The organism is Micromonospora sp. NPDC005324 (assembly GCF_040607155.1).
Lineage (GTDB): Bacteria > Actinomycetota > Actinomycetes > Mycobacteriales > Micromonosporaceae > Micromonospora > Micromonospora trifolii.
In genome coordinates this window covers 57672-114029 of record NZ_JBEXGE010000022.1, presented here as the reverse complement: position 1 = coordinate 114029, position 56358 = coordinate 57672, and the positions used below count along the sequence as shown (strand labels likewise).

Sequence of the window (56358 nt, the reverse complement as noted above, 5' to 3'; positions counted from 1 at the left end):
CTGGCGGTCTCCGGGGCGGCCAAGGAGCTGGCCCGCAACGGCGTGCAGGTGCTGCACGTGATGGGCGCCCGCAACGAGCCGGTGCCGATCCCCACCGACCTGCCGGTGCCGTACGTGACGTTGCCGTACCTGTCCGAGATGGAGCTGGGCTACGCCGCCGCCGACCTGATGTTGGCCCGGGGTGGGGCGATGACCGTCGCCGAGGTGGCCGCGATCGGGCTGCCCACGATCTACGTGCCGTACCCGCACAGCAACCAGGAGCAGCGGCGCAACGCCCTGCCCGTGGTGGAGGCCGGCGGTGGGCTGCTGGTCGACGACGGGGAGCTCACCCCGGACTGGCTGGAGCGCACCGTCATCCCGCTCATCCGGGACCCACAGCGGCTCTACAACATGGGTGCCGCCGCCGGGTCGTACGGCCGGCGCGACGGCGACGAGGCGCTGCGTTCCTTCGTGCTGGCGGCGGTGGCCCGATGACCGCGCAGTTCACCCCGGCCGGCACGCTCACCGCCGAGGACCTGGGCGCCGTCCACCTGATCGGAGTGGGTGGGGTGGGCATGCTCGGCGTGGCCCGGCTGCTGCTCACCCGCGGCATCCGGGTCTCCGGCAGCGACCTGCGGGAATGGCCCTCGCTGGCCGGCCTGCGGGCGCTCGGCGGCACCATCCACCTCAGCCACGAGGTGACCAACCTCGACGGCGTGGACACTGTCGTCTACTCCTCGGCCATTCCCCAGGACCACCTGGAGCTGGTCGAGGCGCGTCGGCGCGGCCTGCGGGTGCTGCACCGCTCGGAGGCGCTCGCCGCGGCGATGACCGGCCGTCGGGCGGTGGCCGTCGCAGGCACGCACGGCAAGACCACCACCACCTCGATGGTGACGATGGTGCTGCAGCAGGCCGGCGTGGACCCGTCCTTCGTGATCGGCGGGGAGATCTCCGAGGTCGGCTCGGGCGCCCACCACGGCACCGGCGAGCACTTCGTGGTCGAGGCGGACGAGAGCGACCGCTCGTTCCTCATCTACCGCCCGTACGTCTCGATCATCACGAACGTCGAGGCGGACCACCTGAACACCTACGGCGACTACGCGACGCTGGAGGCGGCGTTCGTGGAGTTCGCCCGCCTCACCGACCCGGACGGGTTCATCATCACCTGCGCCGACGATCCGGGCGGTCGGCGGTTGGCCGAGAGCCTGCGGTCCGAGGGACGACGGGTGTTCACCTACGGCGAGGCCGCCGACGCCGACCTGCGGTTGACCGACATGGTCTCCTCCGCACGGGGGGTGCGCTACCTGGCCGCGATCGACGGCCGGTCGCTGGGCGAGTTCCGGCTGCCGGTGCCGGGACGGCACATGGGGCTGAACAGCGCCGCCGCGGTGCTGGCCGCGTACCTGTTGGAACTGCCGCTGGAGTCGGCGGAGGCCGCGCTGGCGGTCTTCCCCGGTGTGCGACGGCGCTTCGAGCGCAAGGGTGTCGCGGACGGCGTGCTGGTCTACGACGAGTACGCCTACCACCCGACCTCGATGAGGTTGGCGAACCAGACGTTGCGCGAGGTCGCTGGGGACGGCCGGCTGATCGTCGTCTTCCAGCCGTACCGGCTGTACCGCACCCGCGACAACCAGGCGGAGATCGCGGAGGCGCTGGCCATCGCCGACGAGGTGGTGCTGTTGGAGGTCTTCGGGCCCGGTGAGTTGCGTCAGCCCGGTGAGGGCTCGGCGGCGCTGATCGCGGCGGTGGATCTGCCCGCCGACCGCAAGGTCTTCGTGGAGTCGTGGGAGCAGGCCCCGGTCGAGGTGGCCCGTCGCGCCCGCTCGGGGGACGTGGTGGTGACCATGGGCGCCCCGCCGATCTCGCTGATGGGCGACGAGCTGCTGGTCGCCCTGGGTGAGCGTTCGGCCGGCTCGGCACCGAGCGCGACCGTCGACCCGGTGGCCACCACGCCGGCGATCGGTGATCCGGTGCCGGGTGGGGCCACCTCCGGTGGCGACGGCGCGGCTCTCGGTGGCACCGCCGTGCCCGGCGGCTCGGCGCCCACGGCCGGATGAGTCCCGGCCCGGCCCGAGGGCGGACCAGCGCCGCCGACGGCGGCGCCCCGCGCCGCGGTCCGGCCCGGCGGTGGCAGCTGGTCCGGGCGGGCCGCGACGCGGTACCGCCCTCCACCCGCCGGTTCATGGCCCGTGCCCGGCAGCGTCGCATGCGTGCGGCGCTGCCGTGGGCGGTGGCCGCCGGGGTGCTCGCCCTTGCCGGGCTGATCGCCTGGACGGTGCTCGGCACCGGGCTGTTCGGTGTGCGCGAGGTTCGCGTGCAGGGTGCCGACCTGGTCACTCCCGTGCAGGTGCACGACGCGGTCGGGGTGCCGGACGGTGTGCCGCTGGCCCGGGTGGACCTGGCCGCCGCCGCCCGTCGGGTCGGCGCGCTGCCGGCGGTGGAGCGGGCCACTGTCTCCCGGGACTGGCCCGGCGCGCTGGTGGTGCGGGTGACCGAGCGGAGCGCTGTGGCGGTGGTGCCGCAGGGCGAGGCGTTCGCCCTGATCGACCGGAGTGGGGTGGCGTTCCGGACGGTGGAGCGACGCCCCGCCGACCTGCCACAGGTGACGGTGGCCCGGCCGGCCGCCGACGACCCGGGCACCCGGGCCGCGCTGGAGGTGCTCGTCGCGCTGACGCCGCAGCTGCGCGCGGAGCTGGTCGACGTGAACGTGGCGGGGCTGGCCCGGATCAGCCTGCGGCTGCGCGGGGACCGGACGGTGGTCTGGGGCGACGCGACCCGGGGTACTGACAAGGCTCGGGTGGCCACCGCGCTGCTCGACGAGGACACCGATCGGATCGACGTGAGCGCACCGGATGTGGTGACCTTTCGTTGACCAGTGAGCGTGCGCGGACGTGACCCGTGGCGCTCCGCGCGGCGACACGCCGCCCGGGTCCTTGGCTCATCGCGCGGTGGCGCTTACGTTGCCCCGAAGAGCTTCAGTGGTTGACATAACTGTAAGCCTCTAGTAGAGGGTTAGGGTTCACCCCGTGATCCTCGTTGGTGACAGCTGTCGTCGGCCGCTGGTCTGGCCACGCCGTCGGCCGAAGCCAATCTCGAAGGAAAGGACCGGAGATGACACCTCCGCACAACTACCTGGCGGTCATCAAGGTCGTCGGCATCGGGGGTGGCGGCGTCAACGCCGTCAACCGGATGATCGAGGTTGGGCTCAAGGGCGTCGAGTTCATCGCGATCAACACCGATGCGCAGGCGCTGCTGATGAGCGACGCCGACGTCAAGCTCGACGTCGGCCGGGAGCTGACCCGTGGCCTGGGGGCCGGGGCCAACCCGGACGTCGGGAAGAACGCCGCCGAGGACCACCGCGACGAGATCGAGGAGGTGCTCAAGGGCGCCGACATGGTCTTCGTGACCTGCGGCGAGGGCGGCGGCACCGGCACCGGCGGCGCGCCCGTGGTGGCCAACATCGCCCGCAAGCTCGGCGCGCTGACCATCGGCGTGGTGACCCGGCCGTTCTCCTTCGAGGGCAAGCGCCGTCAGGTGCAGGCCGAGACGGGGATAGACGAGCTTCGCAACCAGTGCGACACGCTGATCGTCATCCCGAACGACCGGCTGCTGGCCCTGGGCGACCGCAACATCAGCATGATGGACGCGTTCCGCACCGCCGACCAGGTGCTGCTCTCGGGTGTGCAGGGCATCACCGACCTGATCACCACCCCGGGTCTGATCAACCTGGACTTCGCCGACGTCAAGAGCGTGATGAGCGGCGCCGGCAGCGCGTTGATGGGCATCGGCAGCGCCCGCGGCGAGAACCGCGCGGTCGAGGCGGCCGAGGCGGCCATCTCCAGCCCGCTGCTGGAGCAGAGCATGGACGGCGCGCGGGGCGTGCTGCTCTCCATCGCCGGCGGCTCCGACCTGGGCCTGTTCGAGATCAACGATGCCGCCCAGCTGGTCACCGACGCGGCCCACCCGGACGCCAACATCATCTTCGGCGCGGTCATCGACGACGCGCTCGGTGACGAGGTGCGCGTGACGGTCATCGCGGCGGGCTTCGACGGTGGCACGCCCGCGTACAAGGCGGCCGAGCCGACCCGCAAGACCAACACCAACCAGCCGGCACCGCAGAGCACTCCGACGCCGACGCCGGCCACCAGCCCGGCTCCGGCCCAGTCGCCGCGTCGCGTGCTCTTCGACGACGTGGACGTTCCCGACTTCCTCAAGAACGGGTCCTGAGCACCGCCGATGACCGACAGCTCAGCCACGGTACGACCAGATCGGCAGGCCGAACTCGCGGCCGGTCTGGCCCAGGTTCGGTCCCGGGTCGATGACGCCTGCGCGCAGGCCGGCCGGGACCGCGCCGAGGTCACGATGATCGCGGTGACGAAGACCTACCCGGCCAGCGACGTGTTGGCGCTGGCCGGGCTCGGGGTGACCGACATGGGGGAGAACCGCGACCAGGAGGCGGCCGGCAAGGCCGCCGAGGTGGCTGCCGCCGGGGTGAGTCCCCGCTGGCACTTCATCGGCCAGTTGCAGCGCAACAAGGCCCGCTCGGTGGTCCGCTACGCCGACGTGGTGCACTCCGTCGACAGTGTCCGGCTGGCCCGGGCCTTGGCCACCGCGACCGCCGACCGGCAGGAGCCACTCGACGCTTTGATTCAGGTGAGCATCGACGGCGACGCGGCCCGGGGCGGAGCCCTGCCTAACTCGGCGGATCCGGGCGCCGGTCTGGAGCCGGTGGCCGAGGCGGTGGCCGACGCGCCGGGGTTGCGTCTGGTCGGTCTCATGGCGGTCGCTCCGCTGGGATGGGAGCCGGAGCGGGCCTTCGCCCGGCTCGCGGAGGTTGCCGACGCGTTTCGGGCTGTCCATCCGGGAGCCACCGCGTTGTCCGCGGGTATGAGCGGAGATTTCGAAATCGCGATCCGTTACGGCGCGACACATGTCCGCGTCGGTAGCGCGTTGCTCGGAATGCGTCCCACGCTGCGGTAGCCTGACCGCGAGACAAGCAAATTACATCAGTGTTGTTTCAGGGGCGGGCGTCTCCTAGTCGGGGGTCGTGGCGCGCGACGCGAATCGCGCGCTGGGGGATTGCCGTTCCGGTCCGATGGGCATGGTTGTCCACTCGCGACGGGCGACATGGCACGGGGGCGCGTGCCGCACGGCGGACGGAAGGGCGCGGGATGGGTGCACTGCGCAAGGCGGGGGTCTGGCTCGGTCTGGTCGAAGAAGACGACGAGCGGGCCTACGACGACGGTGGCTACGACAAGGGTGGTTACCGCGACTCGCGTTACCGGCAGAGCCGGTACGCCGAGGAGTTCGCCGACGACGACGAGGACGACGCCGAGGAGCCGCCGGCTCCCCGGCCGCGCGACAGCGGGCGGGGTCGACTCTCCGAGCGGTCGAGCGGGCGGTTGAGCGAGTCCGAGCGCGGTGACGGTGAGCGGCCGGAGCGGATCGAGCGGTCCAGCGTCCGGTCGATCACCAGGTCGTCGGCGGGTGAGACCTCCGGTGCGTTGACCTACCACACTCGGGACAACCTGGCTCTCGCGCCGCAGGTCACGTCGCGTGAGCGGGCCCTGCCCGAGGAGGAGCAGCGTTACCAGATCACCACGCTGCACCCCACCACCTACCGGGAGGCGCGCACCATCGGTGAGCACTTCCGCGACGGCGTCCCGGTGATCATCAATCTCACCGAGATGGATGAGGCCGATGCCCGCCGTCTGGTGGACTTCGCCGCCGGACTGGCGTTCGGCCTGCGCGGTACGATCGAGCGCGTGACCAATCGGGTGTTCCTGCTCTCACCGGCTAACGTCCAGGTCACCGCAGAGGACAAAGCCAAGATCGCTGAGGGCGGCTTTTTCAGTCTGAGTTGACCCCGCCCGACCCGAGGGACGTCGCTGACCGTGTTTTCGATCTTACTGCAAGTGCTGTACCTGATCCTTTATGTCTTCCTGCTCCTTCTTCTGTCCCGGTTCGTGTTGAGCGCCGTCCTTCAGTACGGCCGTCGCTGGCAACCGGGGCGTGGAGCATCGGCAGGATTGGAATCCGTGTGGAGCGTCACTGATCCCCCTCTCAACGCGTTGAGGCGTGTGATCCCTCCGCTGCGAATTGGTACCGTGAGCATCGACCTGGCCTCCCTTGTGCTCCTGGTTATCCTGTTCGTGCTGATGGAGTTCGTGTTAGGGCCGTCGATCAGGGCATCTGCCTGATGACCGACGCGCTTTCGCGGCCGCAACTGACCCGAGGAGTTTCGATGCCGCTGACCCCGGCCGACGTCCACAACGTCGCCTTCAAAAAGCCGCCGATCGGCAAACGGGGGTATGACGAGGAGGAGGTCGACGCCTTCCTTGACGAGGTCGAGCGCGAGCTCGCCCGTCTCATCGAGGAGAACAACGAGCTGCGCGCCCAGGTGGAGCGCGGCGGCCGTGGCGGCGCCCCCGCCGGCCCCGGCGGCGACGCCCGACTGGCGGCGGAGCTCAACGATGTCAAGGCCCAACTGGACCGGGTGCAGCGCGACAAGTCGGCGGCCGAGCAGGCTGCCCGCGCGATGCAGGCCGAGCTGGAGCAGGTCCGCGCGACCGGCGGCCCGGCCGGCGGCGTCACCGGTGACGGTGAGCAGCAGGCCCTGCGCGTGCTGATGATGGCCCAGCGCACCGCCGACGACCACGTGTCCGACGCTCGCCGCGAGGCCGACCAGCTGCTGTCCGAGGCTCGCGGCAAGGCCGAGGAGGTGACCCGGGAGGCGCGCGCCAAGGCTGACGCCCTTGAGCGGGACGCCCGCCAGCGGCACCAGGAGGCCATGGGCGGCCTGGACGCCAAGCGCACGGCGCTGCAGAAGCACATCGAGGAGCTCAAGCAGTTCGAGCGCGAGTACCGCACCCGGCTCAAGGCGTACCTGGAGAGCCAGCTGCGTGACCTCGACGGTCGTGGCCAGGGCCTCGAGGCCGAGATGACCCGCTCCGAAGCTGGCCGTGTCGCTGGCGGCAACGGGCTGGCCGCAGCGGGTCTCGCTGGTTCGTACGGCGGCGGCGGGCGCTCCGGCGCCCTCGAAGCCGGACGCTGAGCACCGGCCGGCGATCGCTGTCCGCCAATGGTGACGGTCGCCGGCCCGGCCTGGACGGTTCGACGCGGCGGGGGTGAGCCGTGATAGTCGCAAGTCTTCTGCTCATCCTCGTCGCTGTGGTGCTGCTGGTGCTCGGCCTGGCCGGTGGCTCCAGCTTCTTGTTGGTCATCTCCATCGCGGCCAGTCTGCTGGCCGCCGTGGCGTTGGTGGTGGGCGCCCGCCAGGCAGCCGCCAACCGCGCCATGGCGGATCCCGGCCGGACCGACCGGCGGCACCCTGACGCGCCCCGCACGGCCAGCCAGGCCACACCGGGTGTCGCGTACGGGCCACCGCTGGTCGAGCCGGAAGTGCCGGTCCAGCACGTGCCCACGATGTTTGGTACCGGCGGCACCGGGTGGCGGCAACCACCCGCGCCGCCGGTCGACCATGCGCCGCCGGTCGATGAGGCGCCGCCGGTCGACCCGCCGCACGTCGATGACGCGTCGCCGTTCGTGAGCACGGCGGACGAGGTGTCCTCGCGGGCCCGGCCGGTCAGCCCGGCGTCGCCGATCGCGGCGTCGAGCGACGACGTGTTCGACCCCGCGGTCGCGGCGGTCGACGAGCCGGCCGCTCAGCAGATCACGGCCGCCGAGGCGGCCCGGGTGGCCCGCCTGCTGGACGCCGTCGAGGTCGTCGACGGCCGCCCCCGTTACCACCTCGACGGCTGCCCCCACCTGATCGGCTGGCAGCCCGAGACGTTGCCGGTCGCCGAGGCCGTGGACCTCGGCTTCACTCCGTGCGCGCACTGCGCGCCGGCGACCGCTCTCCTCGCCGACGCCCGGCCGATCTGAAGCGGCGCCGGTGCCCGCTCAGGACACGCTCACCGTGGCGGTACGGGTGAAGCCCGGCGCCTCCCGGGACCGGGTGGGTGGCCGCTTCGACGGCCCGCACGGGCCCGCCCTCGTGATCGCGGTCCACGACCCGGCCGTCGACGGTCGGGCCACCGAGGCTGCCCGCCGGGCGTTGGCTGGCGCGTTGGGCGTCCGACCGGCCGCCGTGTCACTGCGTGCCGGGGCGGCCAGCCGGGACAAGCTCTTCCTCGTCGATCGGCCCGACCCGGGGTTGCCCGAGGTGCTGCGCCGCCTGCGCGACGGATCCGCCGAGTGAGGACAGCCCAGGCAAGGCAGCCGTGACGCCCGGGTTGGACATTGCGCTGCTGCTCGGTGCGGCGGTGCTGCTGGTCGCTGTCGGCGCGGTGCGACTCTCCACCCGGCTCGGCGTGCCCAGCCTCCTGGTCTACCTGGCTCTGGGTGTGGCGATCGGCGAGAGCGGGTTGGGCATCCGTTTCGACGACGTCGAGCTGACCCGGACCCTCGGCTTCTGCGCGCTGATCGTGATCATCGCGGAGGGCGGCCTCACCGCCCGGTGGACCACGCTGCGCCCGGTGCTCGGGCTGGCCTCCGCGCTCTCCACGGTCGGCGTGATCGTCAGCATCGTGGTGGTCGGCGTGGCCGTGCACCTGCTGCTGGGGCTGGACTGGCGGTTGGCGCTGCTCTACGGCGCGGTGCTCTCGTCCACCGACGCGGCGGCCGTCTTCGCCACCCTGCGCCGACTGCGGCTGCCGCCCCGGCTGGTGGCGACACTGGAGGCCGAGTCGGGGATGAACGACGCCCCGGTGGTGCTGCTGGTGGTGCTGCTGTCCCATCAGGGCTTCGCGCACCCGTGGTGGTACGAGGTCGCGCTGGTCTGTTACGAGCTGGGCGTCGGCGCGGCGGTGGGCGTGGCCGCTGGCGTCGCCGGTACCTGGGCGCTGCGCCGGGCGGCGCTGCCCTCGGCCGGGCTCTATCCGATCGCCGCCGTGGGCATCACCGTGCTGGCGTACGCCGCGGGGGCCGTTCTGCACGCCTCGGGCTTCCTCGCCGTCTATGTGGCAGGGGTGTTGCTGGGCAATGCCCGCCTGTCGCACCGGCAGGCGATTCTCGGTTTCGCGGACGGGCTGGCCTGGCTCGCCCAGATCGGGTTGTTCGTGCTGCTCGGGTTGCTGGCCTCGCCGGGCCGGCTGGACGCGGCGGTGCTGCCCGCGGTGGTCGCCGGGTTGGCTCTGGTGCTGTTGGCCCGGCCGCTGTCGGTGGCCGTCACGGCGTTGCCGTTCCGGGTCGGCCTTCGAGAACAGGCGTTCCTGTCCTGGGCCGGGCTGCGCGGGGCGGTGCCGATCGTGCTGGCCACCATTCCGCTCTCCGAGCGGGTGCCCGGCGCGGAGCGGCTCTTCGACGTGGTCTTCGTGCTGGTGGTGATCTTCACGCTGGTGCAGACCGGTACGCTGGGGCCGTTCGCCCGCCGGTTGCGGGTGACCGCGCCGGCCGAGGCCGCCGAGATCCACGTGGAGACCGCGCCGCTGGAGCGGATGCGGGCGGACCTGCTCCAGGTGGAGGTTTCACCGGGCTCGCGTCTGGCCGGCGTGCACGTCGACGAGCTGCGTCTTCCGCTGGGCGCGTCGGTGACCCTGGTGCTGCGCGACGGCGTGGGCTTCGTGCCCGCACCGGACACCCGGTTGAAGACCGGCGACAGTCTGCTGATCGTGGCGACCGCAGGGGTGCGGGACGCGGCGGAACGGCGGTTGCGGGCTGTCAGTCGGCGGGGTCGTCTGGCCCGATGGTTTGGTGAGTACGGGGATGAGGTGCCCAATTGATCTGCTAGCGTTCCCTTTGCCCCAGTTGGGCAGGGCTAGGGGCTGTTAGACGGTGCGACGGTGCGGCACGTTGTCGGACGCCGGTACGTTCCGTATTCTTGCCAACCTCCGGAGTGCGCGGCCATCGTCGCCGTGCGCCCCTTTTCGTACATAGGGGACGCCCTGGTCGGCGCCCCCTGACCAGGCGCCGCGGACCGCGCGGTTCCCCCGGCCGAGGGAGCGACCCATGGCGAAGCCATCCGACACCAGGACCGCCGGGCGCAAGCCGGCGGCGAAGGCCACCCGCAGCACCGCGGAGACCGAGAAGATCCGGGCGGCGCTGGCGGCGCGGCGGGACGAGCTTCGTGCCGAGTACGATCAGACGCTGAGTGAGATCACCGAGCTGCAGCGCGATCGGCTGACCGACTCGGCCGGGGACGACCAGGCCGACACGGGCACGAAGACGCTCGAGCGGGAGCAGGAGATCTCTCTCGCCAACAGCATTCTGGAACGGATCACGCAGGTGGAGCGCGCTCTGGAGCGCCTCGACGAGGGTGGTTACGGCTGGTGCGCGCGGTGCGGCAACCCGATCCCGGTCGAGCGCCTCGCCGCCTTCCCGTCGGCCACCCTGTGTGTGACGTGCAAGCAGCTGGAGGAGCGGCGCTGAGGTCCGTTCCCCGGCGGCGATGAGACGGTGAGCGATCACCGCCAAGACTGTCGATGGGGAGCGCATGACCGCAGTACCGTCCGCCGAACCCGGCCGCATCGATCCGGGCGGCGGCACCCGCCGGCCCCGGGCCGTCGCGATTCTCGCCGGGGTCGCCCTGGTGGCCCTGCTGGCCGACCTGGTCACCAAGCACCTGGCGCTGGCAGCGCTGACCGACCGGGAGCCGGTCCGGCTGCTCGGCGGGTTCGTCTACCTGAGCCTGACCCGCAACAGCGGCGCGGCCTGGAGCATCGGCGCGGACCACACCTGGATCTTCCCGCTGATCACCATCGGTGTGGTCGGCTGGATCGTCTGGATGGCGTTGCGGCTGCGTTCGCTGCCCTGGGCGATCTCGCTCGGCCTGGTGCTCGGTGGCGCGTTGGGCAACCTCGTCGACCGGATCTTCCGGGCGCCGTCCCCGTTCCACGGGCATGTGGTCGACATGATCAGCCTCTTCGACCCGTACGGTCAGGTGTGGCCGGTGTTCAACCTGGCCGACAGCTCGTTGGTCTGCGGCGTGCTGCTGGCCGTCCTGTTGGAGCTGACCGGCCGCCAGCGTGACGGCCGGCGGGCGGGGCGCGACGGCGACCCGGCCACGACGGACGCCGCGTCGGGCGCCGAGCAGCGGGAGCGGGCATGACCTCCGCGTTCGCCGCTGGCGGCGACCACCGTTCCCTTCCGGTTCCGGACGGCCTCGACGGCATGCGCCTGGACCAGGCCGTGTCCCGCCTGTTCGGGCTCTCCCGCACCGCCGCCGCGGCCCTTGTCGACGCCGGAGACGCGCTGGTCGACGGCTCCGCCCGGCCCAACTCGCACAAGGTCAAGGCCGGCTCCTGGTTGGACGTCACCCTGCCCGCCCCGGTCGCGCCGCCGACAGTGGTGCCGCAGGCGGTGCCGGGCCTGCGGGTCGTCTACGCCGACGACGACATCGTCGTGGTCGACAAGCCGGTCGGGGTGGCCGCGCACCCGAGCCCCGGGTGGACCGGGCCGACGGTGATCGGCGCGCTCGCCGCGATCGGGCACCGCATCTCCACCAGCGGCGCCGCCGAGCGCCAGGGGGTGGTGCACCGGCTCGACGTGGGCACCACCGGGATCATGGTGGTGGCCAAGAGCGAGCAGGCGTACACGGCGTTGAAGCGGGCCTTCAAGTACCGCGAGGTCGACAAGGGCTACCACGCTGTGGTGCAGGGTCACCTTGACCCGCTGCGGGGCACCGTCGACGCGCCGATCGACCGGCACCCCACCCACGACTACCGGTGGGCGGTGGTCTCCGGCGGCAAGCCGAGCATCACCCACTACGACACCCTGGAGGCGTTCCCGGCGGCAAGTCTGGTCGACGTCCGGCTGGAGACCGGCCGGACCCACCAGATCCGGGTGCACTTCTCCACCCTGCGTCACCCCTGTGTGGGTGACCTCACGTACGGCGCCGATCCCACCCTCTCGGCCCGTCTCGGCCTGGCCCGGCAGTGGCTGCACGCCCGCGAACTGAGCTTTTTGCACCCCCGAACGGGGGACGAGGTCCGGTTCGTCAGCGACTACCCTGACGATCTGGACCGTGCGCTTCAGATCCTGCGTGACTGAGCGGCGACCGCCCGACACCGTTCCACAGAGGGGATCCCGCCCGTGCGCGCCGGCAACCTGCTGCGGCAGCTGGACCAGCGGTTGCTGCCGCCGCTGACCCGGGCCGTGGCCCGGCTGGGCGACCGGTCGTCGCGATCCGGTGTGCTCAGTTGGGCCGCCGTGCTCTCCGCGGCGGCCGTGTTGGGCACCGCCGTCTGGGCCGTCGACGACAGGCCGATCGGCGACCGGACGGTGGGCGAGGTGACCCGGGTCGGCGTTGCCGACGGCGATTCCGTCCCCGGCTACCTGCGGTCCGCCGCGGCCGACCTGGCCGCGCTGCCCGCGTCCGCCGAGGCCGCCGAGGCCGCCGAGGGTGGGACGTACGCGCTGGTCACCCTCGGTGCGTACCTGCCTCCGCAGCGGCTGGCGACGGTGCTCGGCGACGTCGGGGTCTCGACCGTCTTCGGGCGGGTCCCGCTGCCCGGCCGGCAGACCGAGATCGTCAAGATCCCCGCGCTGCGGGTGCCTGACGACGTGGTCGCCGGGATGGAGCAGGTGGCGGCCCGCAAGGAGACCGAGGCCGCCGACTACCGGGCCAGGGCCGCCGCGGTCGACGGCGACGGGGTGGGCGAGCGGGAGTTGCGGGAGCAGTACGCCAGCGGCGCCGAGGTGGCCGCCGCCGAGGCGGCCGCGTACCGCACCGGCTGCGCCTGCGTCTACGCGGCGGTGGTTCGCGCGACCCCGGTGGCGCTGCGCGGTGTCGCGGCCCGCCCGGATGTACGGGCGGTCGATCCCGCCCCCGAGGTGTACCGGCTGGATCGGACGGTCTTCACGCCACCCCTGCCTGAGCAGCGCGACGTGGTGCGCCCGCCGGCCGACACCGGGCCGAGCCCCGCACCGACCCAGTCCGAGCGGCCGGCGCCGCTGATCAGCGCACCGGCGCCCTCGACCCCCGTGGGCGAATCGTCGGAACCCGCGCCAGTCGTGACGATTCCGTCACCCGAACCGTCGAAGCCGGAGCCGACCGAGTCGGCGCCGCCGAGTGTCACCACCTCGCCGGACGCCACCGTCGCCGAGCCGTCGCCGTCGTCGCCGTCGTCGTGATCTGCGCCGGCTGGTGTGCGCTCTGAGGTGTGGTCCGAATAGGGTTGGGTTCGTAGCCTGTCAGACAGAGATCGATGGCGCTGGGAGGGCGGGCCGTGGAGGGCAGTGAGACCGGCTGGGGCCGGCCGGCCGAACCAGCGCCGCGGTGGCGCGCGTTGTTGGACCGTGCCCGGCTGGGCGGTCGCGGCGCGGAGCAGACCGAGCAGGAGCGGCGCGGCGAGGAGCCGCCGCCGGACCCGCTGCCACGGCGTGCGGCCCCCAACGGCTACGCCGGGCGGGCACCCGCCATCGGGCATCCGGCCGACCTGTCGTACGGGGCGGAGCCCGGTTACCGGGCCGAGGCGACCTACCGGGTCGACCCCGCCTACCGGGCCGAGCCGGACTACCGGGCCGAGCCCGCCTACCGGACCGAGCCGGCGTACCGGACCGAGCCGGGTTATCGGGCCGAGCCGGACTATCGAGCGGAGCCGGCGTACCGGACCGAGCAGCCGGACTACCGCGCCGAGCCCGGCTACCGGGCCGAGCCGGACTACCGCGCCACGCCCGGCTACCGGGCCGAGCCGGACTACCGGGCCGAGCCGGACTACCGCGCCGAGCCGGACTACCGCGCCGAGCCGGACTACCGGGCCGAGCCCGACTACCGCGCCGAGCCGACGTACCGGGCCGAGCCGGAGCCGCCGGCACGCGGCCCCGACCCGGTCCCGTCGCGCTACGCGTTGCTGGACAACGGCTACCGACCGGGCGACCCGCCGGTGGAGTCGCGCTACGCCCTGCTGGAGACCGGCTACCAGCCGGAGACCGGCTACCCGGCCGTCGCGCCACCACCCCCGCCGGTCGCCCCGCCGCCCGCGCCGCCGGTCGCCGTCCCAGTCCCGCCGCCGCCCGCCCCGGCGGTCGGCTCGGCGGTCGCCGAACGTGCCTACCCGGCCCGGATCGAATGGCGCCCACCGGCGGTCGACCAGGAGCAGGAGCGCGCCAACGGGGTGCTCCAACGGGACCTGGGCACGCCCCGGGTGTTCGCCTTCGCCAACCCCAAGGGCGGAGTGCACAAGACGACGGCCACAGTGCTCGCCGCGGCGACGGTCGGCAGCGTGCGCGGCAAGGGCGTCCTGGCCTGGGACGACAACGAGCTGCGCGGCACCCTCGGCCTGCGCGCCGGCAGCGCACGGCACGCCCGGACGATCCGGCACCTGATCAGCGACCTGGCCCAGATCGAGATCCTGGAGGACGCGACCCTGCTGGACCGGCTGGACGACTACCTGCGGCACGCCTCCGACGGCTCGTACGACGTGCTGGCCGGCGAGGAGAGCCCGCGCTTCGCCCAGCGACTGGACCAGTTCACCGTCCGGCGGGTGCTGGAGCTGCTGCGGCGTACCCACGACGTGGTCTGCGTGGACACCGGCAACAACGTGGAGAGCCCCAACTGGCGCACTGTGATGCAGGCCGCCGACCAGCTGGTGGTGACCACAGTGCCCCGGGAGGACGCGGCGTTCAGCGCGGACTGGATGCTCGACCTGCTGCACGAGGAGGGCATGGGCGAGTTGGCGGACAACGCCATCACCCTCATCTCCTGCCCGACCCCGGGCCGATCGACGCTCCAGGACGACCTGGAGCGGCACTTCGCCACCCGTACCCGGGGCGTGGCCGTCGTGCCGTACGACCCGGCTCTGGAGACCGGGTCGTCGATCGAGTACCACCAGCTCCAGCCGGAGACCCGGCAGGCGTGGATGCGGGCCGCGGCGATGATGGTGGAGCCGTTCGCCCGGTGAGCTGGTCTGCCGCCACCGGAGCCCCGGCCGCGCACCGGGCCTGAGAGGATCATCGGGTGAGCCCGGACAACCCCGATCGCGAGCGGCCCGTCGACGAGCCCGACCAATCCGCGCGACCCCGCACGCCGGACGCGAGACCGCCGGAGGCCGACCCGTCGACCGGGACAGCGCCGGGCGAGTTCGGCCCGGGCCACCTGCCGGCCTCGGCGGCGTACCAGAGCTCGCTGGAGCTTCGGTTCGACGAGCCGCGTCGTCCGCTGCGTGCCCTGGCGGCGGTGCTGGCCGCCGTGCTCGCGCTGGCCGCGCTGGGTGTTCCGCTCGGGCTGCTCTGGGCCGCGCTCGCGCCGGACACCCCGGTTCTCAAGACCGCCGAGGGGGCGATCTACGCCGAGCCGCAACCGGAGCAGCCGATCGCCGCCGACGGATGGTTCAGCCTGCTCGGGCTCGCCTTCGGGCTGCTCGTGGCGCTCGCCCTGTGGTTCGTGCTGCGTCGGCGACGCGGCCCGGTCGGGTTGCTCGCCGCGGTGCTCGGCGCGCTGGTCGCCGCGCCGGTGGCCTGGCAGGTGGGACGGCGGATCGGCCTGGCCACCTTCGAGAAGCTGCTGGCGACCGCCCCGGCCGGGCAGGCCTTCAGCAAACCCGCCGACCTGCGGGCCGGTGGGGTGGACTGGCTGCTCGGCGTGCTGCCGGTGCCGCACGGCAACCTGCTGCTGCCGGCGTTCGGGGCCGCGGTCATGTACACCCTGCTGGCCGGCTGGTCGCGGTGGCCGGGGTTACGCCCGGAACCCGAGCCGGGGGAGTTCAGTTGGGTGTCGGCGGGGACGCCAGCTCCGCCAGCGGCACCGGAACCGCCCGCACCTGACGCAGCAGAGCCGCCTCGCGGTTGAGCAACCGCAGCTCGGCGCGGAGCCGGGAGGCGGTGTCGTCGATCGCCAGCAGCCGTTGCCGGTCGTCGACGGTGAGCGCCGCGGTCGCCGCCACCAGGTGCGAGAGCACAGTCGGGTCCTCCGGCAACTGCTCGGAGATCTCCTCCGGGTCGGAGCGGATCAGGCCGAGGTACTGCCGGAACACCGCGATCACCCGGGCGGCCAGCAGATCGGCCACCTCGTCCGGGCCGCCCGGGTCGGGCAGCCACTCGACGTCGGCGGTCAGGTAGGGCTCGGCGCTGTCGTCGACCTCGGCGATCCGGAAGCGGCGGCGGCCGACAGTGACGATGTCGAAGCCACCGTCGGCCAGCTCGGTCACCTGGCGCAGCTCGGCGGTGCAGCCCACCTCGTGCAGCGTCACCTCGCCGACGCTCGACGAGGCCGGGGCGCCGGCGGGACCGGCGGGCGCGACCTCCCAGCCGGCCTGGATGGCCACCACGCCGAACTCGCGCGGGGCACCCTCGGGCAGGTCGACCAGGTGTCGGACCAGCGCTCGGTAGCGCTCCTCGAAGATGTGCAGCGGCAGCACCAACCCGGGAAAGAGCACCGTTGCGAGCGGGAAAACCGGCAGCCGTGCGGTCACATGGTCGAGCCTAACCAATCTCGCCCCCGGGGGCGTGGCCCGGCTCACCGTCTGAGCGGACGGGCGGCTCGGGTGGACGTCGGGCCGGCCGCCTAGACTCGCAAGGGTGCTGAATCGGATCGACCTGCGCGACGGTCTCGGTGACCCGCGCCGCCTGCTGCCCCGTGCCCAGCTCGACGTGTCCGTCGCCGTCGAGCGCATCCGGCCCCTGGTCGAGGCGGTCCGTGAGCATGGCTACCCGGCTATCCGGGAGGCAAGCGAACGTTTCGACGGCATCTCCCCGGAGGTGCTGCGGGTGCCGGTCGAGGCGATCACCGAGGCGGAGGGCGTGCTCGACCCGGCGGTGCGTGCCGCGCTGCTGGAGTCCATCGCCCGGGCCCGTCGGGTGCACGCCGACCAGCGGCGCACCGACCACACCACGAAGGTGGTGCCCGGCGGCACTGTCACCGAGCGGTGGCTGCCGGTCGACCGGGTCGGCCTCTACGTGCCCGGTGGCCTGGCGATGTACCCGTCGACAGTGGTGATGAACGTGGTGCCCGCCCAGGCGGCCGAGGTGCGCTCGCTGGTGGTGGTCAGCCCGCCGCAGAAGGACAACGGCGGCCTGCCCGACCCCCGGGTGCTCGCCGCGTGCGCGCTGCTCGGCGTCGACGAGGTGTACGCCGTGGGCGGGGCCCACGCGGTGGCGATGCTGGCGTACGGCGCGGCGGTGGACCCGGCGGGTGAGCTGCGGTGCGACCCCGTCGACCTGATCACCGGTCCGGGCAACATCTGGGTGACCGCCGCCAAGCGGCTGCTGCGCGGTGTGGTCGGCATCGACGCCGAGGCCGGGCCGACCGAGATCGCCATCCTGGCCGACGACACGGCCGACCCGGCGCACGTGGCCGCCGACCTGATCAGTCAGGCCGAGCACGACCCGCTGGCCGCGAGCGTGCTGGTCACCCCGTCGGTGGCGTTGGTCGAGGCGGTCGAGGCGGAGTTGGCCCGGCAGGTGCCGGCGACCAAGCACACCGAGCGGGTCACCACGGCGCTGACCGGTGAGCAGAGCGGTGTGGTCCTGGTCGACGACCTGGAGGCGGGGCTGCGGGTGGTCGACGCGTACGCGGCCGAGCACCTGGAGATCCAGACGGTCGACGCCCGGGAGTGGGCGCTGCGGGTCCGCAACGCCGGGGCGATCTTCGTGGGTGCCTGGTCGCCGGTGTCGCTCGGCGACTACTGCGCCGGCTCCAACCACGTGCTGCCCACCGGCGGCTGCGCCCGGCACTCCTCCGGCCTGTCCGTGCAGTCGTTCCTGCGCGGCGTGCACCTGATCGAATACACCGAGGCCGCGCTGCGCGAGGTGGCCCCGCACGTGGTCACCCTGGCAGGAGTGGAGGACCTGCCCGCGCACGGCCAGGCGGTCCAGGCCCGTTTCCCGGGGGGCACGGCGTGAGTGAGCGCACCGATCTGGACGATCTGCCGATCCGGGCCGACCTGCGGGGGTTGTCGCCGTACGGGGCGCCGCAGCTGGACGTGCCGGTGCGGCTCAACACCAACGAGAACTCCCACCCGGTGCCGGAGCCGGTGGTCGAGGCGATCGGCAAGGCGCTCGCTGCCGAGCTTCGTGAGCTGAACCGCTATCCGGACCGGGACGCGGTGGCGCTCCGCGCCGACCTGGCCGAATACCTCGGGCACGAGCTCACCGTCGAGCAGGTGTGGGCGGCCAACGGCTCCAACGAGATCCAGCAACAGCTGCTCCAGGCGTTCGGCGGGCCGGGGCGCACCGCGCTCGGCTTCGTTCCGGCGTACTCGATGCACCCGCTGCTGGCCCTCGGCACCAGCACCCGGTGGGTGCCCGCCGCGCGCGGCGTCGACTTCGGGTTGACCGCCGAGGAGGCGGTCGCCCAGGTCCGCGAGCACCGGCCGGACGTGGTGTTTCTCTGCTCGCCGAACAACCCCACCGGAACGGCACTGGACCCGGCGGTGATCGCCGCGGTGCTGGACGTCGCGCCCGGCATGGTGGTCGTCGACGAGGCGTACGCCGAGTTCGCCCGGCCCGGGACGGTCAGCGCCCTCGCGGTGCTGCCCGGCCACCCGCGGCTGGTGGTCACCCGGACGATGAGCAAGGCGTTCGGCTTCGCCGGCGGCCGGCTGGGTTACCTGGCCGCCGACCCGGCGGTGGTGCGGGCGGTGCAGCTCGTCCGTCTGCCGTACCATCTTTCCGCGCTCACCCAGGCCGCCGCACGCGCGGCGGTGGCCCACCGCGATGCCCTTCTCGGTACGGTGAGCGCGATCATGGCGCAGCGGGACCGGATCGTGGCGACGCTGCGCGAGCGGGGGTTGCGGGTCGCCGACAGCGACGCCAACTTCGTGCTCTTCGAGGTGGGCGGCGACCAGACCGTCGTCTGGAACGCCCTGCTGGCGCAGGGTGTGCTCGTCCGTGACGTCGGCCTGCCCGGCTGGCTGCGGGTGACCGCCGGCACCGCCGCCGAGACCGACGCGTTCCTTTCTGCAATGGAGACTTCGTCATGAGTCGGACCGCCCGGGTGGAACGGATCACCAAGGAGACCAAGGTCCTCGTCGAGATCGACCTCGACGGCACCGGCGCCGCCGAGATCAGCACCGGCGTCGGCTTCTACGACCACATGCTGCACCAGATCGCCCGGCACGGCGGCTTCGACCTGACCGTGCGCACAGTCGGTGACCTGGAGATCGACGCGCACCACACGATCGAGGACACCGCGCTCGCCCTGGGTGCGGCGTTCGACGAGGCGCTGGGCGACAAGGCCGGCATCCGGCGGTACGGCTCGGCGACCGTGCCGATGGACGAGGTGCTGGTCCGGGCCGCGGTGGACCTCTCCGGTCGGCCGTACGTGGTGCACGACGAGCCGGTGCTCGCCCCCTACATCGGGCCGGTGTACGCGACCAGCATGACCCGGCACATCTGGGAGTCCTTCGGCCAGGCGGCCCGGGTCACGCTGCACGTCGACGTGCTGCGGGCGGCCCGGCCGTGTGGTCACCCGGACGCGCACCACGTGGTGGAGGCGCAGTTCAAGGCGGTCTCCCGCGCGTTGCGCGAGGCCACCTCGATCGACCCGCGTTCGGCCGGGGCGATCCCGAGCACGAAGGGCGCGCTCTGATGGGTGCCGCGTTGCCGACGTTGCTGCTGATCCTGGCCGGGGTGCTGGTGGGTGGCACCTGGTCGCTCTACCGGCAGGGCGCGCCGAAGGCCGCCGTGCTGATCACCGCGGCGCTCGCGGTGCTCGCCACTGTCGCCGGGGTGCTGCGGCTGCTGCCGGACAACGGGTGATCGGGGTGACGACATGAGTGACGTGGTGGTGCTCGACTACGGCTCGGGCAATCTGCGCTCCGCGGAGCGGGCGCTGGCCGCCGCCGGAGCGGACGTCCGGGTGACCGACGACCTGACCGCGGCGGCTGCCGCCGACGGTCTGGTGGTGCCGGGTGTGGGCGCGTACGCGGCGTGCATGGCGGGGATCGAGGCGCTGGGCGCCGGCCCGGTGATCGCCGAACGGGTGGCTGCTGGCCGGCCGGTGCTCGGCATCTGCGTGGGCATGCAGGTGCTGTTCGAGCACGGCGACGAGCACGGCGTGGTGACCAAGGGGCTGGGCCTGCTGCCGGGCGGGGTGACCCGGCTGGCCGCCACCCGGTTGCCGCACATGGGATGGAACACGGTGCGGGCACCCCGGGAGTCGGTGCTGTTCGCCGGGTTGACGGAGCAGAGCCGGTTCTACTTCGTCCACTCGTACGCGATGGGCGACCCGGCGGCGCTGGCCGCTGCCGGTGCCACGGTGACCACCGCCCACCACGACACGGATTTCGTCGCGGCGGTGGAGCGTGGCTCGTTGTCGGCTGCCCAGTTCCACCCGGAGAAGTCCGCCGACACCGGTGCCGCGCTGCTGCGCAACTGGCTCGCCACGTTGCCCAGCGGTGACTGAGCGTCGTCGCGCGGTGTCCGAGCGGCGGGCGTCGCGGTGAGCCGGGAACGCGCCCGTCGGCGTGCGGAGCGGGAGGCGGAGCAGGCTCGGGAGCGGGCGGTACGGCAGCGCCAGGTCGCCCGCCGGCAGCGCCGTCGCGCGGTGGTCCGCGGCTTGACGCCGCAGCTGCGGCGGGGTCGCTCCGGGCGGCTGGCCCGGCACACTCGGGGTGAGCGGGCCGCGATCGCGCTGCTCACCGGCGCGGCGTTGCTCCTGATCTGGACGTTCGTCGACAACCTGGCGTTGCGTATCGCGCTGATCGTGCTCCTGCTGCTCGTACTGCCGGCGATCGTCGTGATCGCCCTGGACCGTCGTACCTGATCGAGGAGAAGACCTTGAGCCTCACCCTGTTACCCGCCGTGGATGTCGCTGACGGCCGGGCCGTCCGGCTCGTGCAGGGCGCCGTCGGTAGCGAGAGCATCTACGGCGACCCGTTGGACGCGGCGCTGGCCTGGCAGCAGGACGGCGCGGAGTGGATCCACCTGGTCGACCTGGACGCGGCGTTCGGTCGGGGCACCAACGCGCACCTGCTCGCGGAGGTGGTGCGCCAGTTGGACGTGAAGGTGGAGCTCTCCGGGGGCATCCGTGATGACGAGTCGCTGCGCGCGGCGTTGGGCACCGGTGCGGCCCGGGTGAACATCGGGACCGCCGCCCTGGAGGACCCGGTCTGGTGTGACCGGGTGGTCGCGGAGTACGGCGACCGGGTGGCCATCGGGCTGGACGTGCGGGGTCACACCCTGTCGGCGCGGGGTTGGACCCGCGACGGTGGTGACCTGTACGAGGTGCTGGAGCGGCTGGACAAGGCGGGCGCGAGCCGGTATGTGGTCACCGACATCACCAAGGACGGCACGATGCGCGGGCCGAACCTGGATCTGCTGGGCGAGGTGTGTGCCCGTACGGACCGGCCGGTGATCGCCTCGGGCGGGGTGTCCACACTCGACGACCTGCGGGCGTTGGCGAGTCTGGAGTCGGCCGGGGTGGAAGGTGTGATCGCCGGCAAGGCGCTCTACGCGGGTGCCTTCACAGTGGCCGAGGCGCTGCGGACGCTGGCCGAGGCGTGACGACGACCCGGCTGGGGTCGGGTGGCCCGTGGGAGCAGCGTTACGGGTACTCCCGGGTGGTCCGGGCCGGTGAGCGGGCCTGGACGGCCGGTTGTACGGCGACGGTGGACGGCCGGGTGGTGCACGTCGGTGACGCGGCCGCGCAGACCGCGCAGGCGCTGCACATCGGGCTGGCCGCGCTCGCCGAGGTGGGTGCGGAGCTGGGCGACGTGGTCCGGACCAGGATGTACGTGACGGACCGGCTGCACGCCGACGAGGTGGGCCGGGCGCACAACGCGGTCTTCGGCGCGGTCCGGCCGGCGGCCACCCTGGTGGTGGTGGCCGGTCTGCTGGACCCGGAGCACCTGGTCGAGGTGGAGTTGGAGGCGTACCTCGGCGATCGTTGAGGTATGCGCCCGAGCGGCCTGCCGGTTGTCCTGCGGCCCGATAAGTTGTGCACAACTTAATTGTGGGCTACGGTTCAGCGGTGACCGATGACCTGGTGCTGCGCCGGCAGGTGTGCTTCGCGCTCTACGCCGCGTCGCGCGCCCTCACCGACGTCTACCGGCCGATCCTCGACGAGGTCGGGCTGACCTACCCGCAGTACCTGGTGCTGCTGGTGCTCTGGGAGCGTCCCGATGACGCCCCCACGGTGTCCGAGTTGGGCGCCGAGCTGCGACTGGACTCCGGCACGCTCTCCCCGCTGCTCAAGCGGCTGGAGGGGGCGGGCCTGGTGGTGCGGCGGCGGTCGGCCCGCGACGAGCGGCGGGTCGAGGTGGGCCTCACCGAGCAGGGCCGGGCGCTGCGCGAGCGGGTCGGCGACGTCCCGCTGCGGATCGCGCTGGCCACCGGGCTGGGCTTCGACGAGCTCGTCGCGCTGCGCGACACCCTCACCCGGGTCACCGACACCATCCATCGACAGAAGGAGCAGTGACTCTCATGCAGGTCATCTACACCGCGTCCGCGACCGCCTCCGGCGACGGCCGGGACGGCCACGTCGAGACCTCCGACGGCACGTTCGCGCTCGACCTGGCCGTGCCGAAGAAGATGGGCGGCGCCGGTGGCGCGGCCAACCCCGAGCAGCTCTTCGCCGCCGGCTACGCGGCCTGCTTCCACAGCGCGCTGCGACTGGTGGCCCGCCGGGCCAAGGCCGACGTGACCGGTTCCGTGGTCGGCGCCGAGGTGGGCATCGGCCCGAACGGCAGCGGCGGCTTCGGGCTCACCGTGCAGCTCGTCGTCGACCTGCCCGCCGCGCCCCGCGAGGTCGCCGAGCAGGTCGTCGAGCAGGCCCACCAGGTCTGCCCGTACTCCAACGCCACCCGTGGCAACGTCGACGTCACGCTGACCGTCCGCGAGACCCTGTCCGCGTGACCTCGCGGCCCCAGGCCCCCATCCGCGGACGAGAGGACGACCACCCCATGACCAGCAACCGCGAGATCCACCTGGCCAGCCGCCCCCAGGGCTGGCCCACCGACGACACCTTCCGGCTCGTCGAGACCGAGGTCCCGACGCCCGGACCGGGCCAGATCGTGGTCCGCAACCAGTACCTGTCCGTCGACCCGTACATGCGCGGGCGGATGAACGACGTCAAGTCGTACGTGCCGCCGTTCGCGCTCGACGCGCCGCTCGACGGCGCCGCGATCGGCGAGGTGGTGGCCAGCGAGGCGGCGGATGTCGCCGTCGGGACCACAGTCCTGCACGGGCTGGGCTGGCGGGAGTACGCGCTGCTCGACGCCACCGCGGCTCGCCCGGTCGACCCGAGCATCGCCCCGGTCAGCGCATACCTGAGCGTCCTCGGCATGACCGGGTTGACCGCGTACGCCGGGCTGCTGGAGGTTGCCGCGATGAAGCCCGGCGAGACGGTCTTCGTGTCCGCCGCGGCCGGCGCGGTGGGCAGCCTGGTCGGCCAGATCGCCAAGCTCAAGGGCGCCGGCCGGGTGATCGGCAGCGCCGGCTCGCCGGCAAAGGTCGAGCGGCTGCGGGCGCTGGGCTTCGACGCCGCCTTCGACTACCACGACGGGGTCCGCGAGTCGCTGCGGGCGGCCGCCCCCGACGGCATCGACGTCTACTTCGACAACGTCGGTGGTGATCACCTGGAGGCCGCGATCTCGGCCATGAACCTGCACGGTCGGGCCGCCATCTGCGGCATGATCGCGCAGTACAACGCCACCGAGCCGCCGGCCGCCCCGCGCAACCTGGCGCTGGTCATCGGCAAGCGGCTCACCCTGCGCGGCTTCCTGGTCAACGACCACAACGACGTGCGAGCGGCGTTCGTGCGCGACGTCGCGGGCTGGCTGCGCGACGGAACGCTGTCCTACGACGAGACGATCGTGGACGGCATCGAGAACGCCCCGGCCGCGTTCCTCGGCCTGCTGCGCGGCGACAACCTCGGAAAGATGCTCGTCAAGGTGTGACGCAGAACTCGTGTGCGGCGGTCGACCCGATCGGGCCGACCGCCGTCGCGTGTGCGGAGGATAGGCTCGCGGCATGACGGTGGCGGTACGGGTGATCCCCTGTCTGGACGTGGACGCCGGGCGGGTGGTCAAGGGGGTCAACTTCCTCGACCTGCGTGACGCCGGCGACCCGGTGGAGCTGGCCGCAGCGTACGACCGGGCCGGCGCGGACGAGTTGACCTTCCTCGACGTCACAGCGTCCTCCAGCGACCGGGGCACCATGCTCGACGTGGTGCGCCGCACCGCCGAGTCGGTGTTCATCCCACTGACCGTCGGCGGTGGGGTCCGGCAGGTCGCCGACGTGGACACGCTGCTGCGCGCCGGGGCGGACAAGGTTGGTGTGAACACCGCCGCCATCGCCCGTCCAGAGCTGATCGCCGAGATCGCCGACCGGTTCGGCCGGCAGGTGCTCGTGCTCTCCCTCGACGTGCGGCGCTCGCCCAACGGCGGCACGCCCAGCGGCTTCGAGGTCACCACGCACGGCGGTCGGCGCGGCACCGGCATCGACGCCGTGTGGTGGGCGCACCGGGGCGCCGAGCTGGGCGCGGGCGAGATCCTGCTCAACTCGATGGACGCCGACGGCACCAAGGCCGGCTTCGACCTGGAGCTGATCGCCGCGGTGCGCGCGGTGGTGGACGTGCCGGTGGTCGCCAGTGGGGGCGCCGGCGAGGTGGCCCACTTCCCGCCCGCGATCGGCGCCGGCGCCGACGCGGTGCTCGCCGCCAGCGTCTTCCACTTCGGCGAGCTGACCGTCGCCGAGGTCAAGGACGCGCTGCGCCTCGGCGGCCATCCGGTGCGCTAGCCAGGCGGGGCCGCCGTCCGCGCCGGGCCCAGGTGGTACGCGTCGTGCGCGATCAGACTTGCGAACGCTCCCGCCCATGCCCAGCACCGGGCACAGGTGCCGCAGATCGGGCATCGCCCGTGTCGCTGCTCATGCTCGGCCAGAACCCGCCACCATCGGGCCAGTTGCTCCGGGCTGGGCGCACTCACCGGACTCCTTCCGTGTTCGCGAGGATCGCCGCAACCGACACCTGCGCCTCGAAGCACCACCCGCCGGCACAATTCGGTACGGGGCCGCGCACGTGTGCCCCCGCAACCGCACCATGCCGCCGACATGCTGCGGGTCCACCACCACCGCCCACACCAGTTCGTCGCGGTTGGTCGGATTGGGGCTGATCTCCCATGCCAGCAGGTGCAGCGGGGTGCCCGTAGGCACCTGAAGGCTGTCGGTCATGTTCGGCTTCGAGGGCAAGGGGTGTCTGCCTTTCCGGTGATGTCCACAGTTCCCGTCGCTCCCGTCGGAAGCTGCTGCGCCAGATGGACTGATACGTCGAGCGTGGCCGATAAGCTGGGCCTACGGCAGGCGTGCGCGGTGTGCACACGCTCCTGCACACGCTGGGGGTCGGAGATGGACACCTTCGGGCAGCTACTCAGACGGCATCGCGAGAGCGCCGGGCTGTCCCTGCGGCAGCTCGGTTCGCTCATCCACTTTCAGTACAGCCACATCGCTCAGGTGGAGCGTGGCGGACGCCGTCCCACCGATGCGCTGGCCGCGGCCTGCGATCGGGCCTTGGACGCTGACGGCGCGCTCGTCGAGGCGTACCGGACCGACCGAGCCGGTGCCACCGACATGCACAGACGCACCATGCTGCGTGCCATGACCACCTTGGCCGCCGCCCCCGCCGTCGCGCCTCTGGCAGGGTTCGAAGCCCTTCGCCACGGCCTCGGCGACGCGGTGACGCCCGACCACGACGAGTGGGAGCAGATCGCGGCCGAGTACGGCCACAGCTACTACCGGCAAGCCCATCCCGCGCTGATGGCCCAGCTGAGAGCCGACCTGACCGTGCTGCAACACCAGGTCGCAGCCGACACCGGTAGGCGCCGACCTGGTCTCCTGCGGGCTGCCGCGCACCTATCCGTCATCGTCGCGTTGAGCCTTGTCGCGTCGGGGCAGACCGTGATGGGTCGCCGCTGGTGGCAGACCGCCCATCGCGTCGCCGGCGAATCGGGGGACACCGACATTCGAATGTTGGTGCGAGCGTGGGATGTGGTGAACGGCTGCTACGACGGACGCCGACCGTCGACGATCGTCGCCCTGTCGGACAAGGCATTGCCTCTGCTGGGCCGAGAGGCCACGTCGGCGGCCTGCGGGTTGCTCGCCGGCCGGTCCCAAGCCCTGTCGTTGGCCGGGCGGCATGCGGAGGCGGTGGCGACGGTGCGGCAACTCGCCGACCTGGCCCAGCAGCTACCGGCCGCGATAGCGGGCGACGTGGAGTCGTTGTGGGGGTGGCCGGAGCATCGGCTTCACCACACCGAATCGTGGGTGTACACGCACGCCGGCCGTCTGGTCGACGCGGAGGCCGCGCAGGAGCGGGCCCTCGACCTGTACCCGGCGTCGCAGGTGCGGTTACGTGCGCAGGTGCAACTGCATCAGGCTGCCCGGCTGATTCGGGGCGGGCACATTCCCGACGGGTTGCGTCATGCCGCCGACACCCTCGACGCACTGCCAGTTCGCCTCCACAACCACCTGCTGCGGTCGGTGGCCGCCCAGGTCACGGCTGCCGTACCCACGACCGAGCGGTCAAGGCCGGCGTTCGCGGATCTCGCCGACCGGGTTCGGGCCTAGGTTCATCCGCTATGCCGGTGACGTACAGCGTGCACACCGCCGAATCGGCCACGGCGCTGGTTCCGGCGCTGGTGCGTCTGTACGCGGTCGTCTACGCCGAGCCACCGTACGTCGAGGGACCGGAGCAGGTGGCCGGCTTCACCAATGGTTTGCCCGACGAGACGCGACGCGACGGGTTCACTCTCGTGGTTGCCAAGGATGGGGGCGTGCTGGTGGGTGCGGCGTACGGGTGGAGGTTGCCAGCCGGCCGTTGGTGGACGCGCGCCGACACCGAGCCTTCCAGCGATCTGCGGGCCGCCGACAAGTTCGCGGTGATGGAGTGGATTGTGCATCCCGACCGGCGCGGTGCGGGCATCGGCGCGGAACTGATCCGTCGGCTCCTCGACGGGCGGCCCGAGCGGTGGGCAACTCTCGCGTCCAATCCGGCAGCACCGGCCCGTGCCGTCTACCAGCGCGCGGGATGGCAGCAGGTCGGCGGGTCAGCGATGCCCGACGGCACCCCCATGCACCTGCTGGTCCTGCCGCTGCCCGTTGCGCCGGTCCCGCGTCGCTGATCCTTGGCCGCCTCCGCCGCGCCGAGCATCGCGACGACAGAGGTCAGCGCTCACCGGAGTGCCCCTCCGGTGACCGACGCGGGGTGGGGATCGAACGGACCGCGTACTCCTGGACGGCAGCCGCGTGGTCGGCCTCGTCCAGGATCCAGTCCGCGCTGCCGGGCGCGTGCCGGCGGGTCAACACACCCTGCACGGTGTCCACCATGGTCGCCACACCCGCGCGCGGGCGGGTACGCCACAGTTGCTCACCCTCGGCGGTGATCCGGAACCAGCCGTCGGCGACGCTGACCAGCCCGGCGCCGACCAGCCGCTGGACCGCGGCCTCGACCTCGTGTCGCTGCGGAATCGCGTGGTTGAGGTGGTCGGCGGTGGAGAGCACGTCGGTCAGGCGGACGCCCTCCGGCCGCCGGCTTGTCGCCGACCGACGGTGCCGTCCGGCCCCGCTCGCGATGACGAGCGACACGAAGATCCAGGCGTCGTTCCAGCGCCAACCGTTCTCCCCCATGCAGAGATGATGACGGCGCGCGTCGCGGAAGGGAACACCCACCCTCGAACCGGTACGTGGCACCACCGCGACGTACCGGTTCGCGGACGGTCGGTGAGGGTTCAGCCGGCGGGGGTGGCCGGCGCGGCGCTACCCGGCGGGGGTGCGGCGCTGTCCGGCGCGGTGCCCTCCGGCACGGCGAACAGCGGGATGAAGAACTGGGCCAACGGACCGATGGCCAGCGCGTACGCGACGGTGCCCACGCCGACCGTGCCGCCGAGCAGAGCGCCCAGGGCCAGCACGGCGACCTCGATGACGGTGCGCACCAGCCGGATCGACCGGCCGGGCCGGCGGGCCACGTACCCGGTCATCAGACCGTCGCGGGGGCCGGGCCCCAACCGGGCGCCGAGGTAGAGAGCGGTGGCGGCGCCGTTGGCGACGATCCCGGTGACCAGCATCGGGATCCGGACGCTGAGCGGGCCACCCGCGGGCAGCAGAGCCACTGTGGCGTCCACGACCAGGCCGATCACCACGACGTTGCTGACAGTGCCGAGGCCGGGCCGCTGCCGCAGCGGGATCCAGAGCAGCAGGACCAGCGCGCCGACGCCGATGGTGACGGTGCCGAAGGAGAGCCCGGTCAGCTCGGATAGCCCCTGGTGGAACACGTCCCACGGGTCCAGGCCCAGGTTGGAGCGGATCATCAGGGCCATACTGACGCCGTAGACAGTGAGCCCGAGGTAGAGCTGGACCAGCCGTCGAACCGGCCGGTGCCGCAGATTGCCAAGCAGTGCCATGCATGCCACCCTAGGTGCCAATCCTCATCGAGGAAGAAGCCAATATCCGAGGAGTGGCTATGACTGGGCAGGTGCGCGGCGTCCAATTGGCCCGTCTGCTCGGGCAGTGGCATGCCCTGCCGGGCCGCCGCCGCAGCCCCGACTACGCCGCGCTGGCCGGCTCGGTGCGCGGGCTGCTCGCCGACGGCCGGCTGCCGCTGGGCGTCCGCCTCCCGGCGGAACGGGAGCTGGCCGAGGCGCTGCGGATCAGCCGGACCACTGTCACCGCCGCCTACCGGCAGCTGCGCGAGACCGGGCACCTGGCCAGCCGGCGGGGCGCCGGCAGCTGGACGATGCTGCCCGGCAACCACCGGGTGGCCAGCACCGGCCTGTGGACCCCGCTGGACGACCGGGAGATGCTCGACCTCGGCGTCGCGGCGCTGGCCGCCCCGCCGCAACTGCTGTCGGCCGCGCGGGCCGCCACCGAGGACCTGCCCCGCTACCTGAGCGGGGCCGGTTACCACCCGACCGGCATCATCGAGCTGCGCGAGGCGGTGGCCGACGCGTACACCGCCCGGGGTCTGCCCACCTCGGCCGACCAGATCATGGTCACCAGCGGCACCCAGCACGCACTGGATCTGGTGCTGCGGCTCGCCCTGGCCCCGGGCGGCACCGTGCTGGTCGAGTCCCCGACCTACCCCAACGCCCTCGCCGCGCTGGCCGGCCGGCGGGCCCGGATCACCACCCACGGTCTGGCCGGCGACGGCGGCTGGGAGCCCGACCTCCTGCTGGGCAGTCTCCGACAGACCCGGCCCAAGCTAGCCTACCTGATTCCGGAGTTCCAGAACCCGACGGGGCACCTGATGCCCGCCTGGCTGCGCGAGCGCGTGGTGGCCGCCGCGCACGCGGCCGGCACCGACCTGATCATCGACGAGTCCTTCGTGGACCTGTCGATGGACGGCACCGAGGTGCCACCCCCGGTCGCCACCTACGACCGGCACAGCCGGGTGGTCAGCATCGGCGGGATGAGCAAGCCCTACTGGGGTGGCCTGCGGATCGGCTGGATACGCGCGTCCGCGCCGCAGGTGCAGCGGCTGGCCGCCGTGCGGGTCGGGGTCGACATGGCCAGCCCGGTGCTGGACCAACTCGTCGCGGTGCACCTGCTCGCCGACGCCGAGGCCATCGTCGCCGACCGCCGCGTCCAGTTGGCCGTCCAGCGGGACGCCCTGCTCGGCGCGCTGGCGCGCCAACTGCCGGAGTGGCGGGTCACAGTGCCACGGGGTGGCGTGACGCTCTGGGCCGAGTTGGACGGCCCGGTCTCGAGCGCGCTGGCCCGGGCCGCGGAGGAGGTCGGCGTACGGCTGGCCCCCGGCCCCCGGTTCGGGCTGGACGGCACCCTGGAGCGCTTCCTGCGGCTGCCCTTCACCCTGCCCGCGGCGGACCTCGTGGAGGCCGTCGGACGGATCGCGGCGATCCGCTACGACCTGGACCGGGCCGGCCGCCAGCGGTGGCGCGAGCCGGCCGTCATCGCCTGAACGCCCTGCTGCCACGAACGCCGGTGGCCCCGCACCCGAGCGGGTGCGGGGCCACCGGCGACGCGTCAGAGCTCGGCGAGGGTGCCGGCGTACATCTTGTCGATCTCGGCGGAGAAGTTGCTCTCCACCCCACGCCGCTTGATCTTCAACGACGGGGTGATCTCGCCGTCCTCGATCGTCAGATCGCGCGGCAGGATGGCCACCTTCTTGATCGTCTCCCAGCGGTTGAGCTTGGCGTTGAGCTGGGCGACGTACTCCTCGACCATCGTCTGGGCCTCAGCCGACGCGACGATCTCGGTGTAGCTGCGCCCTTCGAGGGGGCCGCCGGCGACCCAGCCCTGGATCGCGTCCGGGTCCAGGGTGACAAGCATCGTGCAGAAGTTGCGGGCCTGACCGACGACGACCGCCTGCGAGGTGTACGGGCAGATGGCCTTGAACATCCCCTCGATGTGCGACGGCGCGATGTACTTGCCGCCCGAGGTCTTGACCAGGTCCTTCTTGCGGTCGGTGATGCGGAGGTAGCCCTGCTCGTCGAGGGTGCCGATGTCACCGGTACGGAAGAAGCCGTCCTCGGTGAACGAGGCGGCGGTCTCCTCCGGCAGGTTGTGGTAGCCGCGCATCACCGGCCGACCCCGCACCAGGATCTCCCCGTCGGTGTCGATCTTGCACTCCAGGTCGCCCATCGCCCGGCCCACGGTGCCGATCCGCAGCCCGGCCGGGGGGTTGACGAAGTTGCCAGCGCTGGTCTCGGTCAGGCCGTAGCCCTCGGAGATCGGCAGGTTCGCGGCGGCGAAGAAGGTGGCGATCTCCGGGCTGAGCGGCGCGGCGCCGGACACCAGCACCCGCATCCGGCCGCCCAGGCGGGCCTGGAGCTTGCTGAACACCAGCTTCTCGGCCAGCCCGTAGCGCAGCTTCAGCACGGCCGGCACCGGCTTGCCGGCCTGCTCCAGGGCGACCTTCTCCTTGCCGACGCCGACGGCCCAGCCGAAGATCTTCGCCTTCGCGCCACCGGCGCCCTGCGCGGTGGTGACGGCCTTGTTGTAGACCTTCTCGAACACCCGGGGAGCGCCGCACATCAGCGTCGGACGGATGACCGAGAGAAGCTCGACCAGCTTGTCCACCCGCCCGTCGACGTAGGTGGGCAGGCCGACGTGGATGGCCCCGCAGAGCAGGGTCTTGCCGAACGAGTGGGCCAGCGGCAGCCACAGGTACTGAAGGTCGTCGTCGCGCAGCAGCCCGACCTCCGCCTGCGCCACGGCCTCCCAGCACCAGCCGCCGTGCAACAGCTCGACGCCCTTGGGTTGGCCGGTGGTGCCGGAGGTGTAGATCAGGGTGGCCAGGTGGTCCGGGCCGATGCCGGCCACCAGCATGTCGATCAGCTCCGGCTCGGCGGCCAGCGCCTGGGTGCCGCGCTCCTCCAGGTCGGCGAGCGTCAACTGCGGGATCGCGGCGTTCGGGTCGACGGCGCCGTCGAGGAGCACCACGTGGGTGAGCGCGGGCAGTGTAGCCCCGGCGATCTTCGCCGCCTGGGCCGGGTTCTCCGCGAACAGCACAGTCGACCCGGAGTCGGCGATGATGTACGTCGCGTCGGCCGGCTCGGTGGTCGGGTAGACGGTGGTGGTCGCGCCGCCGGCGCACATGATGCCGAGGTCGGCGATCACCCACTCCAGCCGGGTGTTGGCGAGGATCGCGACCGGGTCCTCCTGGCCGACGCCCAGTCCGTGCAGACCGGCGGCGACTGCCTTGGCGCGCTGACCGACCTGCGCCCAGGTCAGCCAGATGGGCCCCGAGTCGTCGGGGTTCGGGGACGCGAACGCGTGCCGGTCGGGGGTGGCCGCCACGCGCTTGAGGAACATGTCCGGGATGGAGCGGTACGGTACATCGAGAGCCATCGCTGTAGCCGCCTTCGGGGGTGGTGGCGTGACGGTCGTCACGTCATGATGGTTACCGAAGAGTATTGCCTGCCGCCGTGCATCGGCTAGCCCTGGTGATCGTCCGGCCGGCCCATCCCACCAACCGGTACGGCCGATCAGGCGTACCGGGCAGCCACCACTGACCAGTCGTAGGTGGCCCGGACCCAGTTGCGCCGGGCAGCCAGGGCGTCGCGGATCGCGTCGTCGCCGGCGGTGCGCAGCGCGTCCTCCGCGTCCAGATACGTCGCCAAACCCTCGTTGAACCGGTGTGCCGCACTCCGGAGCGCTGTCACCTCGTCCGCGTCGCTGTCCTGGGCGATCACCGTGACCAGGTTGTGCGCGTCCGGGTCGACCTGGCTCTCCTTGCCGTAGGAGAAGAGGTCGTTGCACCAGCAGACCAGGTCCACCGCCAGCAGGTCCAGGGCGACCAGCCCCGGGTGTGCGCGCTGGGCTGGCCCGGAGGGCCGGGTCGACGCCAGGTCGGTCAGCGTGAGGCAGGGGTGCACGCCGCCGATGTGCCGGCGCAGCTGCACGTACTCCGCCACCTCGGGTACGCGCCGACGTTCCCGGTTGCCCGCCTCCCAGAGCAGCGCCAACAGGTACTCGCGCATCTGGCTGACGAACCGCAGCAGCAAACCGGCGTGATCGTGCAGCCGGGTCCGGCGGCAGAGGTCGTGCAACGCGTCGCCCAGTGGCCCGACGGCGGGCGGTACGACGTACGGGTCACCACAGCGATCCAGCACGTCGAGCAGGGTGCTGATCGCCGGGCCCAGTCGGACCGGGTCGGCGCCGAGGCCGTCCTCGTCGCAGGCGTCGTCCATGACGAAGAGCCAGCTGATCAGGTCTGTGAGCAGCCGCAGGCCCTCCACAGAGCCGTCCGGACAGGCGCGGCCGGCCAGTCCGGCGGCGTCGGCCCGTTCCAGGCGGTGCACACGTTGACTGGAATCGACCAGCCCGAACGCACGCGCCCACTCGATGCTCTCACTCGCCACCTGGTCCGTGGCCCCGTGGCGTCCCGTGGGAAACGGGGGTTCCCGCAGCGCCGAAATCGCGAAGTCCCGCACAGTGCGCCCCCACTTCGTACCGCCCGGCGCGGAGCGGCGCGGTGAAGCGTACGGGAGGAGGTATCAGCGTGTTTCGCTGGGTGTGGGAAATTCCACAGTCGTTTGGTGACTGTTTACGCACACATAGTCACATGCCCAGGTTGGCGGCGCGGAGCCGCCGAGCCGCCTCCGTCGAGCCGTTCAGTTGGACCCGGGCCACCCGTTGCCGGCCGGAGAAGAACAGCACCAGCTCGGCCGGGGCGCCGACCAGGCGCAGTGGCTCACCACCGCGACCGAGGGAAATCTCACCGTGGCCGGGCGCCTGCACGTAGAGGTCCGCTGGAAAGCGACGCAGTGCCAGCCGGGCCATCGGGGTCGCGCGTTTCCAGAGGGCGCTCTGCAGGCCGGTGGACAGGTCGCGCGGCTGCCACCCGGAGCCGGCCCGCCGGACGTCCTCGTGGTGGATGAAGAACTCCATCGTGTTGGCCAACTCGTCGGTCAGCGGGTTGCTGACCGGGCTCCACAGCGGCGGTCGGCGCACCTGTGCCACCAGTTCGGGGTAGGGCTGTGCGGCGAGTCGCCGACGGACCCGCTCGGCGTAGCCGCGCAGCGGCGGCAGCACGATCCCACCCGCCGCGTCCGGACGGCGCTCCCGCAGCACCAGATGCGCGGCGAGGTCACGGGTCGCCCAGCCCTCGTTGATGGTCGGGGCGTCCGGCCCGAGGGCCAGGAGAAGATCGGCCAGCGCCTCGCGCTCGGCTCGGGCGTACCGCGGCATGGCCCGATCGTAGGCCCGGTGGCCCGTCGGCGCGCGACAGCGGACGCGGGTCGGCGCTCGCGGCACGCCGCCGTCCGGTACGTGATGGTCGACATATCCAGTCAGGGTCGGCGGCACTGGCCCCGACCGGTAAGGATGAGGGAGATAATTGCGGCTTACGGCGGGGGAGAGCGTGGCGAGCAAGACAAGTCGGGACGTTCTCAGTCGAGGGCTGGGGGTCCTGCGGCAGGCGATCCGTGAGCAGCCGAGGATCTTCTCGGTGGCGGTCGTCGGCAGCGTGCTCTTCGGCGGGATGATCATTGTCAGCGCGCGGGTGGTCGGCTCGGTCATCGGTGAGGTGGCGCTCCCGGCCATCGAACGCGGCGAGGTGGGCGCCGGCACCCTGGCGCTGGCCGCGGCGGCGTTGTTCGGGATCAGCGTGCTGCGGGTGGCGGGCATCTTCGGCCGCCGGCTCGGCGCCGGCTACATGCAGTACCGCCTCCAGGCCTCCTACCGCCGCAGGGTGACCCGTCGGTACCTGGAGCTGCCGCTGTCCTGGCACCACCGCAACTCCACCGGCACCCTGCTGTCCAACGCCAACTCGGACGTGGAGGCGGCCTGGTACCCGATCGCGCCGCTGCCGTTCGCCGTCGGCACGTTGGTGATGCTGGTCGGCGCGATCGTGTCGCTCTTCGCCACCGACTGGGCGCTCGCCCTGGTCGGGCTCGCGGTCTTCCCCGCGCTGTTCGCGCTCAACGTCGTCTACTCCCGCCGGATGGCCCCTCGGCAGGCCCGGGCGCAGCGCCTTCGCGCCGAGGTCAGCGGGATCGCCCACGAGAGCTTCGACGGGGCCCTGGTGGTCAAGACCATGGGCCGCGAGGCCCAGGAGACGGCCCGGTTCGCGGGCCGCGCCGGTGAGCTGCGCGACTCGCTGATCGCGGTCGGTCGGCTGCGCGGCATCTTCGACCCGCTGCTGGAGACGCTGCCCAGCCTCGGCACCCTCGCCGTACTGGTGGTCGGGGCGTTCCGGCTGCGCCAGGGCGCGATCAGCGTGACCGAGCTGGTCAGCGTGGCCTTCCTCTTCACAGTGCTGGCGTTCCCGGTGCGGGCCATCGGTTGGGTGCTGGCCGAGCTGCCGCGCAGCGTCGCCGGCTGGGACCGGGTGCGCCGGGTGCTCGACGCCACCGGCGAGATGCCGTACGGGCAGCGGGTGCTCGACCCGGCCGACGCCGGCCCGGCCACCCTCACCTTCGCCGACGTGCACTACTCCTACCCGCCGGCCGAAGCGCACCCGCCCGGCGCGCAGGTCCTCGGCGAGGTCGGCTTCACTGTGCCGTCCGGTCGGACGGTGGCCCTGGTGGGGCCGACCGGCGCCGGCAAGTCCACCATCGCCTCGCTGGCGGTGCGCCTCGTCGACCCGGACTCCGGCACGGTGAGCCTGGACGGCGTGGACGTGCGCGAGCTGACCTCGGCGTCGCTGGCCGGCACTGTGGCCCTGGTCGCCCAGGTGCCCTTCATCTTCGACGACACGGTCCGCGCCAACATCGCCCTCGACCGGCCCGGCGTCGACGACGAGGTGGTCTGGGCGGCGCTGCGGCTGGCCGAGGCGGACGGTTTCGTCGCCGCGCTGCCCGACGGTCTGGACACCATGGTCGGCGAGCGGGGCACCTCGCTCTCCGGCGGTCAGCGCCAGCGGCTCACCCTGGCTCGCGCGTTGGCCGGTCGACCGCGCCTGCTGGTGCTCGACGACGCGACCAGCGCTGTCGATCCTCGAGTGGAGGCGGCCATCCTGGCGGGGCTGCGGTCGTCGACAACGCAGGCGGGAGTTCCGGCCGCGTCGATCCTTGTGGTGGCGTACCGCCGGGCCACCATCGCGCTCGCCGACGAGGTCATCTACGTGGAGCAGGGACGGGTGGTCGCCCGGGGCACCCACAGCGAGTTGTTGGCCACCGTGCCCGGCTACGTCGACCTGGTCACCGCCTACGAGCAGGCCGAGGTGGAGCGGGCGCAGGAGAGTTCGTACGGCGACGACGTGGCGCCGCTGCCGTCGGGCCTGGAAATCGAGGTGGACCGGTGAGCGCGAGGAGTGCAGCGCAGCGGAGCCCCGCAGCCGCGAACGAAGGGCGGGACCGGTGAGCGCGACTACGGAGACGAGTGACGAGCAGGAGGTCCGGCAGGAGACGACCTGGCAGACCCTGCGTCGTGGCCTGGCGCTCTCGCCGGAGCTACGGATCGGTCTGGCCGGCACGTTGGCCCTGGCGTTGGTCTACATGGTCGGTCGGGTCGCCGTGCCGGTCGCCGTGCAGCAGGGCATCGACCGGGGCCTCGTCGGTGGTCTGAATCTGAACGTGGTCTGGACGGTGGTGGCGATCACCACGGCGATCCTGACGGTCACCACGATCTGCGGCTACCTGATGATGCGCCGGCTGTTCACGGTCAGCGAGACGGCGCTGGCCAACGTCCGGACGCGGGCGTTCCGCCACGTGCACGACCTGTCGATGTTGCACCAGCAGTCGGAGCGGCGCGGTTCGCTGGTCTCGCGGGTCACCAGCGACGTCGACCAGATCACCCAGTTCCTCCAGTGGGGCGGGGTGATCCTGCTGGTCAACCTCGGTCAGCTGGTGGTCACGACCGCCGTCATGCTGGCGTACTCCTGGCAGTTGACACTTGTGGTGTTGGCGGCGTTCGCGCCGGCGGTGTTCGTCATCCGGCAGTTGCAACGCCGCCTCGGCACGGCGTACGCGACGGTGCGCCAACACACCGGGACGTTGCTCGGCGCGATCGGCGAGAGCGTGGTGGGCGCGCCGGTGATCCGGGCGTACGGGATCGCCGGGCGCACCGAGCGGCGGCTGGACGAGGCGATCGACAGGCAGCGGTTGGCGCAGCAGAGGGCGATCCGGATCAGCATCGTGGGCAGTTCCGTCGGGGAGTTGGCGGCGGGGCTGGCGCTGGCCGGCGTGGTGGTGCTCGGCGTGCTGCTAGGGGTGGACGGCACGCTGTCGATCGGCCAGCTGACCGCGTTCCTCTTCCTGGTGACGCTCTTCATCCAGCCGGTGCAGATCGCCACCGAGGTGCTCAACGAGGCGCAGAACGCGATCGCCGGCTGGCGTCGGGTGCTGGACGTCCTGGACGTCGCCCCGGACGTGGCCGACCCGGGGGAGCAGGGGCGGGAGCTGCCGGGCGGGCCACTGGACATCCGGTTCTCCGGTGTGCGGTTCGCCTATCCGGGTGGTCCGCCGGTACTGCACGACATCGACCTGGAGATTCCGGCGAAGAGCCGGGTGGCGGTGGTCGGTGAGACCGGCAGCGGCAAGACCACCTTCGCCAAGTTGCTGACCCGGCTGATGGACCCGTCGGCCGGGGCGGTGCTGCTGTCCGGGGTGCCGCTGACCGACGTCCGCTTCGACTCGCTGCGCTCCCGCGTGGTGATGGTGCCGCAGGACGGGTTCCTCTTCGACGCGACGGTGGGGGACAATGTCCGGTTCGCCCGGCCGGAGCTGACCGACGAGCAGTTGAGCGCCGCCTTCACCGAGCTGGGCCTGTCGGACTGGCTGCAGGGCCTGCCGGCGGGCCTGGACACCCCGGTCGGGGAGCGCGGCGAGGCGCTCAGCGTCGGGGAGCGCCAGCTTGTCGCGTTGGCCCGCGCGTACGTGGCCGACCCGGACCTGCTGGTGCTCGACGAGGCGACCAGCGCTGTGGACCCGGCGACGGAGGTGCGGTTGCAACGCACGTTGGACGCGGTCACCCGTGGTCGGACCACCCTGGCCATCGCGCACCGGCTCTCCACGGCGCAGGCCGCCGACGAGGTGATCGTGGTGGACCGGGGTCGGGTGGTGCAGCGCGGCCCGCACGACGAGCTGGTCCGCGACGCCGACTCGGTGTACGGCCTGCTCTACGCCTCCTGGTTGGAGCAGACCCGCTGAGGTGCGCGGTGTGGTGGACGCCGACGGGCGGGTGCTCTAGGCTCCGGGTTAGGTAAGCCTAACCTCTGAAGGAGGTCGCGCCCATGCGGCCCAACTCCGCCGAGATCGTCCGTACCCTCGTCGCCGGCCGCCTGCCCGGCCTCGTGCACCTGGCCCACCGGCCGGGCCCGCACCATGCTCGGCATGTCACCGACTCGGACGGGCGGGTGCTGCTGCTGGTGCCGGTGGCTAGCCACCTGGCCGCCGCCCTGCAACCGGCCGCCGGGGGCAGCGACGTGGCGGTGGTGCTCGACGTGCTCGATCTGCCGCCCGCCGCCGGCGCGCCCGGCCTGGGCCGCGCCTGGGTGTCCGGCTGGGCGGCCGAGCTGCGCGGCGACGAGGCCCGCGACGCGGCGGTCGAGTTCGCCACTGTGGAGCCGACCGGCGACCTGCTCGACCTGGGCACCCGGTTCCGGCTGTTCCGCTTCGAGGTGGTCGAGGTCCGCTGGGAGCGGGCCGGCGTCGTGCAGCGGATCGACCCGGTGGAGTACGCCGAGGCCGAGCCGGACCCGGTGCACCCGGTCGAGGCCCGCCTGCTCGCCGACCTCGCCGAGTGCCACGGCGCTCAGGTGACGGAGTACCTGCGTCGGCAGCTCGGTTTGACCGATCAGACCCCGGACGGGCCGCCCCGGGTGGTGCGCATCGACCGCTACGGGCTGGTGGTGGCCCTCGGCCAACCCGGTGCCCGGCGTCGGGTCCGGCTGGCCTTCCCGGGTCCGGTGGCCGACCCGGCCGAGCTGCCCCGCCTGCTACCGCCGCTCCGACTCACCGCCGACGCCCGCCCCCCGCGCTGACCGGCCCAGCCCCGCGCCGCCCCACCCCTGCGCCGATCTTGCACTTTCGGTCGTCGATGTGCGTGGTGTATCCCTTTCGCCGGGGCAGAAAGTGCAAGATCGCGGAGGGGTGTCCGGGATCCGCGAGGGGGTCCGGGGCGCTGTCGGGTCAGCTGGGCAGCGGGCCGGTGAGGTAGCGCTGGATCGTGGGGCCGATCGCGGCCACCAGGGTTTCCGGGTCCGCCGAGGCGACCGGCTCAAGGCGCACCACGTGCCGCATCATGGCCAGGCCGATCATCTGGGTGGCCACCAGGGAGCCCCGCAGTGGTAGCTCGGCCGGATCGACGTCGAGGTTCTCCAGCACCCGGCGCAGCACCTGGGTGGTGACGAACTCACGCAGCAGTCGAGCGGTCCACTCGTTGCTCACCGCGGATCGCAGCAGTGCCTGCGCGGCGCTGCCGGCAGGGGAGTCCCAGACGCCGAGAAAGATGCGCACCATCCGCTCACCGACGCCGTCCCGGTCGCCGGCGAGCACCCTCGGCACCAGTTGACCGGGGTCGACCGGAAAGTTCATCGCGGCCAGGAAGAGCTGGTCCTTGCTGCCGAAGTAGTGGTGCACCAGCGCCGGGTCGACCTGCGCCGTACCGGCGATGCCCCGGATGGAGGCGGCGTCGTAGCCACGTTCGGCGAACGCCGTCCGCGCCGCGTCGAGAATCGCCTCCCGGGTGCCCGGGTTGCCGGGTCGCCTGCCGGTCCGCCGCGTCATCGCCGCCCTTCGTTCGTCCGCCTCGGCCCGTCGTGGGCCGGCCCGGCCCACGCCGGGGTCGGCTGCCGCGCCGGCCGCCGCCCCCGGCGCTTGCGGTCAGCCGCTGCGTCGGCGCAGGGTGGCCGCCGCGAGCACCAGCGCCAGCACCACCGCGCCGAACACCACGGCGACGTCGCGCCACATCCGACCGGTCGGTTCGGCGTGGGCGCCGACCTCCTGCAACGCCTCGATGGCGTACGACAGGGGGAAGGCGTCACTGAGCGCCTGGAGCCAGCCGGCCATCTGGTCGCGGGCCACGAACAGCCCGCAGAGCAGCAACTGGGGGACCACCACGACTGGCAGGAACTGTACTGCCTGGAACTCGGTGCGCGCGAAGGCACTGCACAGCAGCCCCAGGGCGACGCCGAGCACGGCGTCGAGCACGGCGATCCCGAGCACCAGCCCGATGCTGCCGGCGGTCTCCAGATCGAAGACCCAGTACGCCACCGCGGCGGCGACGGCGGCCTGCACGGCGGCGGCCAGCCCGAACGCGATGCCGTACCCGAAGAGCAGGTCGAGCTTGCCCAGCGGTGTGGTGAGCAGCCGCTCCAGCGTGCCCGAGGTGCGTTCCCGCAGCATGGCGATGCTGGTCACCAGAAACATGATCACGAAGGGGAAGATGCCGAGCATCACCAGCGCGATCCGGTCGAAGGTGGTCGGCTGGCCGGGCGGGGTCGGCTGGTCGGCGTACATGAAGTAGACCAGGGTGAGCAGGACGGCCGGCACCACCACGAGGAGCGCGATGGTCCGCCGGTCGTGCCGGAGCTGACGCAGGATGCGGCCGGTGGTGGCGGCGAGGATTCGCGGGTTCATGCTGTCTCCCGTGCGGCTGTCGCGTCGGTGCTGGTGGCGGCGGTCTCGCCGGCCCGGATGAGCCGCAGGAACGCCTCGTCGAGGTCGTCCACGCCGGCGGCGGCGCGGATCGCGGCCGGGCTGTCGTCGGCGATCAACCGACCCTGGCGGATCAACAGCAGTTGGTCGCAGCGCGCCGCCTCGTCCATCACGTGGCTGGACACCAGCAGGGTGGTGCCGGCGGCGGCCATCGCGTGGAACCGGGCCCACAGGTCGGCCCGCAGAACCGGGTCCTGGCCGACTGTCGGCTCGTCGAGGATGACCAGTTCCGGCTCCCCGACCAGGGCGCACGCCAGCGAGGCTCGGCTGCGTTGACCGCCGGAGAGGGTGCCGACCAGTTGACCAGCGGCCTCGGCCAGCCCGACGTCGCTGATCGCCCGGTCGGCCTCGACGCGCCCACGCCCGTACAGGGCCGCGAAGTAGCGGGCGTTCTCCCGGACGGTCAGGTCGGCGTAGACACTCGGTGCCTGGGTCAGGTAGCCCACCCGGTTTCGCAGCGCGGGGGTGCCCGCCGGTTGACCGAGCACGGTGACCGTCCCGCCGCTGACCAGCTGCACCCCGACCACCGCCCGCATGAACGTGGTCTTGCCACTGCCGCTGGGGCCGAGCAGCCCGGTGACCGCGCCACGCGGGACCCGGCAGCTGATGCCGTCCAGCACCCGCCGCCCACCCCGGTCCACGACCAGGTCTCGGACGGCTATCGCATCGTCCATCACGCACCTCCACAGAAACTCATCATCTGTTGAACTCAACGCTAGATGAAATACCGCGTCGGGCGCAACGCCCGCGCCGGTGTCCGGCTGCCGACCCTCGCGCGGAGCGCGAGAACGGGCAGTAGGCTCCGGACCGGACACGAAGTCCGCCAACGGGCATTGCGCGCTGATCGGACGTACGGCACGATGGCGCGGTGGGTCACGCTCCGTTACCGGATAGCGGTTTTCTTGAGGATTGGGCCGCGCGGTTGCGGCAGGCCGCCGAGCGGCCGGTCGTCGGCATCCTGTTGCGCGGCAGCCACGCCCGCCGCGCCGCCACCGCGCACAGCGACGTCGACCTGGACGTGTTGGTCGGCGGCGCCCCGTACGCGGCCCGCCGGGCCTACCTGGCCGAGTCCGCAGGCCAGGTCACTCACGTCTCGGTGGCCGCCCGGGACGTCCGGTCCTGGGTGCACCGACTCGGCGAACCGGCCGACTGGGCCTTCGGGCTGCCGGTCACCGCGCCGGCGCGGCTGCTCTGGGCCGACCCGCACTGGCGGCCCCGGATCGACCTGCCGGTGCTCTGCCAGCCCGCCGAACCACCCCGACTGGAAGAAATGATCGCCACGCTGGGTAAGGCCGCTGCCGCCCGCGCGGCCAGCGACCGCCTCGGGGTCCGGCTCGCCGTCGCCGACCTGGCGCGGCTCTGCCCCTCGGTGCTGCGCCCGGCCAACCCCTCCGTGCGGGTCCACTCCCGCCGGGCGGCCTTCGCGGCGGCCCTGGAACTGCCGGTGGCCCCACCCGGCTACCGGACGGACATGCTGCTCTGCCTCGGGCTGCGCCCAGGCGCCACCGGGCAGCTCTGGGCCGCCGCCGTACGGCTGGTCGCCGGCACGCTGCCGCTGATCCGGCCGTACGCCGAGGAGATCGCCGACACGGCCGGCGCTGACCTGGCCGCCGCCCTGGTCGACGGCCGGCTGGACCGCTACGTCGCCCAGCTGGCCCGGCCGGCCGGGCCCCCGCCGCAGTCCAGGCCCGTGTCGCAGCCCCGGCTCTCGGGGCCTCCGCCGCAGCCCTGGCGGGAGCGGTCGGCGGTGCCCGCGCCGCGTGCGGGAGAATTGTTGACTGTGCCCGTACCTGACCCGCCGGTGACCGGCGTACCCAGCGATCCGAACGAGCTGGCCGCGCCCGTGCCGGCGCGCCCGTCGCGGCTCGACCCGGCCATCGCGGCCCAGCTGCGCCGCACCGCCGACGGTCTCGTTGCCGCGGTGGTGCGCGCGCACGACTCCGGTGAGGTGCTGATGGTCGCCTGGATGGACGACGAGGCGCTGCACCGCACCCTCACCACCGGTCGGGCCACCTACTGGTCGCGCAGCCGCCGCGAATACTGGGTAAAGGGCGCCACGTCCGGGCACCACCAGTACGTGCGGTCGGTCGCCCTGGACTGCGACGGGGACGCGCTGCTGGTGAGCGTCGACCAGGTCGGCGCGGCCTGCCACACCGGGCACCGGACCTGCTTCTTCACCGAGCTGCCCGTCACCGGGACGGAGGCGCACCAATGACCGACGGCACCCTCAGCCCCGACCTGGCCACCTTCACCGCGCTGGCCGCCGACTGGCGGGTGGTGCCGGTCACCCGGCGACTGCTGGCCGACGCGGAGACCCCGGTCGGGGTCTACCGGAAGCTGGCCGGTGGACCGGGCACGTTCCTGTTGGAATCGGCCGAGCAGGGCGTCGGCTCGGCCGGCATGGCCTGGTCGCGGTACTCGTTCATCGGCGTACGCAGCAGCGCGACCCTGATCGAGCGCGACGGCGTGGCGACCTGGCTGGGCCAGCCGCCGGCCGGGCTGAGCACCGAGGGTGACCCGGTGCGGATGCTGCGGGAGACGGTGGCCGCGCTGGCCGGCCCGGTCGGGGACCCGTCCGACGGTCTGCCGCCGCTGACCGGGGGCATGGTCGGCTACCTCGGCTACGACCTGATCCGACGCTTCGAGCGGTTGCCCGAGCTGACCGAGGACGACCTGGGCGTCCCGGAGCTGGGCATGATGCTCGCCACCGACCTGGTGGTGCTCGACCACTACGACGGCTCGGCGATCCTGGTCGCCAACGCGGTGCTGCCTCCGTTGGACGCCCCGGACCGCGCCCCGCAGGTCGCCGCCGCCTACCACCACGCCGTGGGCCGGTTGGACGCGATGACCACGGCGCTGTCCCGGCCCATCCCGCCGATGATCTCCACGGTCGAGCGTCCGCCGGCCGGCGAGGTGCTCTGCCGTACGCCGGACGGCGGCTACCCGAAGGCGGTGGAGGCGGCCAAGGAGGCGATCCGGGCCGGTGAGTGCTTCCAGATCGTGCTCTCCCAGCGCTTCGAGCGGACGACCCACGCCGATCCGCTGGACGTCTACCGGGTGCTGCGCACCAGCAACCCCAGCCCGTACATGTACCTGCTGCGCTTCGACGGGTTCGACATCGTCGGCTCGTCCCCGGAGGCGCACCTGAAGGTCACCGGGGCCACCGACGGGCGCCGACGGGCGTTGTTGCACCCGATCGCCGGCACCCGGCCGCGGGGCGGCACTCCCGCCGCCGACGCCGCGCTCGCCGCCGAGCTGCTCGCCGACCCGAAGGAACGGGCCGAGCACGTGATGCTGGTCGACCTCGGTCGCAACGACCTGGGTCGGGTCTGTCAGCCCGGCAGCGTGGAGGTGCCCGAGTTCGCCACCATCGAGCGGTACAGCCACGTCATGCACATCGTCTCCACAGTCACCGGCACGCTGCGTGACGACCAGAGCGCCTTCGACGCGCTGGCCGCGACCTTCCCGGCCGGCACGCTCTCCGGGGCGCCCAAGGTGCGCGCCATGGAGATCATCGAGGAGTTGGAGCCGGTCCGTCGTGGCCTCTACGGCGGCACCGTCGGCTACTTCGGCTTCGGTGGCGACCTGGACATGGCGATCGTCATCCGGACCGCGCTCATCCGCGACGGTCGCGCCTACGTCCAGGCCGGGGCGGGTGTGGTCGCCGACTCGGACCCGGCCGCCGAGGACCAGGAGACGCGCAACAAGGCCGCGGCCGTGCTGGCCGCGATCGCGGCCGCCGAAACCCTCCGGCCCGCCCGGTGAGCGCGAGGAGTGCAGCGAAGCGGAGCCCCGCAGTCGCGAACGAAGGACCAGTTCGGTGAGCGCGAGGAGTGCAGCGAAGCGGAGCCCCGCAGTCGCGAACGAACGGACGGACGCGTGAGTGGCGGGGAGCGGTCCGTCGTGGGCCGGCGCGCGTTGACGTACGCCGTGCTGCTCTGCCTGGCCGGTGCGGGCCTGGCGCTGTGGGCCGCGACGCGTAGCTGGTCGGTCGAGCTGACGGTACGTCCGGCGCCGCTGCCGCCGGTGCGTGACACCCGCAGCGGTGCGAGTCTGCTGCCCTGGCTGCCGGCGTTGGCCCTGGTGACCTTGGCCGGGGGTGGCGCGGTGCTGGCCACCCGGGGCCGCCTGCGTCGGGTGCTCGGGGTGTTGCTCGGCCTGCTCGGGCTGGCCGTTGCGGTCGGCGGCGGCTATGGGCTCGTAGCCGACGTGGGTGGCGCGGTGAGCCGGCAGTGGCCGGCGCTCTGCCTGCTCGGCGGCCTGCTGGCCGCCGTGGGTGGCTGGTGGACGGCGATGCGTGGCGGTGACTGGCCGGCGATGGGCGCCCGGTACGAGCGTCCGGCGCGGACCGCTCGGGAGGCCGCGTCGGCGCAGAGCGACCCGGCCGGGCCGCCGACGCCGTTGGCGGGGCGGCGGACCACCGAGGCGTGGGACGCGATGGACCGGGGCGAGGACCCCACTGGCGACTGACACGGCGGCCGACTGACGTGTGGCCACAGCGGCCGGCGGGCGGTCAGCCGACCGGCTGGCGCTCCCACTGGGCGCGGCTACTGACGGCGCGGGCGGCGGTCAGCTCGGCGACCAGGCGGTTCAGCTCGGCGCGTTGGTCGGCGCGGGCCCGGTCGGCGCAGACCGCCTCCCAGGCGTTGCCCCGGGCCGTCCGCATCCGTCCCTCGCCCACCACGGCGCGTTCCACGCTGTGCACCACGCCGACGGCGAGCGACGCCACAGTCCGCGAGATGGTGGTCAGTCCGATGGTCGGTTGCGGCTCGGAAATGCTCATGGTCACCTCGCACGAGGAGTTGCTGCGGTTGGGGCAGGCGCGCCATCGAGTCTGCCCGAGGACGATGCTCGCCGGTCGACGTTTCGCCGCGGTGACCGCCCGGTCAACTGTCTCGCCTCGGCCGTGACCAGGCACCGTCCGTTTGGCCTTGAGCTTGCTCACAGCATCGACCGCCATCGTTGCGGTCGGGCGCGGAGGGGGAACTGGTGGCATGATCGATGGATCGGCCCGGTCTGACTGCGGCCGCCAGGCTCCATACCGCGTGACGGTGGTCGATACCGGAGGTGGCGCTGCGTGACAACCCCTTCACGGCAAGTCGGCCATTATGCCGCAGCCCTTTTCGTGAGCAGCGCCATACCCCCGGCATTCGGTGTCGGTCGGCTGCCCCTAGCATCGGCCCATGACGCCCGGAGAGGGGAGTCCGTTCGTGACTGCTGAGCATGCGCACGCGGAGGGGGACGAGGCCGGCCAGGCAGCGTCCGTAAGCGTGCTCGACGAGATTCTGGCTGGCGTGCGTGAAGACGTCGCCCGGCGCCAGGAGCAGGTTCCGCTGGAGCGGATCCGTGAACTGGCAGCGGCTGCGCCGCCGCCCATGGACGCGTACGCCGCGCTGCGCAAGCCCGGCGTGGCCGTAATCGCCGAGGTGAAGCGCTCGTCGCCGTCCAAGGGCCGGCTGGCCGAGATCGCCGATCCGGCCGACCTCGCGGTCGACTACGCGGCAGGTGGGGCGCGGGCGATCAGCGTGCTGACCGAGGGCCGCTGGTTCGGCGGTTCGCTGGACGACCTGGCGGCCGTCCGTGCCGCGGTCACCGTGCCGGTGCTGCGTAAGGACTTCGTGGTCTCCAGTTATCAGATCCACGAGGCCCGCGCGCACGGCGCCGACCTGGTCCTGCTGATCGTCGCCGCACTCGAGCAGAACGTCCTGATGGGCCTGCTGGAGCGGATCGAGTCGCTGGGCATGACCGCTCTGGTCGAGGTGCACGACGAGGAAGAGGCCGACCGCGCGCTGGAGGCCGGCGCGCAGGTGATCGGGGTCAACGCTCGTGACCTGCGTACCCTGGAGGTCGACCGGTCTGTGTTCGAGCGGATCGCGCCGGGCCTGCCCAGCAGCGTCGTCAAGATCGCCGAATCCGGCGTTCGTGGCCCGCACGACCTGATCCGGTACGCCTCCGCGGGCGCCGACGCGGTCCTCGTGGGCGAGGGCCTGGTCACCCAGAAGAGCCCCCGCGAGGCGGTCGCCGAGTTGGTCAACGCCGGCAACCACCCGGCAACGCCCCGGCCGGTGCGCTGACCCCGCGCCGGTCTGACGTCCCACCGAGAGGATTCCCGATGAGCGCCGACGCGCTGGCCCCGGTGGCCGGCCCGCAGCCCGACTCCGCCGGCCACTTCGGCCGCTTCGGCGGTCGGTTCGTTCCCGAGGCCCTGGTGGCCGCGCTGGACGAGCTCGACGGGGCGTGGCGTACGGCGATGGCGGACGAGTCCTTCCGGGCCGAGTTCGGCGCGCTGCTGCGCGACTACGCCGGGACCCCCTCGCTGCTCTACGAGGCCCGGCGGTTCTCCGCGAAGGTCGGCGCGCGGGTGCTGCTCAAGCGCGAGGACCTCAACCACACGGGTGCGCACAAGGTGCGCAACGTGCTCGGCCAGGCGCTGCTCACCAAGCGGATGGGCAAGACCCGGGTGATCGCGGAGACCGGCGCCGGCCAGCACGGTGTCGCCACGGCGACCGCCGCCGCCCTGTTCGACCTGGAGTGCGTGGTCTACATGGGCCAGGTCGACACCGAGCGGCAGGCGCTCAACGTGGCCCGGATGCGGATGCTCGGCGCCACTGTCGTCCCGGTCACCAACGGTTCGCGCACCCTCAAGGACGCGATGAACGAGGCGATGCGCGACTGGGTGGCCAACGTCGACGAGACGCACTACCTGATCGGCACCGCCGCGGGCCCCCACCCGTTCCCGGCGATGGTGCGCGACTTCGTGCGGGGCATCGGTGACGAGGCCCGTCAGCAGTGCCTGGACCTCACCGGTGGGCTCCCGGACGCCGTCACCGCCTGCGTCGGCGGCGGCTCCAACGCGCTCGGCATCTTCCACGCCTTCGTGGGCGACGAGGCAGTGCGGCTGTACGGCTTCGAAGCCGGCGGCGACGGGGTGGCCACCGGTCGGCACGCGGCGAGCATCACCGGCGGGTCCGCCGGGGTGCTGCACGGCACCCGCACGTTCGTACTTCAGGACGCCGACGGGCAGACCCTGGAGTCGCACTCGATCTCCGCCGGCCTGGACTATCCGGGCGTCGGGCCCGAGCACGCGTGGCTGCACGACACCGGCCGGGCGAACTACCTGCCGATCACCGATGACGAGGCGATGGCCGCGTTCGAGCTGCTCTGCCGCACCGAGGGCATCATCCCGGCGATCGAGAGCGCGCACGCGCTCGCCGGCACCGTCGCGCTGGCCCCGAAGCTCGCCGCGGAGCTGGGCCGGGAGCCCACCATCGTGGTCAACCTCTCCGGGCGGGGCGACAAGGACGTGCACACCGCCGGCGACTACTTCGGCATCCTCGACAAGGAGCGGTGAGATGAGCCGGATCGGGGTGGCCTTCGACAAGGCCCGCGCCGACGGACGGGCACTGCTGGTCGGCTGCATGCCGGCCGGTTTCCCCACCGTCGAGGGCAGCATCGCCGCGATGACCGCAATGGTCGAGGCCGGCGTCGACGTGATCGAGGTGGAGATCCCCTACTCCGACCCGGTCATGGACGGGCCGGTGATCCAGCGCGCCAGTGACATCGCGCTGGCCGGGGGCGTACGCACCGCGGACACGATGCGCATCATCGAGGCGGTGGCGGCCACCGGCGCCCCGGTGGTCACCATGACCTACTGGAACCCGGTCGAGCGGTACGGCGTGGACGTCTTCGCCCGTGACCTCGCCTCCGCCGGCGGCACCGGCCTGATCACCCCGGACCTCATCCCCGACGAGGCCGACGAGTGGCTGGCCGCCTCGGACGCGCACGGGCTGGACCGCACGTTCCTGGTCTCGCCGTCGTCCACCGACGCCCGGCTGGCGATGACTGTGCAGCACTGCCGCGGCTTCGTCTACGCGACCGCGGTGATGGGGGTGACCGGCGCCCGGGCGCGTACCTCCGACGCCGCCCCGACGCTGGTCTCCCGGGCCCGCGCGGTCACCGACCTGCCGATCGGTGTCGGCCTGGGGGTGGGCACCGGCGCGCAGGCCGGCACCGTCGCCGGTTACGCCGACGGGGTGATCGTGGGCAGCGCGCTGGTCAGGTGTGTGCTCGACGCGCCCACCGAGGCCGAAGGGCTGGCCGCCCTGCGTACGCTCAGCGCCGAACTCGCCGAGGGTGTCCGTAACCCCACCCGCTGAGCCCGGCCTGTCCGCGACCACGCGGCGGACCTCGGGACGGTTGCGGCTCGTCAGGGGTGCAGGGACGACGGGTCCGCCGCCTCGCCGCGTTGCTCCGGTGGCTGCCCCGCCCCCGGATGCCCGTCGTGGCCGGTCCTCGGCCGCCGCGCGTCCTGGTCGGTTGCCGGCTGGCCGTCCTCGGCTGGGCGAGCGGCCGGCAGCGGCGCGGGGGTGACGGTGCCGGGCACGCAGGGGACGTCGCGGAGCACGCCGGAGCGGCCGGCCGTCGCGTCGGTGACGGCGGCCCGGGTGAGCGGGGTGACCACCTCGGGCAGCGCGTCGGGGGAGTGCCAGGACAACCGGCAGCCCGGCGGTGGATCGCCGGCGGGTCGGACCCCGGCCGCGCGGGCCCGGAACACGTGCACGAGGACGTCCGGCAGCGGCCCGGCGCGCCCGGCGGCGGCGTCTCCCGGAGGGACGCTCAGGTGGTAGACCCCGACCAGGTCGATCACCTCGATGTCCCAGCCGGTCTCCGCGCGGATGTCCCGTAGCGCCGCCCCTACCGGGCCCTCGGCGGGGCGCAGCCGTCCGCCGGGCAACGCGTAGCGGCGGGCGCCGCGACCCTGCTGGCAGAGCAGCACCCGACCGGTGTCGTCGGTGACGACCGCGGCGACCGCCCAGGTGAGCGCGCTCATGGACAAAGAGCCTACGGCGGCGCAAACCAGAAGTCACCGGGATGCGCCCTCCGGCGGCCCGGGGTGCCGCTACGGGGGTGTGCAGCGGTAGCGTGTGCACCCGTGACCCTCGCCTCGCTCTCCCCCCAGGCGGCCCTGCCCAGCCCCAGCACCGCGGTCTGGCAGCTCGGGCCGGTGCCGATCCGGGCCTACGCGCTCTGCATCATCGCCGGCATCGTGCTGGCCTGCTGGGTGACGGAGCGCCGGCTGCGGCAGCGCGGCGTCGCGCCCGGCGCGGTGCTCGACATCGCCGTCTGGGCGGTGCCCGCCGGCATCATCGGCGCCCGGATCTACCACGTGGTCACCTCACCGGAGAAGTACTTCGGCGCCGGCGGGGACCCGATGAAGGCGTTCGCCATCTGGGAGGGCGGTCTCGGCATCTGGGGCGCCGTCGCCGGTGGCGCGGTCGGTGCCTGGATCGCGGCCCGACAGCTCGGCATTCCGTTCGGCGTGGTGGCCGACGCGCTGGCCCCCGGGCTGCCGCTGGCCCAGGCCGTCGGTCGGATCGGCAACTGGTTCAACAACGAGCTCTTCGGTGGCCGGACCACACTGCCGTGGGGTCTGGAGATCCACCGGATGGACCCGGACAACCCCGGGCACGCGCTGCGCGACGACGCCGGCCAGCCGATCCTCGAACCGGGTCTCTACCAGCCGACATTCCTCTACGAGGCGCTGTGGAACCTCGGCGTCGTGGCTCTGGTCCTCATCCTCGACCGCCGGCTGAAGCTGGGCCGGGGCCGGGCGTTCGCGCTCTACGTGATGGGTTACACCGTCGGCCGGTTCTGGATCGAGCTGATGCGCACCGACGAGGCCAACCAGATCCTCGGCGTCCGGCTCAACGTCTGGACCGCCGCCCTGGTCTTCCTCGGCGCCCTCATCTACTTCGTACGCGTGCGTGGCCCTCGGGACTACCTGATCCCGCTCGGCCCGGCGGCGACGACGACCCCGCCCCCCACGTCCGACCTGTCCCAGGTCGACCTCTCCGAGCGGGAGACCCCCAGCCGGGCCGCCGCGCCGGAGGGCTACCGGGTGGTGAGCGAGGAGCAGTACGCCGCCTGGCAGGACACCGGCGTCGTACCGCCGGCGAACGACGACGACTCCCGCCCGGATGACGGCGAACAGTCCGACGACACGGCAGCTGCCGACCTCGGGTCGAGCGACGACGAGCCGGCGGACGATCCGTCCGCCGCTCGCACCGACCGGGCCGACGCCACGGGCGCGCGTCCCGCCGACCGGGACAGCTGAGCGGCACCGATGCGTAGCGCGGTGGTGGTCGGCGCAGGGGTCGGTGGCCTCGCGGTGGCCGGCGCGCTGGCCCGTTCCGGCTGGCAGGTCACAGTGTTGGAACGCGCCGAACGGGTCCGCCCCGAGCCGACCGCAGTGGTGCTCTGGCCCAACGGCGTGCGCGCGCTCCAGGCACTCGGCCTCGGCGCCGGCCTGGCCGCCATCGCCACCCCGTTGCCCGACGGCGGGGTCCGTCGCCCGGACGGGCACTGGCTCGTGCAGCCCCGGCCGATCCCGGCCGACCGGATGCCGGTGGTGGTGCACCGCGAGGATCTGCACGACGCGCTGATCGCCGGCCTCGGCGAGCGGGTCGAGTTGCGGACCGGGGTGACAGTGCGCCACGTCCGTGTCGAGCCGGGCGAGCGGCCGGGAGTCAGCGACGGGCGGCAGACCATCGAGGCCGACCTGGTGGTGGCCGCCGACGGCACGGACAGCGGCATCCGCCGCCAACTCGCGCCCGAGTCCCGGGTGGTCAGCTCCGGGTGCGCCGCCTGGCGGGCCGTCATCCCCTGGTACCAGGCACCCCGACTCCCCGACGATCAGCCGCTGGCCGGTGAGATTCTCGGCGCGGGTTACCGGTTCGTGGCCGCGTCGCTGGGCGAGCGCGGCTCCTCGGGCGGGTCCAGCCGGGGCGGCATCTACTGGGTGGCCACCGCCGCCGGCGCGCCCCGCCCGGAACCACCGGAGACCCAGCTCGCCCTGCTGCGCCGCTGGTACGCGGGCTGGCCCGCGCCGGTCGGCGCGCTGCTCGACGCCACCGACCCGGCCGACCTGGTCCAACAGGAGGTTCGCGAGCTGCGCCCGCTGCCCAAGGCGTATGGCTTTCCGGTCGGGCCCGGTGGGGTGGTGCTGCTCGGCGACGCGGCGCACGCCATGCCGCCGCACCTCGGGCAGGGCGCCTGCCTCGCGTTCGAGGACGCCGCCACGCTCGCGTCGCTGCTGCGGGAGGCCCGGCTGCCCGACGCCGTCCACGCGTACGACAGGGTGCGCCGCCCCCGGGCCGCGACGGTGGTCCGGCAGACCCGGCGGATGTCGGCGGTGCTCCAGACCCGGGGCCGGCTGGCGCTGCGCGCCCGGGACGCCGCACTCGGCACGATCAACTCCCGGCTGATCTCCGGCGCCGTCGCCTCCGCCGCCCAGTGGCGCCCACCGACCTGACCTCGGTCGCGGGGCACGTCAGTGGGGCGGGGCGGGTCAGGGGATGAGCGCGGCGGGTTCGGCGATGCAGGCGGTGCCGATCCGGCGGAAGCCGACCCGTAGGTAGACCCGCGCGATCTCCTCGCTGCCCGCGGAGAGGAAGACCAGCTCGGTGCCGGCCGCCAGCAGTTCCCGGGCCAGGGTGGCGGTGAGCGCGGCGCCCAGCCCGCGTCGTCGGGCGGACGGCAGGGTGGCCACCCCGGCGACCTCCGCGACGTCGTCGACCCGCATCGCCATGCCGCTGGCCAGCGCGCCCTCGGTCGGCGTGCCGGCGAGCGCGGAGATCCGTCGTCCGTCGGCGATCCGGGCGCGCTCCTCGTCGAGCGCGGCCAGTTCGAGTTCGGTGACGGCGGCGTCGCGTTCGGCCGGGCCGGCCTCGCCGGGCGCGGTGCCGGCGGCGGCGAATGCCACAGCTGCCACCGCACGCCGGGCGGCGACATCGGCGGCGAAGCCGGGGGAGTCCGCTGCCAGCACCCGCACCGCCGCGTCGGTGAGCGTCGACGGGTCGGGCAACGCGCTCGGGTCGAGCACCATCAGCGGCGCCTCCAGCACGCTGAGCCCCGCCGAGCGGGCCACCGCCAGCAGCGCGGGGTTCGTCTCGTGCACCCACTCGAAGGCCTCCGGCAGGCCCAGCTTCCGCTGGCGCTCGCGGACCGAGACCACGTCGGCCAGCGACGGCGGCTCGGTGGCGTCGATACGGGGGCGGGCGTAGAACGGCCAGCCGTCGCCTTCCCGGACGAACAGCACCAGGGAGCCATGCTCCTGCGCACCGGCGACGTCGCGGGGCACCGCGTCGTAGAAGCGTTCCAACCGGTCGAAGACATGCTTGTGTAGCGGATCCACCGCGCGAGACTACACGTCCCAGCCAGTGGACGGTGTGATCAATCTCGGGTGGCCGTGCGACCCCGGCCCTAACGTAGACTCAATAGACCCACGGGCCGACGTCGTCCCCACCATGATCCAACCTGAGTGACGACAGGAGGCCCGGTGGCTCAGCCGTACGCGGACACAGAACAGCCGCACCCACACAGCCCGCAGGCGTCCCCGACGCCCCACCTCCGTCCGTCCGCCCAGGGCCTCTACGACCCAGCGCAGGAGCACGACGCCTGCGGCGTGGCCTTCGTGGCGGACCTGCACGGCCGGCGTTCACACTCGGTCGTCGCCAACGGGCTCGGCGCGCTCTGTCGGCTGGACCACCGGGGCGCCCGCGGCGCGGAGCCGAACACCGGCGACGGCGCCGGCATCATGATCCAGGTGCCCGACGCGTTCCTGCGCGCGGTGGCCGACGTCGCGCTTCCCCCGGCGGGCGAGTACGCCACGGGGCTGGTCTTCCTTCCCGACGACGATGCCGCCGAGGCGCGTGCCCGTCGGGTGGTTGAAAAGTACGCAGTGGTCGAGGGCGCCGACCTGCTCGGCTGGCGGGACGTGCCGATCGACCCGAGTGACCTGGGCGAGACCGCCCTGGCGGCGATGCCCCGGGTCCGGCAGCTCTTCCTGGCCGCGCACCGCCTCACCGACGCGCCCGACGGGCCGGCCGGCTCCCCGCTGAGCGGCATCGAGCTGGACCGGGTGGCGTTCTGTCTGCGCAAGCAGGCCGAGCGGGAGACCGCTGAGCGCGGCGTGCCGGCGTACTTCCCGTCGCTGTCCAGCCGCACCATGGTCTACAAGGGCATGCTCACGCCCGACCAGTTGCCGGCGTTCTACCCGGACCTGCGCGACGAGCGGGTGGACAGCGCCATCGCGCTGGTGCACTCCCGCTTCTCCACAAACACCTTCCCGTCCTGGCCGCTGGCGCACCCGTACCGGTTCATCGCCCACAACGGCGAGATCAACACGATCCGGGGCAACCGCAACTGGATGCAGGCCCGCGAGGCGCTCCTGCGCTCGCCGAACGTGCCGGGCAACATCCGGCGGGTCTTCCCGGTCTGCACCCCCGCCGCCTCTGACTCGGCGAACTTCGACGAGGTCCTGGAGCTGCTGCACCTGGCCGGACGGAGCCTGCCGCACGCGGTGCTCATGATGATCCCCGAGGCCTGGGAGAACGACCCGGGGATGGACCCGGCCAAGCGCGCCTTCTACCGCTTCCACGCCAGCCTCATGGAGCCGTGGGACGGCCCGGCGTCGGTGGCCTTCACCGACGGCGAGATCGTCGGCGCGGTGCTGGACCGCAACGGGCTGCGCCCGGGGCGCTGGTGGCAGACCGACGACGGCCTCGTGGTGCTCGGCTCCGAGGCGGGCGTCCTCGACCTCGACCCGGCCCATGTGGTCGCCAAGGGGCGCCTCCAGCCGGGCCGGATGTTCCTGGTCGACACCGTGGCCGGGCGGATCGTGCACGACGAGGAGATCAAGTCCGAGTTGGCCGCCGCCCAGCCGTACGGCGAGTGGTTGCACGCCGGGCTGATCGAGCTGAACGACCTGCCGGCGCGCGAGCACACCGTCTACACGCACGACTCGGTGCGCCGCCGGCAGCAGACCTTCGGCTACACGGTGGAAGAGCTGAAGATCCTGCTCGGGCCGATGGCCCGCACCGGCGTCGAGCCGCTCGGCTCGATGGGTACGGACACCCCGATCGCGCCGTTGTCCACCCGGCCGCGGCTGCTCTACGACTACTTCCACCAGCTCTTCGCCCAGGTCACCAACCCGCCGCTGGACGCCATCCGCGAGGAGTTGGTGACCAGCCTTGCGTCGACCATCGGGCCGGAGGGCAACCTGCTCGACCCGGGCGCCGCGAGCTGCCGGCAGATCGTGCTCCCGCACCCGATCATCGACAACGACGAGCTGGCGAAGATCCTCTCCATCGACGAGGACGGCGACCTGCCCGGCTTCAAGGCGGTCCGGGTCTCCGGGCTGTACCGGATCCGGGAGGGCGCCGCCGGGATCAAGGCACGGCTGACCGAGATCTGCCGGCACGTCTCCGAGGCGATCGAGGACGGCGTACGCATCCTGGTGCTCTCCGACCGGGACTCCAACGCCGACCTGGCGCCTATCCCGTCGCTGCTGCTCACCGCCGCCGTGCACCAGCACCTGGTTCGCGAGCAGACCCGTACGCGGGCGGCGCTGATCGTCGAGTCCGGGGACTGCCGGGAGGTGCACCACGCGGCGGTGCTGATCGGTTACGGCGCGGCGGCGGTCAACCCGTACCTGGCGTTCGAGTCGGTGGAGGACATGATCCACACTGGCGCGCTGGCCGGAGTCGAGCCCGCCGCCGCGGTGCGCAACTACGCGAAGGCGCTCGGCAAGGGCGTCCTGAAGATCATGTCCAAGATGGGCATCTCGACGGTCTCCTCGTACTGCGGGGCGCAGGTCTTCGAGGCGGTCGGCCTGGACAGCCGGCTGGTCGAGCGCTACTTCCGGGGCACCCCCAGCCGCATCGGCGGGGTGGGTCTCGCCGGCGTGCACACCGAGGTGGCCGCCCGGCACGCGCTGGCCTGGCCGCCGGCCGGCACCGCCACCTCCGACCGGTTGGAGGTCGGTGGCGAGTACCAGTGGCGCCGCGAGGGTGAGCTGCACCTGTTCAACCCGGAGACGGTCTTCCTGCTGCAACACGCCACCCGCAGCCGGCAGTACGACGTCTTCCGGCAGTACACCGCCAAGGTCGACGCGCTCGCCGCGCAGGCCGGGTCGCTGCGCGGGCTGTTCACACTGCGCACCGGGGTCCGTCCGGCGGTGCCGATCGAGGAGGTCGAGCCGGCCACCGAGATCGTCAAGCGGTTCGCCACCGGCGCCATGTCGTACGGGTCGATCTCGGCGGAGGCGCACGAGACGCTCGCCATCGCCATGAACCGGCTCGGCGGCAAGTCCAACACCGGTGAGGGTGGCGAGGACGTCGAGCGGCTGCACGACCCGGCCCGCCGTTCGGCGGTCAAGCAGATCGCCAGCGGCCGCTTCGGTGTGACAAGCGAATACCTGGTCAACGCCGACGACCTCCAGATCAAGATGGCCCAGGGCGCCAAGCCGGGCGAGGGCGGTCAGCTGCCCGGCAACAAGGTGTGGCCGTGGATCGCCCGGACCCGGCACGCCACCCCCGGCGTGGGTCTGATCTCCCCGCCGCCGCACCACGACATCTATTCCATTGAGGACCTCGCCCAGTTGGTGCACGACCTGAAGTGCGTCAATCCGGCGGCCCGGGTGCACGTCAAGCTGGTCAGCGAGGTCGGCGTCGGCACCGTCGCCGCCGGGGTGGCGAAGCTCAAGGCGGACGTCATTTTGATCTCCGGCCACGACGGCGGCACGGGCGCCTCCCCGATGAACTCGCTCAAGCACGCCGGCACCCCGTGGGAGCTGGGGCTGGCCGAGGCGCAGCAGACGCTGTTGCTCAACAAGCTGCGCGACCGGGTCACCGTGCAGGTCGACGGCCAGCTCAAGACCGGCCGGGACGTGCTGGTCGCGGCGCTGCTCGGCGCGGAGGAGTTCGGCTTCGCGACCGCGCCGCTGATCGTCGAGGGCTGCGTGATGATGCGGGTCTGCCACCTGGACACCTGCCCGGTCGGCATCGCCACCCAGAACCCGGTGCTGCGGGAGCGCTTCACCGGCAAGCCGGAGTTCGTGGAGAACTTCTTCCTCTTCCTCGCCGAGGAGGTCCGGGGGTACCTGGCCGAGCTGGGTTTCTCCTCGATCGAGGAGGCGATCGGGCAGTCCGAGCTGCTCGACGTGGCCCCGGCGCTGACGCACTGGAAGGCGCACGGGTTGGACCTGGCACCCGTCCTGCACCTGCCGGAGCTGCCCGCCGGTGCAGCCCGACGCGGGGTCCGCGCGCAGGATCACGGCCTGGAGCAGGCGCTCGACAACGAGCTGATAGCGCTGGCCCGTCCGGCCCTGACGGACGGGGCACCGGTGCGTGTCGAGGTGGCGGTGCGCAACGAGCACCGCAGCGTCGGCGCGATGCTCGGCGGTGAGGTGACCCGTCGTTTCGGCGGCGCCGGCCTTCCCGAGGACACCATCGAGTTCGTGCTGCACGGCACGGCTGGGCAGTCGTTCGGCGCGTTCCTGCCGCGCGGGGTGACCCTGCGCCTGCACGGCGACGCCAACGACTACGTGGGCAAGGGCCTCTCCGGGGGTCGGCTCATCGTCCGCCCGGACGCCGCCGCGCCGTTCCTCGAC

At 72.8% G+C, this 56358-nt stretch carries 56 protein-coding genes and 1 pseudogene (2 of these 57 running past the window's edge); 45 read left to right on the top strand and 12 right to left on the bottom strand.

The genetic code is table 11. The features are described from left to right. From murG to ABZS40_RS22655, 17 genes are all read left to right on the top strand, one after another. A protein-coding gene (gene murG, locus ABZS40_RS22735) for an undecaprenyldiphospho-muramoylpentapeptide beta-N-acetylglucosaminyltransferase (RefSeq protein ID WP_354945337.1) crosses the window boundary here: on the top strand, positions 1-474 show its 3' end. The gene continues 633 nt to the left of window position 1, outside the view; 474 of the gene's 1107 nt are visible here — the last part of the coding sequence; its start codon lies off the left edge, out of view; its stop codon occupies positions 472-474. Continuing rightward, entirely contained in the window at positions 471-2036 is a 1566-nt protein-coding gene (gene murC, locus ABZS40_RS22730) for a UDP-N-acetylmuramate--L-alanine ligase (protein ID WP_354945336.1), read from the top strand. The genes murG and murC overlap by 4 nt, the downstream gene beginning before the upstream one ends. Further along, positions 2033-2851, top strand: a complete 819-nt coding sequence (locus ABZS40_RS22725; protein WP_354945335.1) for an FtsQ-type POTRA domain-containing protein — start codon at positions 2033-2035, stop codon at positions 2849-2851. The genes murC and ABZS40_RS22725 overlap by 4 nt, the downstream gene beginning before the upstream one ends. A gap of 239 nt (positions 2852-3090) precedes the next feature. Further along, the gene (gene ftsZ, locus ABZS40_RS22720; RefSeq protein WP_354945334.1) at positions 3091-4206 is read left to right on the top strand and encodes a cell division protein FtsZ; all 1116 of its coding nucleotides are present in this window, start codon (positions 3091-3093) and stop codon (positions 4204-4206) included. A 9-nt stretch (positions 4207-4215) separates the two neighbouring features. Further along, positions 4216-4959 (top strand): YggS family pyridoxal phosphate-dependent enzyme, encoded by a 744-nt coding sequence (locus ABZS40_RS22715; protein WP_354945333.1) that lies wholly within the window; start codon positions 4216-4218, stop codon positions 4957-4959. A gap of 191 nt (positions 4960-5150) precedes the next feature. Beyond that, entirely contained in the window at positions 5151-5843 is a 693-nt protein-coding gene (gene sepF / locus ABZS40_RS22710) for a cell division protein SepF (protein ID WP_238667380.1), read from the top strand. A 30-nt stretch (positions 5844-5873) separates the two neighbouring features. After that, entirely contained in the window at positions 5874-6179 is a 306-nt protein-coding gene (locus ABZS40_RS22705) for a YggT family protein (protein WP_354945332.1), read from the top strand. Between the two features lie 44 nt (positions 6180-6223). Then, positions 6224-7033, top strand: coding sequence for a DivIVA domain-containing protein (locus ABZS40_RS22700; protein ID WP_124820047.1), 810 nt, complete (start codon positions 6224-6226; stop codon positions 7031-7033). An 80-nt stretch (positions 7034-7113) separates the two neighbouring features. Next, positions 7114-7863, top strand: coding sequence for a hypothetical protein (locus ABZS40_RS22695; protein WP_354945331.1), 750 nt, complete (start codon positions 7114-7116; stop codon positions 7861-7863). A gap of 10 nt (positions 7864-7873) precedes the next feature. Continuing rightward, complete coding sequence (locus ABZS40_RS22690) at positions 7874-8179, top strand: DUF167 domain-containing protein (RefSeq protein WP_354945330.1); 306 nt, start codon at positions 7874-7876, stop codon at positions 8177-8179. Positions 8180-8201: 22 nt separating this feature from the next. Beyond that, positions 8202-9701: a potassium/proton antiporter gene (locus ABZS40_RS22685; RefSeq protein WP_354945329.1), complete on the top strand. Its 1500-nt coding sequence runs from the start codon at positions 8202-8204 to the stop codon at positions 9699-9701. A gap of 226 nt (positions 9702-9927) precedes the next feature. Next, a complete protein-coding gene (locus ABZS40_RS22680) occupies positions 9928-10347 on the top strand; it encodes a TraR/DksA C4-type zinc finger protein (protein WP_354945328.1) in 420 nt (139 codons plus the stop codon). A 64-nt stretch (positions 10348-10411) separates the two neighbouring features. Further along, the gene (lspA, locus tag ABZS40_RS22675) at positions 10412-11026 is read left to right on the top strand and encodes a signal peptidase II (RefSeq protein ID WP_354945326.1); all 615 of its coding nucleotides are present in this window, start codon (positions 10412-10414) and stop codon (positions 11024-11026) included. Next, a complete protein-coding gene (locus ABZS40_RS22670) occupies positions 11023-11967 on the top strand; it encodes an RluA family pseudouridine synthase (RefSeq protein ID WP_091407730.1) in 945 nt (314 codons plus the stop codon). The genes lspA and ABZS40_RS22670 overlap by 4 nt, the downstream gene beginning before the upstream one ends. Before the next feature lie 42 nt (positions 11968-12009). Then, a complete protein-coding gene (locus ABZS40_RS22665; protein WP_354945325.1) occupies positions 12010-13050 on the top strand; it encodes a hypothetical protein in 1041 nt (346 codons plus the stop codon). A gap of 95 nt (positions 13051-13145) precedes the next feature. Continuing rightward, the gene (locus ABZS40_RS22660; protein ID WP_354945324.1) at positions 13146-14819 is read left to right on the top strand and encodes an AAA family ATPase; all 1674 of its coding nucleotides are present in this window, start codon (positions 13146-13148) and stop codon (positions 14817-14819) included. A gap of 56 nt (positions 14820-14875) precedes the next feature. Further along, positions 14876-15706, top strand: coding sequence for a DUF2567 domain-containing protein (locus ABZS40_RS22655; RefSeq protein WP_354945322.1), 831 nt, complete (start codon positions 14876-14878; stop codon positions 15704-15706). Here ABZS40_RS22655 and ABZS40_RS22650 read toward each other — a convergent pair. Then, the gene (locus ABZS40_RS22650) at positions 15621-16328 is read right to left on the bottom strand and encodes an LON peptidase substrate-binding domain-containing protein (protein ID WP_354945321.1); all 708 of its coding nucleotides are present in this window, start codon (positions 16326-16328) and stop codon (positions 15621-15623) included. The two genes, ABZS40_RS22655 and ABZS40_RS22650, sit on opposite strands and share 86 nt — an antisense overlap. A gap of 106 nt (positions 16329-16434) precedes the next feature. On the opposite strand from ABZS40_RS22650, the gene hisD reads away from it, so the two are divergent. The 14 genes from hisD to ABZS40_RS22580 all read left to right on the top strand — a co-directional run bounded on the left by hisD (position 16435) and on the right by ABZS40_RS22580 (position 26972). Then, positions 16435-17757, top strand: a complete 1323-nt coding sequence (hisD, locus tag ABZS40_RS22645; RefSeq protein ID WP_354945320.1) for a histidinol dehydrogenase — start codon at positions 16435-16437, stop codon at positions 17755-17757. After that, positions 17754-18836, top strand: a complete 1083-nt coding sequence (locus ABZS40_RS22640; RefSeq protein ID WP_354945319.1) for a histidinol-phosphate transaminase — start codon at positions 17754-17756, stop codon at positions 18834-18836. The genes hisD and ABZS40_RS22640 overlap by 4 nt, the downstream gene beginning before the upstream one ends. Further along, entirely contained in the window at positions 18833-19444 is a 612-nt protein-coding gene (gene hisB, locus ABZS40_RS22635) for an imidazoleglycerol-phosphate dehydratase HisB (RefSeq protein WP_354945318.1), read from the top strand. The genes ABZS40_RS22640 and hisB overlap by 4 nt, the downstream gene beginning before the upstream one ends. Beyond that, positions 19444-19614, top strand: coding sequence for a hypothetical protein (locus ABZS40_RS22630; protein ID WP_354945317.1), 171 nt, complete (start codon positions 19444-19446; stop codon positions 19612-19614). Before hisB ends, ABZS40_RS22630 begins: the two co-directional genes overlap by 1 nt. 13 nt (positions 19615-19627) lie before the next feature. Beyond that, positions 19628-20260, top strand: a complete 633-nt coding sequence (hisH, locus tag ABZS40_RS22625; RefSeq protein ID WP_354945315.1) for an imidazole glycerol phosphate synthase subunit HisH — start codon at positions 19628-19630, stop codon at positions 20258-20260. A 36-nt stretch (positions 20261-20296) separates the two neighbouring features. Next, positions 20297-20620, top strand: coding sequence for a hypothetical protein (locus ABZS40_RS22620; protein WP_354945313.1), 324 nt, complete (start codon positions 20297-20299; stop codon positions 20618-20620). Between the two features lie 14 nt (positions 20621-20634). Next, complete coding sequence (gene priA, locus ABZS40_RS22615) at positions 20635-21360, top strand: bifunctional 1-(5-phosphoribosyl)-5-((5-phosphoribosylamino)methylideneamino)imidazole-4-carboxamide isomerase/phosphoribosylanthranilate isomerase PriA (RefSeq protein WP_354945312.1); 726 nt, start codon at positions 20635-20637, stop codon at positions 21358-21360. Continuing rightward, positions 21357-21746 carry a RidA family protein gene (locus ABZS40_RS22610; protein WP_354945311.1) on the top strand — a complete coding sequence of 130 codons (390 nt, stop codon included), beginning with the start codon at positions 21357-21359 and terminating at the stop codon, positions 21744-21746. Before priA ends, ABZS40_RS22610 begins: the two co-directional genes overlap by 4 nt. Positions 21747-21826: 80 nt before the next feature. After that, entirely contained in the window at positions 21827-22273 is a 447-nt protein-coding gene (locus ABZS40_RS22605; RefSeq protein WP_354945309.1) for a MarR family transcriptional regulator, read from the top strand. A 5-nt stretch (positions 22274-22278) separates the two neighbouring features. After that, a complete protein-coding gene (locus ABZS40_RS22600) occupies positions 22279-22710 on the top strand; it encodes an organic hydroperoxide resistance protein (RefSeq protein ID WP_354945307.1) in 432 nt (143 codons plus the stop codon). A gap of 47 nt (positions 22711-22757) precedes the next feature. Then, positions 22758-23753: an NADP-dependent oxidoreductase gene (locus ABZS40_RS22595; protein WP_354945304.1), complete on the top strand. Its 996-nt coding sequence runs from the start codon at positions 22758-22760 to the stop codon at positions 23751-23753. A 73-nt stretch (positions 23754-23826) separates the two neighbouring features. Then, the gene (gene hisF, locus ABZS40_RS22590) at positions 23827-24594 is read left to right on the top strand and encodes an imidazole glycerol phosphate synthase subunit HisF (protein WP_112582731.1); all 768 of its coding nucleotides are present in this window, start codon (positions 23827-23829) and stop codon (positions 24592-24594) included. A gap of 606 nt (positions 24595-25200) precedes the next feature. Then, complete coding sequence (locus ABZS40_RS22585) at positions 25201-26418, top strand: helix-turn-helix transcriptional regulator (protein ID WP_354945302.1); 1218 nt, start codon at positions 25201-25203, stop codon at positions 26416-26418. An 11-nt stretch (positions 26419-26429) separates the two neighbouring features. After that, on the top strand, positions 26430-26972 hold the full coding sequence (locus ABZS40_RS22580; protein ID WP_354945301.1) for a GNAT family N-acetyltransferase: 543 nt from the start codon (positions 26430-26432) through the stop codon (positions 26970-26972). A gap of 43 nt (positions 26973-27015) precedes the next feature. Here ABZS40_RS22580 and ABZS40_RS22575 read toward each other — a convergent pair whose 3' ends face one another. Further along, positions 27016-27477, bottom strand: coding sequence for a hypothetical protein (locus tag ABZS40_RS22575; RefSeq protein ID WP_091407765.1), 462 nt, complete (start codon positions 27475-27477; stop codon positions 27016-27018). A gap of 101 nt (positions 27478-27578) precedes the next feature. Next, a complete protein-coding gene (locus ABZS40_RS22570; RefSeq protein ID WP_354945300.1) occupies positions 27579-28250 on the bottom strand; it encodes a hypothetical protein in 672 nt (223 codons plus the stop codon). A gap of 59 nt (positions 28251-28309) precedes the next feature. Here ABZS40_RS22570 and ABZS40_RS22565 point away from each other — a divergent pair, with 59 nt between their 5' ends. Next, complete coding sequence (locus ABZS40_RS22565) at positions 28310-29764, top strand: PLP-dependent aminotransferase family protein (protein WP_354945298.1); 1455 nt, start codon at positions 28310-28312, stop codon at positions 29762-29764. 65 nt (positions 29765-29829) lie between these two features. Here ABZS40_RS22565 and ABZS40_RS22560 read toward each other — a convergent pair whose 3' ends face one another. From ABZS40_RS22560 to ABZS40_RS22550, 3 genes are all read right to left on the bottom strand, one after another. Continuing rightward, complete coding sequence (locus ABZS40_RS22560) at positions 29830-31656, bottom strand: long-chain fatty acid--CoA ligase (protein WP_354945297.1); 1827 nt, start codon at positions 31654-31656, stop codon at positions 29830-29832. 137 nt (positions 31657-31793) lie between these two features. Then, positions 31794-32669, bottom strand: coding sequence for a terpene synthase (locus tag ABZS40_RS22555; RefSeq protein WP_354945296.1), 876 nt, complete (start codon positions 32667-32669; stop codon positions 31794-31796). A gap of 199 nt (positions 32670-32868) precedes the next feature. After that, positions 32869-33498, bottom strand: coding sequence for a TIGR03085 family metal-binding protein (locus ABZS40_RS22550; RefSeq protein ID WP_354945295.1), 630 nt, complete (start codon positions 33496-33498; stop codon positions 32869-32871). Positions 33499-33670: 172 nt separating this feature from the next. On the opposite strand from ABZS40_RS22550, the gene ABZS40_RS22545 reads away from it, so the two are divergent. The 3 genes from ABZS40_RS22545 to ABZS40_RS22535 all read left to right on the top strand — a co-directional run bounded on the left by ABZS40_RS22545 (position 33671) and on the right by ABZS40_RS22535 (position 38233). After that, a complete protein-coding gene (locus tag ABZS40_RS22545) occupies positions 33671-35554 on the top strand; it encodes an ABC transporter ATP-binding protein (RefSeq protein ID WP_354945293.1) in 1884 nt (627 codons plus the stop codon). A 55-nt stretch (positions 35555-35609) separates the two neighbouring features. Further along, positions 35610-37400, top strand: coding sequence for an ABC transporter ATP-binding protein (locus ABZS40_RS22540; RefSeq protein WP_354945291.1), 1791 nt, complete (start codon positions 35610-35612; stop codon positions 37398-37400). Between the two features lie 83 nt (positions 37401-37483). Further along, positions 37484-38233, top strand: a complete 750-nt coding sequence (locus tag ABZS40_RS22535; protein ID WP_354945290.1) for a DUF2470 domain-containing protein — start codon at positions 37484-37486, stop codon at positions 38231-38233. Positions 38234-38381: 148 nt separating this feature from the next. Here ABZS40_RS22535 and ABZS40_RS22530 read toward each other — a convergent pair whose 3' ends face one another. The 3 genes from ABZS40_RS22530 to ABZS40_RS22520 all read right to left on the bottom strand — a co-directional run bounded on the left by ABZS40_RS22530 (position 38382) and on the right by ABZS40_RS22520 (position 40582). Then, entirely contained in the window at positions 38382-38978 is a 597-nt protein-coding gene (locus tag ABZS40_RS22530; protein ID WP_354945288.1) for a TetR family transcriptional regulator, read from the bottom strand. A 96-nt stretch (positions 38979-39074) separates the two neighbouring features. Continuing rightward, positions 39075-39830: an ABC transporter permease gene (locus ABZS40_RS22525; RefSeq protein WP_354945287.1), complete on the bottom strand. Its 756-nt coding sequence runs from the start codon at positions 39828-39830 to the stop codon at positions 39075-39077. Continuing rightward, complete coding sequence (locus ABZS40_RS22520; protein WP_354945286.1) at positions 39827-40582, bottom strand: ABC transporter ATP-binding protein; 756 nt, start codon at positions 40580-40582, stop codon at positions 39827-39829. The genes ABZS40_RS22525 and ABZS40_RS22520 overlap by 4 nt, the downstream gene beginning before the upstream one ends. Positions 40583-41178: 596 nt before the next feature. On the opposite strand from ABZS40_RS22520, the pseudogene ABZS40_RS22515 reads away from it, so the two are divergent. The 4 genes and pseudogenes from ABZS40_RS22515 to ABZS40_RS22500 form a co-directional block, all read left to right on the top strand. Next, positions 41179-41463 (top strand): annotated as a pseudogene (locus ABZS40_RS22515) (phosphoribosyl-AMP cyclohydrolase); the annotation flags it as partial. 225 nt (positions 41464-41688) lie between these two features. Next, positions 41689-42123, top strand: coding sequence for a phosphoribosyl-AMP cyclohydrolase (gene hisI / locus ABZS40_RS22510; protein WP_354945344.1), 435 nt, complete (start codon positions 41689-41691; stop codon positions 42121-42123). Then, positions 42120-43673 (top strand): anthranilate synthase component I, encoded by a 1554-nt coding sequence (locus ABZS40_RS22505; protein WP_354945285.1) that lies wholly within the window; start codon positions 42120-42122, stop codon positions 43671-43673. The genes hisI and ABZS40_RS22505 overlap by 4 nt, the downstream gene beginning before the upstream one ends. 114 nt (positions 43674-43787) lie before the next feature. Then, positions 43788-44378: a Trp biosynthesis-associated membrane protein gene (locus ABZS40_RS22500; protein ID WP_354945284.1), complete on the top strand. Its 591-nt coding sequence runs from the start codon at positions 43788-43790 to the stop codon at positions 44376-44378. Between the two features lie 43 nt (positions 44379-44421). Here the strand turns inward: ABZS40_RS22500 and ABZS40_RS22495 are convergent, their stop codons facing one another. After that, a complete protein-coding gene (locus ABZS40_RS22495) occupies positions 44422-44691 on the bottom strand; it encodes a hypothetical protein (protein ID WP_354945283.1) in 270 nt (89 codons plus the stop codon). 487 nt (positions 44692-45178) lie between these two features. Between ABZS40_RS22495 and trpC the strand changes: the two genes are divergently transcribed. From trpC to trpA, 3 genes are read left to right on the top strand one after another with little or no spacing between them, the layout of a single operon-like run. Beyond that, positions 45179-45982: an indole-3-glycerol phosphate synthase TrpC gene (gene trpC / locus ABZS40_RS22490; RefSeq protein ID WP_030334428.1), complete on the top strand. Its 804-nt coding sequence runs from the start codon at positions 45179-45181 to the stop codon at positions 45980-45982. A 38-nt stretch (positions 45983-46020) separates the two neighbouring features. Continuing rightward, complete coding sequence (gene trpB, locus ABZS40_RS22485; protein ID WP_354945282.1) at positions 46021-47259, top strand: tryptophan synthase subunit beta; 1239 nt, start codon at positions 46021-46023, stop codon at positions 47257-47259. Between the two features lies 1 nt (position 47260). Next, entirely contained in the window at positions 47261-48064 is an 804-nt protein-coding gene (gene trpA, locus ABZS40_RS22480; protein WP_238680182.1) for a tryptophan synthase subunit alpha, read from the top strand. 50 nt (positions 48065-48114) lie between these two features. On the opposite strand, the gene ABZS40_RS22475 is transcribed toward trpA, so the two are convergent. Then, positions 48115-48738 (bottom strand): NUDIX hydrolase, encoded by a 624-nt coding sequence (locus ABZS40_RS22475; protein ID WP_354945281.1) that lies wholly within the window; start codon positions 48736-48738, stop codon positions 48115-48117. A 102-nt stretch (positions 48739-48840) separates the two neighbouring features. Between ABZS40_RS22475 and lgt the strand changes: the two genes are divergently transcribed. Next, positions 48841-50022, top strand: a complete 1182-nt coding sequence (gene lgt, locus ABZS40_RS22470) for a prolipoprotein diacylglyceryl transferase (RefSeq protein ID WP_354945280.1) — start codon at positions 48841-48843, stop codon at positions 50020-50022. 9 nt (positions 50023-50031) lie between these two features. Further along, positions 50032-51219 (top strand): FAD-dependent monooxygenase, encoded by a 1188-nt coding sequence (locus ABZS40_RS22465; RefSeq protein WP_354945279.1) that lies wholly within the window; start codon positions 50032-50034, stop codon positions 51217-51219. A 36-nt stretch (positions 51220-51255) separates the two neighbouring features. On the opposite strand, the gene ABZS40_RS22460 is transcribed toward ABZS40_RS22465, so the two are convergent. Then, the gene (locus tag ABZS40_RS22460; RefSeq protein ID WP_354945278.1) at positions 51256-52101 is read right to left on the bottom strand and encodes a GNAT family N-acetyltransferase; all 846 of its coding nucleotides are present in this window, start codon (positions 52099-52101) and stop codon (positions 51256-51258) included. Positions 52102-52245: 144 nt separating this feature from the next. Between ABZS40_RS22460 and gltB the strand changes: the two genes are divergently transcribed. Beyond that, positions 52246-56358, top strand: the 5' portion of a protein-coding gene (gltB, locus tag ABZS40_RS22455; protein ID WP_354945277.1) for a glutamate synthase large subunit. It continues 591 nt past the right edge of the window; the window shows 4113 of its 4704 coding nt (coding positions 1-4113); it begins with the start codon at positions 52246-52248; its stop codon lies off the right edge, out of view.

Excerpts from the sequence above, each read along its gene's own strand:
- murC (WP_354945336.1), top strand. The coding sequence starts at position 471 with ATGACCGCGCAGTTCACCCCGGCCGGCACGCTCACCGCCGAGGACCTG.
- ABZS40_RS22725 (WP_354945335.1), top strand. The coding sequence starts at position 2,033 with ATGAGTCCCGGCCCGGCCCGAGGGCGGACCAGCGCCGCCGACGGCGGC.
- ftsZ (WP_354945334.1), top strand. The coding sequence starts at position 3,091 with ATGACACCTCCGCACAACTACCTGGCGGTCATCAAGGTCGTCGGCATC.
- ABZS40_RS22715 (WP_354945333.1), top strand. The coding sequence starts at position 4,216 with ATGACCGACAGCTCAGCCACGGTACGACCAGATCGGCAGGCCGAACTC.
- sepF (WP_238667380.1), top strand. The coding sequence starts at position 5,151 with ATGGGTGCACTGCGCAAGGCGGGGGTCTGGCTCGGTCTGGTCGAAGAA.
- ABZS40_RS22700 (WP_124820047.1), top strand. The coding sequence starts at position 6,224 with ATGCCGCTGACCCCGGCCGACGTCCACAACGTCGCCTTCAAAAAGCCG.
- ABZS40_RS22680 (WP_354945328.1), top strand. The coding sequence starts at position 9,928 with ATGGCGAAGCCATCCGACACCAGGACCGCCGGGCGCAAGCCGGCGGCG.
- lspA (WP_354945326.1), top strand. The coding sequence starts at position 10,412 with ATGACCGCAGTACCGTCCGCCGAACCCGGCCGCATCGATCCGGGCGGC.
- ABZS40_RS22670 (WP_091407730.1), top strand. The coding sequence starts at position 11,023 with ATGACCTCCGCGTTCGCCGCTGGCGGCGACCACCGTTCCCTTCCGGTT.
- hisB (WP_354945318.1), top strand. The coding sequence starts at position 18,833 with ATGAGTCGGACCGCCCGGGTGGAACGGATCACCAAGGAGACCAAGGTC.
- ABZS40_RS22630 (WP_354945317.1), top strand. The coding sequence starts at position 19,444 with ATGGGTGCCGCGTTGCCGACGTTGCTGCTGATCCTGGCCGGGGTGCTG.
- hisH (WP_354945315.1), top strand. The coding sequence starts at position 19,628 with ATGAGTGACGTGGTGGTGCTCGACTACGGCTCGGGCAATCTGCGCTCC.
- ABZS40_RS22600 (WP_354945307.1), top strand. The coding sequence starts at position 22,279 with ATGCAGGTCATCTACACCGCGTCCGCGACCGCCTCCGGCGACGGCCGG.
- ABZS40_RS22595 (WP_354945304.1), top strand. The coding sequence starts at position 22,758 with ATGACCAGCAACCGCGAGATCCACCTGGCCAGCCGCCCCCAGGGCTGG.
- hisF (WP_112582731.1), top strand. The coding sequence starts at position 23,827 with ATGACGGTGGCGGTACGGGTGATCCCCTGTCTGGACGTGGACGCCGGG.
- ABZS40_RS22585 (WP_354945302.1), top strand. The coding sequence starts at position 25,201 with ATGGACACCTTCGGGCAGCTACTCAGACGGCATCGCGAGAGCGCCGGG.
- ABZS40_RS22580 (WP_354945301.1), top strand. The coding sequence starts at position 26,430 with ATGCCGGTGACGTACAGCGTGCACACCGCCGAATCGGCCACGGCGCTG.
- ABZS40_RS22575 (WP_091407765.1), bottom strand. The coding sequence starts at position 27,477 with ATGGGGGAGAACGGTTGGCGCTGGAACGACGCCTGGATCTTCGTGTCG.
- ABZS40_RS22570 (WP_354945300.1), bottom strand. The coding sequence starts at position 28,250 with ATGGCACTGCTTGGCAATCTGCGGCACCGGCCGGTTCGACGGCTGGTC.
- ABZS40_RS22565 (WP_354945298.1), top strand. The coding sequence starts at position 28,310 with ATGACTGGGCAGGTGCGCGGCGTCCAATTGGCCCGTCTGCTCGGGCAG.
- ABZS40_RS22560 (WP_354945297.1), bottom strand. The coding sequence starts at position 31,656 with ATGGCTCTCGATGTACCGTACCGCTCCATCCCGGACATGTTCCTCAAG.
- ABZS40_RS22550 (WP_354945295.1), bottom strand. The coding sequence starts at position 33,498 with ATGCCGCGGTACGCCCGAGCCGAGCGCGAGGCGCTGGCCGATCTTCTC.
- ABZS40_RS22535 (WP_354945290.1), top strand. The coding sequence starts at position 37,484 with ATGCGGCCCAACTCCGCCGAGATCGTCCGTACCCTCGTCGCCGGCCGC.
- ABZS40_RS22530 (WP_354945288.1), bottom strand. The coding sequence starts at position 38,978 with ATGACGCGGCGGACCGGCAGGCGACCCGGCAACCCGGGCACCCGGGAG.
- ABZS40_RS22525 (WP_354945287.1), bottom strand. The coding sequence starts at position 39,830 with ATGAACCCGCGAATCCTCGCCGCCACCACCGGCCGCATCCTGCGTCAG.
- ABZS40_RS22520 (WP_354945286.1), bottom strand. The coding sequence starts at position 40,582 with ATGGACGATGCGATAGCCGTCCGAGACCTGGTCGTGGACCGGGGTGGG.
- ABZS40_RS22505 (WP_354945285.1), top strand. The coding sequence starts at position 42,120 with ATGACCGACGGCACCCTCAGCCCCGACCTGGCCACCTTCACCGCGCTG.
- ABZS40_RS22495 (WP_354945283.1), bottom strand. The coding sequence starts at position 44,691 with ATGAGCATTTCCGAGCCGCAACCGACCATCGGACTGACCACCATCTCG.
- trpB (WP_354945282.1), top strand. The coding sequence starts at position 46,021 with ATGAGCGCCGACGCGCTGGCCCCGGTGGCCGGCCCGCAGCCCGACTCC.
- trpA (WP_238680182.1), top strand. The coding sequence starts at position 47,261 with ATGAGCCGGATCGGGGTGGCCTTCGACAAGGCCCGCGCCGACGGACGG.
- ABZS40_RS22475 (WP_354945281.1), bottom strand. The coding sequence starts at position 48,738 with ATGAGCGCGCTCACCTGGGCGGTCGCCGCGGTCGTCACCGACGACACC.
- ABZS40_RS22465 (WP_354945279.1), top strand. The coding sequence starts at position 50,032 with ATGCGTAGCGCGGTGGTGGTCGGCGCAGGGGTCGGTGGCCTCGCGGTG.